Here is a 57,671-nt window from a genome sequence, read left to right on the forward strand (position 1 = left end):
GAACTCAAAAAACACCTGCTGAACTGAATCATGCAAACCAAACAATAAAAAACAAACAGCAAAAATGCAAAAGCCATTTATTCATTCACATCAGCCACAAAATTAAAAATTACTGCTCTTAGCAAAATGCCATCATGCCAAAAAATTTCATTCCTTAGTATGCGGCATAGATAGATCATTTTTTGTATTACTGAACAACAATGCAATTATTATCACAAAAGCATTGTTACCTGCCTGAATATTGTATAGATAAATAAAACTTGGTATTTCACGATAACAACATTCAATACAAATAAACGAGTTAATTCTCTTTGCTTCGAAAATACAGGGGCCTTTATCTTTCCCATTTAGCATCATCAAGTAATACATAAGATAGGCGAGCATGAGAAAGCAAAACCAATTAATGAATGACGCAATGGAATTTTAAACTACATTGGCATATTAACCAATATTTCTTCCCTTTTCTCCGATGCAAGCTGAGCTAATTTAATGGTTTCTTCCGCTAATATTCTGTAAACCACTTGCTCTTCTCGGGTCAATGTTGCCCAATGAATGGCAATTGTCTGAGCATCGCCACGCTGGATAGGTCCCGTCAAAACAGCTTCAGGGGGGTGTTTTTCCAATTGCGCCAGGTTTTGGGTCATCAATTGATTGACCAATTGTCGTGCCAACTGGTTTGGCAATGCTAATGGCGCTAGCATTTGCTGAGCAAAGTAATTCAATGTCACCAGAAAATTCGCACTTACCGACATAGCCGCATGATAGCGAGCCTTGTGCGCTGCACTCATTTCAAAGGCATGCAAGCCCGCATGGTGTGCCAATGCCTGCAGCACTGGCCGTGCGCTGAACGCCCCTTCAAATGCACATAAATGGCCAGACAACTGTTGCTGCGCCGAATTGGCATCGGCAAAAGCAAAAACGGGATGCAGAGAACCCAAAAGAGATGTGTGGTCAGCCAATGCAGACAAGGCCTGGCTGCTTCTGGCACCACTGAAATGCAATACTGTGGTGTTTGATTGAATGGCTACACTATCTGCCAATGCCATCGCCATGATTTCAATAGCATCATCTCGAACGCCGAGAACCACTATATCAGCAGGGGGTAAATCCGCTAACTGTACACACCACTGAACAGATGGCAATTGGGCGCGCAGCGCGGTGGATGCTGGAGAATGCGCATGCCGATTCCAGCTGCCTGAATAACATAAGCGCCACTTTGTTGCCATAACAGCGCTAAAGTTTGTGCCACTTTACCCACACCAACAAGATTAATCGTGCGTTTTTTCATTCCTAAATACCCTCAAGCGTGTCTGGCATCATTGAACCGCAAACGCCAACACGGTACACTCAACAAATTAAATTCTATCTCTTATTTATTGGTGCAGATACTTATGAAAGCTGCTTTTGAAGTCAAGTCTGCGCGGCTGGATGCTTTATCCATCCAACTGCAAACAGACGACTTAACCGCCATTGCGGCGGCACTAGAAGGTAAAGCCACACGTTTTGGCGACCTGCGCAACATGCCGTTTACACTGGATTTGCAAAACCTCAGCAACCCCGCATCTGTAGATTTAGGGCGATTGATTGCGGTGTTTGCACGATTTGGCCTGCGCATCATTGCCATTCGCCACCCAGATGCCCATTGGGCGACGTTAGCGAAGCAGTATCGTTTGGCTTTCAGCCAATTGCCAGAAGAAAAAGCCGACAAAACCATTCAAACTGTAGCAACTGCCATGGCAAGTGCCTCGGCGACTGCACCAACGCCCAATATCGCCCCCCCACAGGCAGTGACGAGCGCGCTGCCTACCGTGGTGATTGACAGACCCATCCGCACCGGCCAACAAGTTTATGCCGAAAATACCGATTTGATTGTCTTAGGCCTGGTCAGTGAAGGTGCAGAAATCATCGCCGATGGCAACATCCACGTCTACGGCCCTTTGCGAGGTAGAGCACTAGCGGGCGCTTCAGGCAACAAGCAAGCTAGAATTTTTGTACAATCTATGCAAGCAGAATTGGTCTCTGTTGCTGGTATTTATCGGGTTTTCGACCAAAAACTACCGCCCCATTTGGATCACCACGCTGTGCAAGTGTATTTACAAGATGACCGGTTGGTGATTGGCACCATTAAAGCAGAATAATTTTTCTACCATTTTTACTCTTCGTATTCCGACTTTCAATAAAGGAAAAACTGTGGCAAAAATCATTGTAGTCACTTCAGGCAAGGGCGGTGTGGGTAAAACCACCACCAGCGCCAGTATTGCAACCGGCTTAGCACTGCAAGGCCACAAAACCGCAGTCATCGATTTCGATGTTGGCTTGCGTAACTTAGACTTGATTATGGGCTGTGAACGCCGTGTGGTTTATGATTTAATCAATGTTATCCAAGATGAAGCCACCCTCAATCAAGCCTTGATTAAGGATAAACATTGCGACAATTTGTTTGTATTGCCTGCATCACAGACGCGAGATAAAGACGCATTAACACGCGAAGGCGTGGAAAAAGTGTTGAGCACGCTCACCAATGAAATGGGCTTTGAGTATGTGATTTGCGATTCCCCCGCAGGCATTGAACAAGGGGCATTGATGGCTCTGTATTTCGCTGATGAAGCCATCATCACCACCAATCCAGAAGTATCCAGCGTACGCGATTCAGATCGCATTCTGGGTATTTTATCAAGCAAATCACGCCGCGCAGAAAATGGGGAAGACCCTGTAAAAGAGCATCTACTGATTACCCGTTACTCACCGGAGCGAGTTGAGAAAGGCGAGATGCTTTCAGTTTCCGATATTTGTGACATTTTACGTATCCCGTTGATTGGGGTGATTCCCGAATCACAAAATGTATTGCAAGCTTCCAACTCTGGTTCTCCAGTGATTCACATGAATGATGCCGTAGCCGCTGAAGCCTATCGTGATGTTGTGGCCCGCCTTTTGGGCGAAGATCGCCCCATCCGCTTTTTGGAAGCAGAGAAAAAAGGCTTCCTGAAACGTTTGTTTGGAGGTTAAGCCATGTCTTTGATTGATTTAATTTTCGGCAAAAAGCAAACTTCCGCCAAAACTGCACGTGATCGTTTGCAGATTATCATTGCCCAAGAGCGAGCGTCTCATGCTCCCGACTACTTGCCAACCTTGCAAAAAGAATTACTGCAAGTATTGTCTAAATATGTACATGTATCTCTGGATGACATCCGCATTTCTCAGGAAAAGCAAAACGGAGTGGATGTATTGGCTTTAAACATCACCTTACCAGAAGACCAGAAAAAGGCAGGCGCATGACCTTAACGGAATTGCGCTATATCGTGGCGGTGGCTCAAGAAAAACATTTCGGCCGAGCCGCCCAACGCTGCTATGTTAGCCAACCCACGCTCTCCATTGCCATTAAAAAATTGGAAGAAGAGCTGGGCGTTTCCTTATTTGACCGCAGCAGCAATGAAGTCATGACAACGGAAGCAGGCGAACGCATCATTGAGCAAGCTCGCCGTGTGCTCGAAGAAGCTGACCTCATCAAGCATCTAGCCAATGAGGAGCAAAGTGAACTGGAAGGTGTATTCAAGTTGGGTTTGATTTTCACAGTGGCTCCTTACCTTCTGCCGAAGTTAATTTTATCGCTGCGGAGTATCGCACCCAATATGCCGCTGCAACTGGATGAGAACTATACCGATACACTCACTGAGTCGCTCAAGCGAGGGGAACTGGATGCGGCCGTAGTAGCAGAACCTTTCCAAGAACCCGGATTGGTCACCACACCTTTGTATGACGAACCTTTTTTTGTCATTGTGCCCAAAGGCCATGCTTTTGAAGATCTTGATGAAGTCAGCCCACACGAACTGTCGCAAGAGCGGGTATTGTTGCTCACAGAAGGCAATTGCATGCGCGACAACGTCCTTGCCAGCTGCAGTGAGTTGGCATCCAAGCAAAAAATTCAAGGCCTGGCCAATACCATCCAAGGCAGCTCCATCAACACCATCCGGCACATGGTTGCTAGTGGCCTGGGCATCAGTGTTTTACCAGCTACCGCGCTCACAGAAAACGACCATATGCTGTTTAGCATTGTGCCATTCACCCCGCCCACACCAGAACGACGCATTGTATTGGCATCACGCCGCAATTTCGTCCGTCCCAAAGCATTGTCCGCCATCCGCAGCGCGATTGTGTCATCCAAACTTGCCGGTGTGCGGTTTGTGAATGAGCCCAGCCACTGATGCAAAAAAGGACATCCGATTCTGGGTGTCCTTTTTCCATTAAAATAGATGTCCAGCATGGTCTATGCGAATCAACTACGGCCTTTCAGGCAACCTCAACAAAGCTGTACAAAATATTTTAGTCTACGTCGCAATTGCGTAAGCGTATTAAAAATTTCATCCATGAAGCTTCAACATAGCGCCAAGCCATGACTTTCATGAATGTAATCGCAACGCGCAATCATGGCGAGTCACTATTGTCGTTGCAACTCTTGTTTTAACGCGCGGATATTATTTTGCCGATCCGCCACACTTTGGCGCAACTTCCAGGCTTTTTGAGTGTTCCCTTGGTTTTGTGCGATTTTCAATTGTGTTTGTGTCGCCGCCAATGCTCTTTGTTCTTTGCTGATGTCGCGTTGAATCAACTGTTTGGGCGTGAGCGGCTTGGGCGGAGCCACCACCCTCGCAGGCCTCACCACTGGCACCGAAGTTTGGCGTAAGGTGGTTTTGGTGACGGGTAGTGGACTGGCTTGTCGTAGATGAGCATCAGGTATTTTCACAGGCTTAGACAAAACTGTCAGATCGCCGGCTCGACCAAACTCAGCCTCATACCACAACCGCTGCAATGCTTCATTGCCTTCTGCCGCCAGCTGTCCCACCGTCACCACAGGCGGGTGTTTGGCTTTTTGGCACAGAACATCCAAAGGCTGTGTGGTATAAGCGGCACGCGCTTCACCAATAGGACAGGCATACCATTCCAAAGCTTTTGTTTGCATGTCCCCAGTTGACGACGCCGCGGCCTCTTCTTTCATCATGGGCAGTTGCTCTTCAGCACTGGCCCATATGGGCGCGCAAACCAAGCCCACGACACAAACCCATTGCCCACCCCAACGATTGCCCATTTTCATTATCAGTATTCACAAAAATTAAAACAGCCCAAGCTCGACTCGGGCCGGTCTCATGCCCAAACACGGCACATTCCTTATTTTAACCAACTCCCTTGTATCCAGTAGGGGAAATAAACAGGCGTGATTATGCCTCTTCTGCCCATAAATGGACGCAAAGCAAGGGGAAAATTTTGCAAAATACCATGAATCAGCCCCACACATGCAGCAAGGTGAATAGCCCCAACAAGCAAAACAGCACGCAAGCACCAATCCGAATGGCCTTAAAGGGCAACCGCTGCATCAACCATGCTCCGAGGAAAATCACGGGCACATTCGCAATCAATAAGCCTACCGTACTGCCTGTAACCACAGAAAAAACATCATGATAGCGCGCTGCCAATAGAATAGTGGCGATTTGTGTTTTGTCGCCGATTTCGGCTAAGAAAAACAACACCAACGTGGCCGTAAAAGCACCATATTGTAGATAACGGCTGCTGACTTCGTCATCCTTATCTGGCTTAAGCAGCCACAGACCAACCACAATAAAGCTGGCGCCCACCACCCAACTCATCACCGATGGTGTCAACCAGCGCGCCAACTCCACGCCTAACCAAGCAGACACCACATGATTGAGCAAGGTGGCAACCACCATACCGGCAATAATGGCATATTTTTTGGCAAATCGAGCTGCCAAGAACAAAGTTAACAATTGGGTTTTGTCACCAATTTCGGCCAAGGCCACGGGCAACACGGAAGAAACAAACGCTTGCATCATACTCAAGATACCTTAGGCGGGCGACACAAAAGACACAGAAAACGCCCGCCTGAGGGGTTTTACCATGTCTTAAGTCTCGTTAATCCAGCCTAGGCTCGGACGCTGTGGCCATGTGCTGCTGCACAAATATGTTGACCACCGCTTCAGGCTCCCTGAAAAAGCCTGAAAAACTACTCCCTTAAGAGTGATGGCATCATAACTGAATCACCACCACACCACAACCCTATCCCCGTCAGTCATCAAACGCGGGCCTATAGCGCAGGCAAGCCCAATGGGCTTAATCCGGGTAGATCAGCAAACCCACGCTCCCGCACAATCTGGCAGAAATTATCTAAATAACTTTTATTGCCATCATCAACACGCATGGCCGCATACAATTCACTTTGCAGTGGTGGCTCTCCAATTTGGCGCGCCACCACATAACCTTTTTCCAAATAAGGCATCACCGTCCAATACGGCAGCGCCGCAATGCCTCGACGGCTCGCCACCAATTGAATAATGGCAATGGTTAACTCACTGTGGCGCCGCGGTGGATTGATGCCAACAGGAACCAAAACTTTACGCAACAAATCCAGCATGTCATCGGGTACGGGATAAGTAATCAGCGTTTCTTCGATAAAATCGGCTGCTTGCCACACGGGTTTGTCGGCTAAAGGATGGTCTTTGGCACAAATGCCCACCATTTCATAAGCAAACAACGGTTGATAGACAATACCAACCTGAGCCACTGCTTCCGAGACAATGGCCAAATCTGCACGGTGCGTCAGCAATAGGCCCACCGGGTCGGCCTGAAAGCCCGAAACAATGTCCAACTCCACATGCGGCCACAGCGGCCGAAACGCATCCATCGCCGGCATTAGCCAGTCAAAGCAAGTATGGCATTCCACAGCCACTCGCAACTCCCCAGCCTCTCCTTCGATAATTTGCGCCATGTCACGCTCCGCAGATGCCACCAAAGGCAATAAATCTCGGCCCAACTGTAACAAACGCTCCCCAGCCGGTGTAAACCTGATCGGATTAGACTTGCGCTCAAACAAAGGCGTGTCAAAATATTGCTCAAGCGCCCGAATTTGATGGGATAAGGCCGATTGCGTAAGGAATACTCGTTTGGCCGCCAACGACACACTGCCCGTCTCTTCCAGCGCCAACAAGGTGCGCAAATGACGCAATTCAACAATCGAATCCATCCCTTATCCTTTTAAATTCCAATTTTTTTCAGGCAGCTCATCTTGAGCTTGGATTATCGCTTCATGACCGCCCACTCTATCGACATCTGTGATGCCTCATCATGACGAATGCACTGGCATCATGAAGTAATACGTCCACAAACACCACCTAGAGTGGTTGATGACTAATGGTTAGTAACAACATCAACCCATCCCATAGAACAAATAATGCTAAGCTAAGTACAAAATTTTCATACACTACCCAAAATTTCAATTTGACAAATCTGAAGGACCAATCGCCGTATTTAAGTTCCGCTATTCAAGTCCCTGCGAGATTTAGCCAGTAGCTTTAGGCTGCCTGACAAACATCCTCATCAATCAGTATATATTAAAATTATTCATGCACCCCTGCAAAATTTATCGCTTGATTGGTCACATTATCTATCGCACACTGCCAGTATCTGATTCTTCATCCATTTTAAGGATTAAACATGAATACTTTCCACCTATCTGGCTATCCCCGTGTGGGCGCCAAACGCGAACTGAAATTTGCTGTTGAAGCCTTTTGGAAAGGCAACAAAACAGAACAAGAACTGCGCGAAGTAGCAGCAGATATCCGCAAAAAAAACTGGGCCACGCAAATCGCGGCTGGCGCGGATTTATTGCCAGTAGGCGATTTCTCTTTTTATGACCATGTTTTGGATACCTTGTGCGCGTTGGGTGCCATTCCGGCTCGCTTTGGTTTTGATGCTGCTCATTTGACCTTGCCCCAATATTTCGAGTTAGCCCGTGGCAATGCCACTCAAGTGGCCATGGAAATGACCAAATGGTTTGATACCAACTACCATTACATCGTACCTGAATGGCATCAAAACACCACATTTAAAGCAAATAGTCAAAACCTGATTGCCCAAATTAAGGAAGCTCAGGCACTGGGCCACGACATCAAGCCCACATTATTGGGGCCAATTACGTTACTGTGGTTAGGTAAAGAAAAAGATGTCGGCCACAACCGCTTGGAATTACTGTCTAAATTACTGCCTGAGTACCAAAAATTATTGCGCGAATTGGCTAATGCAGGCGTCGATTGGATTCAGATTGATGAACCAATTTTGGCTGTAGACGCAGAAAAGGAATGGCTGGACGCATTTGCGCCGACGTATAAAGAATTGGCCATCACGGGCACACGCATCATTTTGGGTACTTATTTTGCCAGCGTAGCCGAGCACGTTAGCTTACTAAAAAACTTGCCTGTGCACGGCATCCACATCGACTGTGTTCGCGCTCCAGAACAATTGGCTGTATTTACTGATACTTGGCCAGAAAACAAAGTCTTGTCTGTGGGCTTGATTGATGGACGCAACGTATGGCGCGCCAATCTGAGCGAAGTTATCGACACCTTGGCCCCCATTAGCGAAAAACTCGGCAATAATTTGTGGATTGCACCAAGCTGCTCTTTATTGCATAGCCCCCAAGACCTGGGTGTGGAAGAAAAACTGAATTCAGAAATCAAAACTTGGTTGGCTTTTGCTGCCCAAAAATTGGTCGAACTGGGTGTCATCAAACAAGCGTTGGCACATGGCAAAGACGCGGTCAAAGACGCTTTGACTGCTTCCGATGCAGCTGCGGCTGATCGCAAAACCAGTAAATTAATCCACAATGATGCCGTCGCACAGCGCCTTGCCGCATTGCGTCCCAATGCAGACCAACGCAAGAGCCCGTTTGCGCAACGCATTGAGGCACAATTGGCTTGGATGAATCTGCCTTTGCTGCCCACCACCACCATTGGCTCTTTCCCGCAAACGCAGGAAATTCGTCAAGCCCGCGCCGCCTTTAAGAAAGGCGAATTGAGCGCAGCGGATTATGAAACGGCAATGAAAAAAGAGATTGCCCATTGTGTAGATATCCAAGAAAAATTGGAAATCGACGTACCCGTGCACGGTGAAGCTGAACGCAATGACATGGTGGAATATTTTGGCGAACAATTGGACGGCTACTGCTTTACCCAATTCGGCTGGGTGCAAAGCTATGGTTCCCGTTGCGTGAAACCCCCAATTATTTTTGGTGACGTGACTCGGCCCAACGCCATGACGGTTGCTTGGTCTTCTTATGCACAGACATTGACCAAACGCCCCATGAAAGGCATGTTAACCGGCCCTGTGACCATGATGAAATGGAGTTTTGTGCGCAATGACGTACCGTTGAGCTTGGTGTGCAAACAAATCGCACTGGCTTTAAATGATGAAGTGCTGGACTTGGAAAAAGCCGGCATTCGGGTAATTCAGATTGATGAACCTGCCATTCGTGAAGCCATGCCACTCAAGCGTGCACAATGGGATGAATACCTGAAATGGGCTTGTGAATCGTTCCGACTCACCTCCAGCGACGCTGAAGACACCACGCAAATCCACACGCATATGTGCTACTCTGAATTCAATGACATTTTGCCAGCGATAGCCTCTATGGATGCTGACGTGATTACCATCGAAACCTCACGCTCTGACATGGAGTTGCTGGATGCATTTGTGAAATTCCAGTATCCGAATGACATTGGCCCAGGTGTGTATGACATTCACAGCCCACGCGTCCCCACGGAAGCTGAAGTAGAACATTTATTGCGCAAAGCGTTGGACGTCATCCCAGCTCGCCGCCTGTGGGTTAACCCAGATTGCGGTTTAAAAACACGTGCTTGGCCGGAAACCATCGCCGCGTTGGAAGTAATGATGACCGTCACCAAAAAGCTGCGCCAAGAATTGGATGCTTAAATTTCAGGCAGCCTAAATCGACCCAACCGCCACGGATTGCTGCGTGGCGGTTTTTTTATGATTCTATTATTGATGTTGGGCAACAACGCACCCCATGTTAAAACCACAATAAACACGAACACCAGCAACGCCTAATCCCCTTGCACGGGATGGGTGAAGCCATTATTTATCACGCTCATGCAAACCACAACATCATGAATTTATTGCCGAGTACATAATCAAAAATCGACTCTTGCACCACCCATCTCAGTGATGACTCAACCTGTGATGCACATTGATGGCGTAAAAGCAGCGTCCTTCCCCTTATATGCATACCCCCGCCAACGGCCAAGAAGCAATAAAAAAGGCAGCCCGAAGGCTGCCAAAACATCACAGAAAGCACAAATCAGTGGAATTGATTCATAGTATTGTCTTTGCCTGAGGCTTTTAGTGCAGCATCTCCGGCAAAGTATTCTTTGTGATTATCACCAATATCAGAGCCAGCCATATTCTGGTGTTTCACTGTGGCAATCCCTTGTCGGATTTCTTCCCGTTGAACACCTTTTACATACGCCAACATACCCAAATCTGCGAAATACCCTTTGGCCAGATTATCAGTTGACAAAGCCGCGGTGTGATAAGTAGGCAAGGTGATTAAATGATGGAAAATCCCTGCTTCGCGAGATGAGTCGCGTTGGAAGGTGCGTATGCGTTCATCGGCTTCTTTAGCCAAATCTGTATCATCGTATTCCACGCTCATCAGCTTGGCACGATCATAAGCCGCCACATCTTTGCCTGCTTCTTGCCAAGCATCGAATACCTGTTGGCGGAAATTCAAAGTCCAATTGAATGAAGGACTATTGTTGTATACCAATTTGGCGTTGGGCACCGATTCACGAATACGATCCATCATGCCTTTAATCTGGCCAATATGCGGTTTTTCGGTTTCAATCCAAATTAGGTCAGCACCATTTTGCAAAGCGGTAACGCTATCCAAAATACAACGCTCTTCACCTGTGCCTTTACGGAACTGAAACAAATTACTGGGCAGGCGTTTCGGCCGCAGTAGTTTACCTTCACGTTTAATCACCACATCACCATTGCCCAAATCAGCGGCACTGATTTCTTCGCAATCCAAGAAACTATTGTATTGGTCACCCAAATCACCTGGCTGCTCGGTCACCGCAATTTGCTTGGTCAAGCCAGCACCCAAAGAGTCTGTACGCGCCACAATCACCCCATCAGTCACACCCAATTCCAGAAAGGCATAACGCACGGCATTGATTTTGGCCAAAAAATCAGCATGGGGTACAGTGACTTTGCCATCTTGGTGGCCACATTGCTTTTCATCAGACACCTGATTTTCAATCTGAATACAGCAGGCACCAGCCTCAATCATTTGCTTGGCCAATAAATAAGTGGCTTCGGCATTACCAAACCCGGCATCAATATCCGCCACAATCGGCACCACATGGGTTTCAAAATGATCAATCTGCGCCAAAATTTCTTTTGCTTTGGCCGCATCACCAGCATTTTGCGCCCGATCCAAAGCTGTAAACAGCAAATCCAACTCACGTTGATCGGCTTGACGCAAAAAGGTATACAGCTCTTCAATCAAATCAGATACTGCTGTTTTTTCATGCATGGATTGATCCGGCAGTGGGCCGAATTTAGAACGCAATGCAGCCACCATCCATCCCGATAAGTATAGATAGCGCTTATTGGTGTGTTTCAGGTGTTTTTTGATGGAAATCAGCTTCTGCTGACCAATGAAGCCATGCCAGCAACCCAAAGACTGGGTATATTGACTGGAATCTGCATCGTATTCAGCCATGTCGCGGCGCATGATGGCAGCGGTGTATTTAGCGATGTCTAACCCTGTTTGAAATTGATTCTGGATGCGCATACGGGCCACGGCTTCAGGACTAATGGCGTGCCAACTTTTCCCAGCTTGCTGGATTTCTGTGGTGGCTTTGTTGATTTCTTCTGAGTATTTCAGCATGGTAATCCTTTGCTTTCTGTCTGCGGTATTTTTCTTAGAAGGCACCCAAACTGGGTACGGTGTCGACAATGTAACCGTTTTTATTCTGCATGTGAAGCCGAAAAATAAAAAAAATTTTATTGTTTTCATAGTATTGCGAATATGAAAACAAAAATGTTCAAATGTAGTTTATTGTAATTGTTTTGAGAAAATACGCTGATTATTTGGCAAAAAAAACCCGAAAACCACCGAATTCATGTTCATTATTGCGCCGCACCATACAAAATAATGGCTAATTACTACATTTGATTACATTTTTCAGGCAACCGTGACGCCACAAAAATCAAATTAATGATTATTAATCATTGGGTTTAAACGGTTTATTGAAAATTACATCGACATGGCTCAATGAGATAGGCCAACCCGACTTGTTGCCAAATGCGCAAAAGCCCATGCGATTCTGTTGATCCGAATGGCATGGGCTTATTGATGTATCAATACAATCAACGATAAAAAGAAGCGGTCCCTTCGGGGCGGGTTTTGAATCGCTTGTGTAACCAATAATATTGAGCTGGACATTCGCGAATGCGCGCCTCAATAAAATCGTTCATGCGCTGGGTATCGGCCACCATATCATCACTGGGGAAATCAGACCAGGCAGGGTAGAAGCGTAACGTCACACGCCCATCCGCTTCCCGAGTGGGGATGGCAGGCACGATTTTGGCATGGGTTAGCGCCGCAATACGACTCAACCCAGCAATGGTGGCCGTGGGAATGCCGAAAAAATGAACGAAGATCGATTCTCTGCGGCCAAAATCCTGGTCAGGTAAGTACAAAAAAGGTGCGGTAGTGGCCTTAATTTTTTTAATAATGGCACGCAACCCTTCTGTGCGCCCCACCAAAAATACGTTGCGGTAACGCTCACGCCCCTTCAAAATTTGCGCATCCAATGCTTTGTTTTTCTGATGCGCGTACACACTGATCAAAGGTATATCTTGATTCAGAGCATATACGGCTGCTTCAAAAGCCGTGAAATGGGGATACAGAATAATGACTTTTTCCCCAGCCGCCAAGACATCATCCAGATGGTGCTTATCTTGATACCGAACCAACTGGCGCAATCGTTCAGCAGAGCCATACCAATATAAGCCATATTCCAACAACAACATGGCCATGTGGTAAAAATGCTGCTTGAGCAAAGTGCGTCGCGCGCGCTCGGTTTTTCCGGAAAGCACAGGCGCAAGTTTATCAACCCGATGCGCCGACGTGGCACCACGCCGTAATACGCAAGCCAGCCCACCACTCGGGCCAGAGCATGAATCGCACGCAAAGGTAACCATTGCACCGCATACAAAACGGCGAAAGCCAATTTCATCATAACCATTTCAGGCAACCTGCTGCCCACCCGTGTTCGACCAAAAGCATTGTAACATCTCCCCCTCTGCATGCTGCCGCCAAGCCGAAAATGGCAACGGATTGCTTTATAATGGAAACATTACAGTCAGGCAACCCACACTAAGGATTAGGATAATGACCACACTGGGCACGGCGCTTACGCCATCCGCTACCAAAGTTATGCTTTTGGGCGCAGGCGAATTGGGCAAAGAAGTGATTATTGAACTACAGCGATTGGGCGTAGAAACCATTGCCGTTGACCGCTACGAGCACGCGCCCGCACAGCAGGTGGCGCATCGAGCCTATACCATCAACATGCTTGATGGCGCCGCCTTACGGGCGCTAATCGAACAAGAAAAACCTGATTATATCGTACCGGAAGTAGAAGCCATCGCGACACCAACCTTGGTGGAACTGGAACAAGAAGGCTTTACCGTCATCCCCACCGCACAGGCCACACGACTCACCATGAACCGAGAAGGTATCCGCCGTCTCGCCGCCGAAGAGTTGGGCTTGCCCACCTCGCCTTATCGCTTTGTCGATAACAGCGCCGATTTTCAGGCGGCCGTGATGGAGATTGGCCTTCCGTGCGTTGTTAAACCCATCATGAGTTCGTCGGGGCACGGCCAAAGCGTCATCAAGTCCACAAGCGACATTCTGGCCGCGTGGAACCATGCCCAACAAAATGGTCGAGCCGGAGCCGGGCGCGTCATTGTCGAGGGGTTTGTGGATTTTGACTACGAAATCACCCAACTCACAGTGCGCCATGCCCGTGGTACCAGCTTTCTCGCTCCCATCGGCCACCAACAAGTAGCGGGTGACTACCGCGAATCATGGCAACCCCAATCGATGACGGCCGCCGCAATGGCAGAGGCGCAACAATTGGCAGGCAAAATCACTTCAGCATTGGGTGGCTACGGCATTTTTGGCGTGGAACTATTTGTTAAAGGAGATCAGGTCATCTTCAATGAAGTGTCGCCGCGACCCCATGACACAGGCTTGGTAACCCTGATTTCACAAGAGCTATCCGAATTCGCTTTGCATGCCCGTGCCATTTTGGGTTTACCCATCCCCGAACACATTGATGTCATCAGCCCATCGGCATCTAAAGCCATCGTGGTGGAAGGCGATTCACACAATGTACGTTTTGGCGGTTTGGAACACGTTTTGGCCGAACCCCACACGGGACTCCGTCTCTTTGGAAAAGGAGAAGTACACGGGCACCGCCGCATGGGCGTGGTATTGGCACGCGATGAAACCACCGATGCAGCGCGAGAAAAAGCCCGCCGAGCTTACGCAGGCTTGGACATTCAGCTGTAATTGCCTCTATTTTATATACGCAAGATGGGTGCAGCATGCCAAAAGAACCCGTCATGAATATTGGAGATAAGGTGCAATATATAAGGCTGCCTGAACATTGATTGATTCAGGCAGCCCGTATCAAGATGCACCCGCTCGCTGCTATTGCGTCGCAATGCGATAAAGCTTGCCGCTGTCAGTGATTGCATAAAGCGCACCATCCACGCCATTGGCGACATCGCGGAACCGTTCACGCTTATCCACGAGCAAGCGCTCTTCACCCACTACCTTGCCATTGTCCAGCACCAGCCGAACAATGTGCTGGCCACTGAGTGCAGCCACAAATAAATTGCCCTGCCATTCTTTCAGGCTGCCTGAATAAAAAACCATGCCACTGGGCGAAATCACCGGATCCCAATAATAAACGGGCTGCTCAGTGCCTTGTTTTCGAGTAATCCCTTGTCCCACTTTGGTACCCAAATATTCGATACCATAGCTGACGTCACCCCAACCATAATTTTGAGCAGCCACAATGCGATTGATTTCATCTCCGCCTCGGGGCCCATGCTCAGACGACCAAAGTTGTCCTTGCTCATCGAATGCCAATCCTTGCGGATTGCGCAGGCCATAGGCATAGATTTCAGGCTTAAAGCCGCGCTTGGCCAAAGGGTTATCAGGTGCGGCATGGCCTTCTTTGGTGAGCCGGAGAATTTTGCCCAAATCATTGTTGCCCTGCTGCGCCAAAGCGCGCATTTTTTTGTCAGACCGCTCACCAGTACTCACATACAGATACCCATCAGGGCCAAATGCCAATCGGCTGCCATAATGTTTGTCGCCATCATAAGCGGGCGCTGCTCGGAAAATCACTCGTGCCTGCGTCACGATGCCTTCATTCAAATTCAATACACCTTTGCCCACCGCCGTCAGATTGCCTTTACCCACAGGTTCGCTGAACGTCCAATAAATCACTTGGTTTTGGTCGAACTGCGGATCCAAGACCACATCCAACAAACCACCTTGCCCACGCGCGTCCACTCGCGGCAAGCCGCGGATGCGCTGCCGTGTCTGCCCATTCGCAGACAAGAGCCATAAAAATCCTGATTTTTCGGTAATCAGCCATTGCCCATCTGGCAAAGCAACCATGCCCCAAGGCCGACCTAAATCATGAGCCAGTAACTTGGTTTGATAGGGCGTACGGGTGTGCACCGAAGCCACCCGAGTTTGCCCAGCAAACGCAGGTTGATAATGGGTATTAGGGGCGCCCGTTTCGACTGAAGACGCAGCAGCAGAATGCACCGATGGCGCATGGCAAGCCGTCATGATCAACAGTGCACCCAAGGTGCATCCCAATGATGATTTCATGGTGTCCCCTCTCTTCTCTAAACCAACATTTACGAAGGCAACAGAGGCGCCCTATTCAAGCAGCCGGTAAAACTACCTGAATTCATTTTTCATGTCGGTCGGCGCAACGCCTTTATAGCGATTGTAGCCAAACAAATATTGCTCTGGGAAACGTGCCACCCAAATCGCCACATTGTCATTGATGATTTGCGCATCGTGTGCCCGTTCGCCATTCAACGTCCCTTCCAGCGGTGCCACATGCAAAGCGAAACCACGACCGCCAGGTAGGCGTTCACCACAGAAAAATAACGTGGTGACATCCGCAGTGCGGGCCAAACGGGAAGCCAAAGTCATGGTGTAAGCTGGGCGGCCAAAAAAGCGCACCCATACCCCTTCGCCTGTTTTGGGCACCTGATCAGGCAAAACAATGGTGGCTTCGGCATTTTTCAGCGCCCGCACGACTTGTTTTACCCCTTGCATGGTGGCAGGCGCCGTATGCCCATTGTCGCGCACACGCCCAGCGTTCATCACCCCTTCTAGCCAGCGCACTTTAGGCGGGCGATACATAGCGGTCAACGGGAAAGGTAAGCGTTCACTGATAAAACGGCCTGCCAAATCATAACTGCCCAAATGCGGGGTGATCAGCAACAATCCTTGCTTTTGCTCAATGGCTGCCTGAATGTATTCCCAACCGTGAACTTCCTTAAACAAAGACACAATATGTCGGCTGGAACGCGTCCACGCTACCGTCAATTCCAAACCACCTTTCATCGATTCTTCACACACCGCACGCACCAACTTGCGTTCGTCTTGGTCGTTGGCAGCAAGTTTGCTAAAATGCACATTTTGTGTAATGAGCGCGCGTGAGCGGGTGGCACAGTGAAAACCCAGCCAACCCAAAAATGAACCTATACCGTGCAATATCGGCAGCGGCAACCATGCCACCAGCGCAAACACACCATAAACCAACTTTTGCATGCATCTGCCTCGTTATATTAAGACACCTTATTGTAGCAAAAGCCCCGAATAACTGCCCATTTGGCTGCCTATGCAGCCGAAAGAACCTAAATCATCATGAGTGAATTTCTGTTTACGTCTGAATCGGTATCCGAAGGCCATCCGGATAAAGTGGCGGACCAAATTTCCGACGCCATTCTGGATGCCATTCTCAGCCAAGATTCCACGGCACGCGTGGCTGCAGAAACCTTGGTCAACACTGGCCTATGCGTTCTTGCTGGGGAAGTGTCCACCACCGCCCATATAAACTACATCCAAGTAGCACGCAATACCATTAAACGCATTGGCTACAATGCCTCAGAAATGGGCTTTGATGCCGATGGTTGCGCCGTCATGGTGTGCTATGACGAGCAATCCCCAGACATTGCCCAAGGCGTGAATGAAGGCGAAGGTGTGGATCTAGACATGGGCGCGGGCGACCAAGGCTTGATGTTTGGCTATGCCTGCGATGAAACACCCACACTGATGCCTTTCGCGATTTACTATGCCCACCGCTTAATGCAGCGCCAAAGCGAGGTGCGCAAAAGCGGCGTACTGCCGTGGCTACGCCCAGATGCCAAAGCCCAATTAACGTGTGTGTATGATGCAGCAACAGGCAAAGTCAAACGCATTGATACCGTGGTGCTTTCCACACAGCATGAGCCGCAAATTGAACGCGAAGCGTTGATTGCGGCGGTTAAAGAACACATTATCAATCCGGTTTTGCCCGCAGACATGCTCACTGCCGAAACCAAATACCTCATCAACCCCACCGGCCGTTTTGTGATTGGCGGCCCACAAGGCGACTGCGGCTTGACCGGTCGTAAAATCATTGTCGATACCTACGGCGGTGCCGCACCGCATGGTGGTGGTGCCTTCTCAGGCAAAGACCCCACCAAGGTAGACCGCTCTGCTGCCTATGCTTGCCGGTATGTGGCCAAAAATATCGTGGCCGCAGGCTTGGCGCGACAATGCCAAATTCAAATTTCTTACGCCATTGGCATTGCTCAACCCACCTCGATCGCCATTGATACCTTTGGGACAGGCGAGGTCAGCGAAGACAAACTAATTGAATTGGTGCGCGCCCATTTTGATTTACGCCCCAAGGGCATCATTAAAATGCTCGATTTGCAACGCCCGATTTACAGCAAAACCGCTGCTTATGGCCACTTTGGCCGTGAAGAGCCGGAATTCACGTGGGAGCAGACGGATAAAGCCGCTATTTTGCGAGCCGCGGCTGGCTTGTAATACCCAATCTTAACCTAATCAAAAAGGCTGCCTGAAACACCATTCAGGCAGCCTTTTCATCTGAGTTGGGCAACCATATTGCCCTCATAAATACCGTATTTTCGATATTCGCGCCTCTGCTGCGCAACCTCCGCCACGACTTACCACGGCAGGAACACAGCACATAGGCTGCACACTTTTCAAAATGGTCATTTCGGGATGGTTATTTGATGGACACTTCAGGTACTGGGATGACTTCGCGGCTAATTTTTTCACGCGGAGGCATCACATTGGCCACGCCCACCACCACCTTTTCACCACGTTGATTGGTGACGATGGTGTTGATTTTTACCCATTTGCGTTTGTCATCCTTCTCCGTGACGGTTAAGGTGGCCGTCACCGTATCACCCACATAAACTGGGCGGCGAAATTGCAGATCTTGGCCTAAATAAATCGACCCCACACCTGGTAAGCGAGTGCCGATGACGGCGGAAATCAACCCCGCCGTCCACATACCATGGATAATCACCTTTTTAAATGGCGTTCCAGCCGCATAATCCGCATCCATGTGCGCAGGGTTGGTATCGTGGCTGGCTGCAGCGAAAAGCGTGATGTCCGCTTCACGCACGGTTCGGGTTAGGCTCGCGCTCTGGCCGATACTCAATTCATCATAGGGGATATTTATCCATATATCACTCATGCTTGACTCCTGGGTGGTTTAATAAAGGCATGGTGCTGTCCAACAAGGCGACATCTGCTTGCATTATGCGGCCTTGCTGCCACAAACGTCCACCCATCCTGATGGATGAAGCAAGCACCCAAAAGCCGTTTACCCATAGCCACATCGAATCCAGCAAAGCCAATCGAATTGCACCATCATCAATGCAACAACAATGGCATGGCCACGGCCCTGCACTTCCTCATCCTAAATACGTCTACAAACCACCTTCCCGATGTGTGCATGATGAAGCATCCTGAAGCCAAGTACGGGTACTTCCATGGCCGATTCAAGCCCATCTCCTGCTATTTCAGGCAGCCTAAATCAACACCAAGATGACATTTGGCGCATATCCCGCTAAGCTTGCCCACTTCCACGTTTAACCCCTCTGCTCACTGAATTTATCTGCCTCATGAATATTACCCACATCATTGCTCAAGAATTAGCCGTCCATGCTACTCGCGTTCAAGCCGCGATTGATTTACTTGATGAAGGCGCGACCGTGCCATTTGTGGCGCGCTACCGCAAAGAAGCCACTGGCGGATTGGATGACATTCAGCTACGCGAATTGGCCGAGCGGTTACAGTATTTACGAGAACTGGCCGAACGCAAACAAACCGTGATTAAAAGCATCACCGACCAAGGCAAGTTGACAGCTGAATTGGCCGCAGAGATTGACGCGGCCGACAACAAAACCACGCTTGAAGACCTATATTTACCTTATAAACCCAAGCGTCGCACCAAAGCGCAAATGGCCCGTGAACATGGTCTGGCGCCACTGGCCGATGCCTTGCTCCATCACCCGGAACGGCTGCCTGAAAGCGAGGCAGCCGCTTATTTAAATGAGCACATCCCCGACGTAAAAGCAGCGCTCGATGGTGCGCGTGCCATCTTGATGGAAACTTTTGCCGAAGACGCAAGCCTGCTTGGCCGCTTACGTGAGCGGCTATGGCATGACGGCGAATTGCGCGCCAAAGTCATATCAGGACAAGAAACCGCAGGCGAAAAATTCAAAGATTATTTCGATCATCGGGAGCCCATTAGCCGCATGCCCAGTCATCGTGCTTTGGCTGTGCTGCGCGGCCGCAATGAAGGCGTATTGACACTCAATTTACACTATCAACCTGACGACATACCGCTCACCACACCCAGTATCTATGAGACGTTGATTGCACAGCAGTTTGGCATAGCCGATTTGGGTCGTAGCGCCGATAAATGGCTGCGCGATACAGTACGTTTGGCTTGGCGCGCCAAGTTATTTTTGACGCTGGAACTGGAAGCGCTCAACCGCCTCAAAGAAACAGCCGATACCGAGGCCATTCATGTATTTGCCCAGAATTTGAAAGATTTGCTGCTGGCAGCACCGGCAGGACGGCTGACGACTCTAGGACTGGACCCAGGCATTCGCACGGGCGTAAAGGCCGCAGTGGTGGATGACACCGGGAAGCTATTGGATACCGCCACCATCTACCCGCACCCGCCCCGCAATGATTGGGCTGGCGCATTAAGTACACTTGCCACCCTCGTCAAAAAATACAACATCAAACTCATTGCCATAGGCAATGGCACTGCCAGCCGCGAAACCGATAAATTGGCTGCAGAATTGATAAAGGGGCTACCTGAAAGAACACTCCACAAAATCGTGGTTTCGGAAGCTGGTGCATCGGTTTATTCAGCATCGGCATTGGCCGCCAAGGAATTTCCGGAATTGGACGTCAGTCTGCGTGGCGCCGTATCAATTGCCCGGCGTCTGCAAGATCCATTGGCCGAATTGGTGAAAATCGATCCCAAATCCATTGGTGTGGGCCAATACCAACACGACGTCAATCAAAGCCAGCTGGCCAAAAGTTTGGATGCCGTAGTGGAAGATTGTGTGAATGCTGTGGGGGTTGACGTGAACACAGCATCGGTGCCGCTGCTGGCTCGAATTTCTGGACTCAATCACACCCTCGCGCAAAACATAGTCAGCTACCGCGATCAAAATGGTGCATTTGCGCACCGCCGCGCTTTATTGAAGGTTGCGCGTTTGGGAGATAAAACCTTCGAGCAAGCCGCTGGATTTTTACGCATACATGGCGGCACTGAGCCTTTGGATGCGAGCGCGGTGCACCCCGAAGCCTATGCAGTAGTGACCAATATGCTCACCCGCATCGGTCTTAAAGCGCCTGAGTTGATTGGTAATCATGGCGCCATTTCACGCTTAAAGCCCACAGATTATATTGATGTGCGCTTTGGTTTGCCCACCATCCGCGATATTTTGGCCGAATTGGAAAAACCCGGTCGCGATCCACGCGGCGAATTTCACACGGCCACTTTTGCCGAAGGCATTGAAGACATGAAAGACCTACGCCCAGGCATGGTATTGGAAGGTGTCGTCAGTAACGTAGCAGCATTTGGCGCCTTTGTGGACATCGGCGTTCACCAAGACGGCTTGGTTCATATTTCGGCTTTGGCCAATCGTTACGTGGCAGATCCACGAGAAGTGGTTAAAGCGGGAGCAGTCGTGAAAGTAAAAGTATTGGAAGTGGACGTTGGCCGTAAACGCATTGCGCTGACCATGCGGCTGGATGATGACGACAACGGCACAACCCGCTCGAATACGCGCACAACTGCTTCTTCAGGCAGCCCCAAAACGCGACCAAACAATACACCCAAGCCCAACAACAACGCCATGGCTGAAGCTTTTGCCAAACTCAAACGCTAATCGCAAGTGGTCGTCATAGTCGGCAAGAATGGGCTGTGCCACAGGCAATCGAATCAGTTGTAGTACATGGCAAAGATAATTGGCAAGCGTAGCAAAGGAATCTACACCAGCCTGCTAGACAAGCGCTGGTGGCCTTGATTCGGCTACTTGAGATGGCTCAAAGCAAAATTTTGGCGAACACGCATCAGCAAAGTCATCAATATCCGTCGATTGCTTTTTCAGGCAACCCTTGGCGGGCACTCAAAGCCGCTCATGGGCAATCTGCAGCCGTAAACGTTGCCATCCGCTCGCTATTGTCAGCAAATCGATATATATATATAAATAAATGCAAAACCACTGGTTAAAATGCCCTTGGTGGCGGCATAGCCACAGTTGGGTTCCTGGGCGGCACGTTTGACTGCAGTTTCATCAAAGTCGTGGCTGATACAATCGCGGCCGATACGCTATAGTAATAAACAATATGGCGCCCCACTCGCTCTGCGCGGATCACGATAACTTGCTCTTGCCTCAGCGGTAAAGCTTTTGTGACCACATCAATTGCTGATCAACAAATATGGTCATCACCGGATCAATCTCCACAGGCATGCGCGCGCTATTAATACTGATGGCAGCTTGATTATCATGAGGATGTTGATCGAGACAGGCTACCACTAGGAAAACCTATCGAAACATTGCCGATCCCTTGAAGACGCCACCACAAAACCTGCTTGGGGGTAAAAAAATAACGCCATTAAGGCGCTATTTTTAACACAGATAAAACCCAAACAAAAAGTTGCTCTATGGGCATTCTTTTGAAATTTCAGGCAGAGCGCGACGCAAAGACGCCCAGCCCATACCCAAGCTGGCGCGCTTAGTGGTAATCAGAATCGCCAAAGCATATGGTTTTTCCGGAACAATGGCCATAAAGTGGAACGTGCCATCGGTGGTCATTTGGATTTCTTGAATCGAGTGTGCTGTTGGTTTGTTGCGCTGCTTGGCCAGCATTTCTTCTACCATGGTCACGGTACGGCCTCGGAACATATCTACTGCCGCGGCAGACACCGCATCCAAATAAGTTTGATCGAAATACGGTACTTGGTGATAAACCTCTAAAAGCATCCCTGTAGACAAATCGACTACCGCCATGGCGATGGCACCCGAAACTTCACCATAAATGTCTTGACAGATTTTATTTAAACTCATGTTAATATCCTAGTGGTTTGTGTTGATTATTTATTATTTTAAATACCGTTGTATTATACCTTTTTAACATATTTATTGTCTGCCTTTAATTCAGTTTAATTAAGGTCTTCTTATATAAAAAACCAGATTCTGCCAAGTTTTAGCAAGCATAAATCACATCAATCATTAGCATGACATTAAGCTGTTTTAAATAGGATTAAAAAGCAACCATTAATAAAGTATCAGTACTGTTTATTGCCAATCAAAACATTTTGATTATTGGATCGTTGCCGTCACCGTTTCATCCCCTGATCACTTTGCTCCAAGCATGTTTGTTTGTGGACCATATGAGCCCACAAATACACGACCCATTCCACACCCCAAACATACTGGATAGCCGCTCATTCATCTTGTGCCCAGAAGCAGCCACACCCCGTTAACCGAAATGAATTTTGGTAGCATAGACACAACCAAAGAGCATCATTATCATGTTGTGAAATAGGATGGTTATACACCATGACACACAAAAGTTTATTGGCCTTGTCTTTGGGTACATTTGCACTGGGCATGGCCGAATTTGGCATGATGGGCATCTTGCCTTATGTGGCCACAGGGTTGTCGATTACACTGGCCCAAGCAGGTCACTTGATTTCAGCATATGCCTTAGGCGTGTGCTTTGGTGCTTGCTTTTTGATCTTCGCACACCGTATTCCCCTAAAGCATATCCTCCTAGGGTTAGCGATAATGATGGCATTGGGCAACACACTGGCCGCATTGGCACCCAATCAATCATTTTTACTGGTTGCACGTTTTCTGTCTGGCTTACCCCATGGTGCTTATTTTGGGGTCGGCTCAATTGTAGCAACGCAATTGGCCCCCGCCGGAAAATCCACGCAAGCCGTGGCTGTGATGGTGGCGGGCATGACCGTCGCCAACTTACTGGGCGTGCCTTTGGGTACCTTTGTAAGCCAATACATTAGCTGGCGTTTGGTATTTGCTTTGGTGGCCGCAGTAGCGGTAGCTCTCTGGTGGGCGTTGCGTCGCTGGATCCCCGATTTAGCCAGTTTGCCGAGCAGCGGCCTGCGCGACCAATTCCGTTTTTTGGGTACGCCAGCACCCTGGCTTCTATTGGGTGCCACCTTGCTGGGCAACGGCGGTATTTTTTGCTGGTACAGCTACGTTCACCCCATGCTCACTCAAATTGCCGGTTTTTCTGAGAACCAAGCGGGTGGATTAATGATGTTAGCCGGCGCAGCATGGTAGCGGGGAATGTATTGGGAGGCCAATTATCTGATCGCTATACACCGGGGAAAGTGGCTTCCATTTTGCAACTGGTGGGCGCAGCAGCATTGTTGCTCATCTTTTTTACGGCGCACATACCGGCTTTGGCGGTGATATGGATGTGCGTCTGCACTTTTTGCCTGTTTGCTGTTTCCAGCCCACAGCAACTATTGTTATTGCGTTATTCACCGGGCGGTACATTATTGGGTGCGGCGGCGGTGCAGATGGCATTCAATTTAGGCAACGCACTGGGGGCGTATAATGGCGGTTTAGCCATCAGCCATCATTGGGGCTTACCCTACACCGCCTTGATCGGCGTACCCATGGCTTTGGCTGGTTTTGTGTGTTTGGCCTATTTTCACCGTCACTGGGAATTAATACCGCGACGGCAAGCAGCACAACCCAAGGACGCTTCATGAGCAATCATTCGCATGTCTTAGATGACCAACAAAAACTTTTGCTGGCCATAAAAAACAACAACAAAGCAAATCAATGTCAATATTGGCAAGCGCTATCAGCGCAAGCAGGGTTTTCCAATGAATGGACAGTGGCCGCAAGGCTAGGGCAGCCCGCCTATACCGATGAACAAGCCCACATGGTGGCTAGCTTATTTGGTCGCTGTTAATCCACCATTACGCACGACAACCAAGATCACCGCTTATTTCAGGCAACCTTTGCACACATGACCCATCCACTCGTTGAAACCCATCCTTTGCCGCCTTTTTTACCGCCACATGCCCGCTTATTGATGCTGGGCAGCTTTCCGCCGCCGCGTGCACGATGGAAAATGGATTTTTATTACCCCAACTTGCAAAACGACATGTGGCGCATCTTTGGTGTGGTGTTTTTTAATGACGCCGATCATTTCCTTTTATCCAACAAAAAAGGCTTTGCCGAGACAAAATTGCGCGATTTCCTGTGGCAAAAAGGCATTGCCATTAGCGACACTGCCCAATCCGTTATTCGCCTACAAAACAACGCCGCCGACAAATATTTGCAGATACAAGAAGAAGTGGATTTAGCCGCCTTGTTGCGTGCGTTACCGCATTGTGAGACGCTGCTCACCACCGGAGAAAAAGCCACCGCCACTTTATTGCGCCTGACTCAGGCCACGCTGCCCATACCTGCGGTAGGGGCGCAATTGTCATGGCGCTTTGAAAACCGCGACTTACATCTCTTTCGCCTGCCCTCATCATCCCGTGCTTATCCTTTGGCGTTGGCCAAAAAAGCCGCTATTTATCGGCAATTTTTCAAAGACATCGGCCTACTGACCCATTAATCAACACCAAGACGACCCAGACAGCCTATTGCCAATCCAAGCCCACTTAGAGAAAAACCACACATGAAAATTCTGATTTTTGGCGCCGGCGGTGGCGTTGGCCATCATTTAGTACAACAAGCCTTGGACTATGGTGACGAAGTTTGGGCAGTGATGCGCACAAACAGTACGCCACCAACCAAGACCCAAGGACTACACATACTTCATGCCGATGTATTGATAGATTCAGAAGTTAAGGCAGTCATACAAGAGGCAGGTTTGGTGGACGCCGTGGCTTCGTGCCTCAACACCCACCAAGGGGTTCAGCCTGGCAATGAATTAGCCCGCATGCTGGCCAATATCACTGCGGCCATGCAACACCACGGGTTAAAGCGCATGGTATATTGTGCATCCGCAGGCATAGAAGGCGAATTGGCGGGGGAGCGAGGGCAAGCTGCCATGCACTTTTTGCGCCACCCATTGGCCGATCACAAAGCGGCCATCGCCCACATCCACCAAGCGCACTTGGATGCCACAATAATCCGGCCAGTGGGTTTGGCAGATGGAGCGGCCAGCGGCCATTACGTTGAAACCGGCTCAGGCTTACCGCCCCAAGGTAGCGGTCGGGTATTGCGTGCTGATGTGGCGTCACTGATGCTCAAAGCATTGCATGATGATGCCTATATTGGCAGTTCAGTGGCCATCAGTAATTAACCACAGGCTGCCTGAACAACTCTTGCCTGCATTTTTTTAATCGTTTTTAAGGACAATGGGTGAACTGGTCGCTTTTATTGGCCAATTATGGCTATTGGGCGGTATTTGTGGGCGCTTTTTTTGAAGGCGAAACCGTGATGCTGCTCGGCGCTTATGCCGTGCACCAGCATTTTCTACAGCTTTGGCCGCTGATTTTAACTGGTGCTGCTGGGGGCTTTGTGGGCGATCAGTTTTATTATTTATTGGGTCGGCATGGCGGCCGGCCGTGGCTCGACAAACGCCCCAAATTGTTGCGTCAATTCAACCGAACCAGCTCATTCATTGATGCCCATCCTCTGATCACCATCATACTCATGCGGTTTGCCTGGGGGCTGCGCACCATCTTGCCGGTAAGCTTTGGCATCAAAGCGTATTCACATTGGCGATATACGCTAGTCAATGCATTAGCATGCATGCTGTGGTCAACCATCATTGTACTGTTAGGGGTCAAAGCCAGCGTGTATGTGCACCAATGGCTAGGCGACATCAAGCCATATAAGCACGTTTTGTTGGGCTTGATGGCGGTGCTGGCTACTGCAATGTTGGTGTATCACTTGTGTCGCAAACGCTAAAGCAGCCAACCGCTTTGCGTTACAATAGCTGCCTGAACCCAAAAATAGTCTTATTGTCATGAAACACGCCAAAAATAACCCTTTTTTAGCGCGTTGGCGCCAACACTGCCAAGTGTGGGTAGACAACCGCAGCAGCACCTCAACCATCCCCAGCCAAGCCGATTTCTGTCGCTGGGTGTGGCAAAGCTGCAAAAATGATTACCGCCAAGCACACGTTTCCGTGTCGCTGTGTGACGAAGCAGAAGCACAAACACTCAACCATGATTTCCGCGATAAAGATTACGCCACCAATGTATTGAGCTTTGCCTTAAACGAAGGCGAAGACATGTGTTTACCCGATTCAGGCAGCCTTCACGGTGATTTGGTGTTTTGCCCCGCAGTGGTGGCGCGCGAAGCCACCGCACAGCACAAGCACCTAATCGCACACTATGCCCACCTCACGGTTCATGGCACCTTACATCTGATGGGCTATGATCACATGAATGATGACGAGGCCGAAATCATGGAAGCACTTGAAATCCGCATCCTGCATCAGCTAGGATACGATAACCCTTACGCACAGGATGAATACTGATGGACGACACCGAGTCGAAGCCGCCGAGTTTTTTTGAACGTTTAATCAGCCGCATTACCGGCGATGCACCGGAAAACGCAGAAGATGTGGCGCAAACCCTGCGTGAAGCGCACGAAAATCAAATTTTTGATGCCGACACGCTGCAATTATTGGAAAATTCGCTGGATTTTGCTGACTTGGAAGTGCGCGACGCCATGATAACGCGCAGCCAGATGGATGTAATTAAAGCCGACGAGCCCCTTGAGCGCATCATGCCTTACATTGTGGACACTGCGCATTCCCGATTTCCCGTGATTGGTGAAGACAAAGACCAGATTCTGGGCATTTTGCACGCCAAAGATTTACTTAAGTATTGGAATCGGCCGGATCAATTTCAGCTGGAACAGGTATTGCGTGCACCAGTATTCGTGCCCGAAGGCAAATCACTCAATAGCCTACTCAAAGAATTTCGCGAACAACGCAACCACATGGCCATTGTGGTCGATGAATTTGGCGGCATTTCAGGCTTAGTAACGTTCGAAGACATCATCGAACAAATCATCGGTGACATCGAAGATGAGTTTGACGAGGACGACAGTGCCGACAATATTTTTGCGGTTTCTGCTGAGCGCTTCCGTGTGAATGCCATCACTGAAATTGCCGACATCAATGCGTTTTTTGGCACTCAATACAGCGATGAAGAAGTGGACACCATTGGCGGACTGGTTATTCAAGAGTTTGGCCATTTGCCCGTGCGGGGTGAAAAAATCACCATCGGCAAGCTAAACTTCACTGTAGCACGCGCCGATGCACGCCGTTTGCATACCTTGATGGTCACCCCCAATAACGACGAAAACCAGGCCGATTAAGCTTGCTTTCTTAATTTCAGGCAGCCTTAATGCTGCCTGAATATGTTTTGACCTCGCTGGCATGGCCGCATTGTTGCTTCAGCTTATTTAAGGATTGACCATGGCATTTGCCTCCCTCCTCACTTTATTGGATGACATCACTGCGGTTTTGGATGATGTTGCCTTGATGACCAAAATGGCGGCCAAAAAAACGGCTGGCGTCGTGGGCGATGATTTGGCGCTCAACGCCAATCAGGTCACCGGCGTCCAAGCTGACCGAGAATTGGCGGTCATTTGGGCCGTGGCCAAAGGTTCTTTAATCAATAAAATCATTTTGATCCCGCTGGCTTTGCTGATTTCTTATTTTATACCCGCGTTAATTACCCCTTTATTGATGGTGGGTGGTGCTTATTTGTGCTTTGAAGGGGTGGAAAAACTATGGCACAAAATACGTTCTGGCGAACACGCCGCTGATCAACACCAAGCCGCTGAGGACATAAGCACTCCGGCAGATGAACAAGCAAAAATCCGCGGTGCGGTGCGTACTGATTTCATTTTATCGGCAGAAATCATCATTATCGCCTTGGGTGTGGTGGCCGATATGGCGATGTGGCCCAAAGCAGTGGTCATGACGTTAATCGGTGTGGGCATGACGGTATTGGTGTATGGCGTGGTGGCGTGCATCGTCAAAATGGATGATGCTGGTTTGTGGTTAGGCCGCCAATCCTCTGCATTGGCACGCGCCTTGGGCAAAGGTTTAATTGTGACCGTCCCCTGGCTCATGCGCTTGCTGGCAGTAGCAGGCATGCTGGCGATGTTTTTGGTGGGCGGTGGCATCATGGTACACGGCTTGGCATTTGTGCATGATTTCTTGCACGCGCAACACTGGGACAGCGGGCTCATGAACATGCTCGCTAATTTGGTGGTGGGCATCATAACCGGCATGGTGGTGTGTGCGGTGGTACTGCCACTGATGGCGTGGCGCCAACGACGCGCCAAAGCACATTAACCCCAGACAAACAAAGACACCCATGACCTCATCTGCTGTTTCCCCAACCACGTCGCCTCGTTGGCAAACCACACTGGCACGCCCGTGGCTATACTGGCCTTTGCTGATTGGTTCGGCAGCCGCCACACCGTGGGCCTTTGCACCTTACCGCCTATTTTGGCTGTTGCCGCTGCTGTTTGCCTTGCTGGTATTGCTTACCCTACTTCGCCCAGACAGGCAGATTCGAAGTGCCTATTTATGGGGCTTGGTGGCCTATTCGGCGCAATTTTATTGGATCAATATTGCGCTGCATGATGTTGCGGGATTGCCTCAATTGTTTGCCATTCCGCTCACTTTGCTGCTGCCTGCTTATCTGGCGGTGTATCCAGCACTCAGTTTTTGGTTATTGGGTTTGTTCAGGCTGCCTGAAAGTCTGCGCATGGGTGTGGTATTGCCACTATTGTGGACATTGACTGAGTTTATACGCGAACACGCGCTGACCGGTTTTGGCTGGGGTGCGCTGGGGTATTCACAAATTGCCGCCTCGCCGCTCGCCGCTTGGGCACCGCTATCCGGTATCGCCTTAGTCACCTTAGCCACCGCATGCACGGGAGCATGGCTGGCATTGCTCCTTAAAGGTACCCAATCCACCCGCATGTATGCCAGTATTGGTTTAGTGGCTTTGTGGCTGGGCAGCATGGGCTTGGCGCGCATTCACTGGACACAACCAGATGGCAGCCACGCCCGAGTGGCTTTGGCACAAGGCAATATTGCGCAAAGTCTAAAATGGGATGAAGCACAATTTGCGCCCACATTAACGCGCTACTATCAGCAAGTACAACACAGCCAAGCCGACATCATTATTTTGCCGGAAACCGCCATCCCAGTAATGCGTCAAGATTTACCGCCGCAAGTACTATCGGCGTTCGCCGCTGCAGCCAAACACAACCACGCAGCACTGGCAGTGGGCATGGTTCAATACACCAGCGATGGGCGCGGCTATCAAAATGCCGTGGTGAATCTGGCCGATTACCACGACAACACACCCGAGGCCACGCTGCCTTATTATGCCAAAAATCATTTAGTGCCTTTTGGCGAGTACATCCCGTTACCGGCGCTCACAGGCTGGCTCTACCAGCTAATGAACATGCCTTTGGCTGGATTTTCAGGTGGTGGCGATGCGCAAGCACCTTTGCGCTTGGGCAACCAACGCGTGGCTTTCAATATCTGCTACGAAGATGGCTTTGGTGATGAGCTGATTGCCTCGGCCAAACAATCTAGTCTATTGGCCAATATCAGCAACATGGCTTGGTATGGCCAATCCCATGCCATGGACCAACACCTACAGCAATCACAAGCTCGCGCTTTAGAAATGGGCCGATATATGGTGCGCGCCACCAATACTGGCATGACGGCCGTCATTAACCCCAAAGGCGAAATCACCGCACTGCTGCCGCCGGATACTGCTCAGGTTTTAACTGCCGAGATTCAAGGACAGCAAGGCAATACCCCGTACATGCAATTGGGCAGCAGTCGGCCTTTGATGGCCTTGTTGGTGCTGTTGTGCGTGGCACTGTGGTGGCGAGGCCGGCGCCATAAACCCGCCACTAAGGCATAATCCGCGCTACATATATATTCAAAAAAGGCTGCCTGAAACATTTCAGGCAGCCTTTTTTGCAACACAACGCCATTATTGCCAATTTTTCTTTTTTGATGTTTTACCGATACCCGGATTGAAGCTATTGGTGGGATCCAGTTTGCGGTAAAACTGTTTGAGTGCAGGTTTGGCTTCATACAAGTGGCCCACATTATGTTCAGCCGGATACTGTGCGCCTCGTTGATCCAGTAGCGCCAGCATTTCTTCCTCAACCGCCATGCAATCAGTGCCTTTTTTGGCAATGTAATCCTGATGAAATACATGGCAAAAGAAATGACCATAATAAAGCTTGTGGATAAAGGCTTGATTGATGTGGTCAGGTAAGGTTTCAAACCAATCTTTATCATTGCGTCGCAAGGCCACATCCAAAGCCACGATGTCCTCTACCGTATCGGGGTGTACATCACGATACCGCACTGCTGCACCAGCCACTGCAAATCGGTGCAACATGGCCGCTTGCGATTCTTTGGCATCACAACGGAAATAGGCGCTGTCTTTGCCTTGGAAAAATTCCTTCAAAAAAGCATCGGCTTCAGCAATGCCTTCATCGCCCATCTTCAAAATCAAATGGTGTTCATAACGGTCGCGGTAATCACGCAGCGATTGTGGCAAATGCGGTGGTAAAAATTTGCACAAAAATTGCGCCACATGATCGGTAAAATATTTGGGTAAAAACGGAATTTTCTGAGCAATGCGGTCCACTTTATTCTTAAAATCAAACAGCATGGGCAGACGATCAGTACCAAATTTCTGAATCAGCAGGAACGTATCTTTGCCGTATATGGCCGCCACATCAAACGCTTCGCGGTGGATGTATTCCCCAGAAATCGGCAAGTTTTTAAAATTTGCCAAAATATGGCGGCGAATGTCATCCAATTCAGCCGTGTTGTTGGTGCCAATGTAATAAACTTGGGTATTTTTTTCCAACGGAAATGTATCCAGACGTACGCCAAACACCATCAGCTTGCCGGCACTACCCGATGCCTCATAGTGACGCGATGGATCGGCATTGAACCGCGCCGGAGTATCTGCATCAATTTCACGAACATGATGGCAATATTCATGATCGTGACCAGCACCCACATCGTGTTGCACATCCTTGGCCTGGTAATGGTGATTTTGTAAGTTGGTGAGTATTTCTTCAGGGGTTTGGCCCAAATCAATGCCCAAATGATTCACCAATTGTAACTGCCCATGTTCGTCCACCTGGGCAAACAGTGCCATTTGTGTGTACGCTGGGCCGCGCTGAATCAAAGCGCCACCCGAGTTGTTGCAAACACCACCAAATACCGAAGCACCAATACAGGAAGACCCAATCACGGAATGGGGACCACGCTGAAACGGTAATAGGGCTTTTTCCAAGCGATTGAGCGTGCTACCAGGCAAACACACTACCTGCTTACCGTCTTCAATCACTTGCACACCTTCCAGACGGCGTGTGCTGACAATCACGATAGGACGGTCATAATCATTACCATCAGGCGTAGAGCCACCGGTAAGACCGGTATTGGCCGCCTGCGTAATGACAATCACATCGGCTGCCACACAGGCCTGCAAAATTTGCCACTGTTCTAATAAGGTTCCCGGGATCACCACCGCCAAAGCATTGCCCACACCAAAACGGAATCCTTGCCGGTACGGCAGTGTATGTGCAGGGTCGGTGAGCGTGTGCTCGGTGCCCACAATTTTTTGTAATTGAGTGATCAAAGTGTGTGCGTCAAATGTAGCCATGGTTAAAGCTCCGAATGAGTGTTGCTGCGTTATTCAGGCAGCTTGATGTGATATATGCAATTATTCTACTATGCTACGCAGCAATCATCATGAATGAAAGTATCTTTTCATTTATGAACATTTTATCCACTACCTCACGCATCCGCAGAATCGGGCAAGAACCCCCCGCTTTGATGCTGCCACAGCTTGGCATACACCCCATTTTGCGCCAGCAGTTCTGCGTGAGACCCCTCCTCTACGATCCGCCCTTTATCCATGACCACCAAGCGATCCATAGCTGCAATGGTGGACAGGCGATGAGCAATGGCCACCACCGTTTTCCCGCGCATGAGTTCAGTCAGATTTTCTTGAATGGCGGCTTCCACTTCAGAATCCAAGGCGCTGGTGGCCTCATCCAAAAGTAGAATCGGAGCATCTTTCAGCATCACGCGGGCAATGGCTATGCGCTGGCGCTGGCCTCCCGATAACTTAATACCGCGTTCGCCCACATGAGCATCATAGCCTTGGCGTCCTTTAGCATCGTGCAACGTGTGAATAAAACCATCGGCTGCCGCCTTTTCTGCCGCCAGTTTAATGTGTTCGGCGCTGGCATCCGGCCGACCATAAACAATATTGTCGCGCACAGATCGGTGCAGCAACGAGGTATCTTGGGTAACCAAACCAATTTGCGCACGCAGACTTTCTTGGGTAACTTGGCGAATGTCTTGCCCATCAATATCGATCTCGCCTTGTTGCACATCATAAAAACGCAACAACAAATTGGTGAGCGTGGTTTTACCGGCACCGCTGCGCCCCACCAATCCCACTTTTTCGCCGGCCTTGATGTGTAGATTAAAATCCTGCAGCAGCGGTTTATCAGTGTCATAAGCAAAATGAACATGCTTAAACTGGATATCGCCCTGGGTCACTTTGAGCGGTAACGCTTTGGGCGCATCCACAACCATGTGGGGTTTAGACAGCGTATTCATCCCATCTTGTACTGTACCGATGTTTTCAAACAGGCGCGCACTTTCCCACATCACCCAATGAGACAAACCATTGATGCGCAATGCCATGGCGGTAGCGGTGGCTAAGGCACCCACTCCCACTTGGCCGCGCATCCACAACCACACACCTAAGGCCGCCGTACTCACAATCAACAACATATTGATGGCCGTACTCAAGCTATCCAAAATCGTACCTAAGCGCATTTGCGCATGCACAGTATTCAGAAATTCTTGCATAGAAGCACGCGCATATGCCGACTCCCGAGCACTGTGTGAAAACAATTTAACAGTGGCGATATTGGTGTAGGCATCGGTAATGCGGCCAGTCATCAAACTACGCGCATCAGCTTGACGCTGAGCGGTTTGCGCCAGACGGGGAATCAACAAACGCAAACTCAGCACAAATAACACCACCCACACCACAAATGGCAACAACAACCAGCGATCCAAACTCACCAAAATCACACCAGATGTCACAAAATACACCAATACATACACCAGCATATCAGCCACCGACATCACGGTATCCCGCACCGCCAGCGCCGTTTGCATCACTTTTGCCGATACCCGTCCAGCAAATTCATCTTGATAAAATCCCATGCTCTGGCCCAGCATCAAGCGGTGAAACTGCCAACGCAAGCGCATGGGGAAAGCGCCCTGCAATGTTTGTAAGCGCACGTTGGATGCCACAAACGACCACACAATGCTCAGTAGCAATACACCCACCATAGCCAGCAACGGCCACCCTTTCTCAGCCCAGAGTGTGGCAGGGGTGTATTGCCCCATCCAATCAATAATGGTGCCCATAAATTGAAAAATCAGCGCTTCTAGAATGCCCGTCCCCACCGTCAATAGCGTGAGCACCAACAACCAGCCGCGCGAACCAGCCAGACAAGACCAAATAAATGCCACCACACTTTTTTGCGAAGGTTGCGTTAAGGTTTCAGGATAGGGATTGATGCGGTTTTCAAACCACGAAAAAAATCGGTTCAACATAATTTAACCAAGGTTTTTAGCCATATAAAGCAAAGAAAATACTCATATGGTCACTTAAAAAGGCTGCCTGAACAATCAGTGGGACGATTTTGTGCGCTTGCTCTCGTCATCTGACTACGGTCTGTGGCATAAAACAATATGGGGTCGCCGCTTGATGCTTCAATCACAAGCGCCCGATAACGGCAACAAAGAAGCCACGTGCGTTCGTCTGACCACCTCACTCGGTGCGGATGATGGCTGTCACGATTGTAGGGTTGGTCATAGAGCCAATGCTGCCACAATGGCGACAAACTCCCTGAAATTTGGGGCTTGTCGTCAATCAAAATATCTCCACGCACCCAAGTTTTGTCTTTGGTCAACACAATGCGGCTTAACCAAGACTCGCCCAGATACTGGCGAACCCAGTCAAATTTTTCGGTCACACAATGTTGGTAATCATGAATGGGGGATGTACATATACGGACATCGTGACCCGCAGCCAGCAACCGCTGAATCGCATCCAGCCCCGCTTCAATAGGCGGCAAGTTAGCAAAAAAACCGACCCCGCTGTAAAGCGCATGCAATTGCTGATGGTAGGCAGGTTCCATGTCATCACGCAGGTAAAAATGATGACGCTCACCCAGCGGTGCAGGTACACCGTAACGGCGAAGCCACGCCTCACGTATGCCTAAATCAAAATCGGCCAATACGCCATCCTGATCAATCAACAGCAGTTTGCATTCCACCGTGCCATCCTCTATCACTTCAGCATATTTTTCAAAGCTAGGCGCACACCTTCACTGACTTCGGTATTTTCAGGCAACCCTTTGCATGCAGCCTGGGCCTCGCGTTCACTGTAACCCAGTGCCAACAAAGTACCCACAATGTCACCATGACTGCCTACAGCCAACGGCGCCAATAAGCTCCATCGTCTGAAGTACCTAATTTACCACGCAATTCCAACACCATGCGTTCGGCGGTTTTCTTACCAATACCTGGTGCCGCCGATAAGCGTTTCACATCCTCGGCCGCCACCGCCTGAGCCAACTCTTGGCTGGATAAGGTCGACAGAATACCCAAGGCCGTTTTGGCACCAATACCAGACACCTTCACCAATTGCCGAAATGTTTCACGTTCTTCGGCGGTGCCGAAGCCAAACAGCAAATGTGCATCTTCGCGCACCACCAATTGGGTATACAGTTGCACCGTTTCGCTCAAAGCCGGTAAAGCATAAAACGTTTGCATGGAAACCTGCACCTCATAACCCACGCCCTGCACATCCACCAACAACAATGGCGGTATTTTTTCCACCAATGTGCCACGCAAACGGCCAATCATAATCACTCCTTGTTCAGGCAGCTTCAATAACAAAAGCCCGTGCATGATAACACGGGCGCAAACTGCAAAAAGGTGATTTCTAGGAGTGATTACAGTGCAGTCAGCACTGCTTTTTTCATGCTGTCGGCACGTTCCTGTTCACGAAACGGCCCCATGCGCACCACGTAGTTGTTTTTGACCTTCACCAGTGAAGCTTTGTTATCGCTATTTACCGCTTTTAAATGCTTGCTGGTGGCATTCAAATAAGCCTGTGCTTCTTTGACATCGCGAAAGTGCTGCAAATCCACATAGATGTTGCCATTTTTATTGGTTGCCACGGCCTCTTTACTGCCTTGGAGCTGCTCAACCCGCACCCGTGCGGTACCGTGGCTGATGAAGCCCAATTGCTGAGCGGCGGCTTGGGAAACATCCATGATGCGGTTGCTGTGGAATGGCCCACGGTCATTAATGCGAACCACAACGGTTTTGCCATTTTTTAAATTGGTGACGCGCGCATAACTAGGAATAGGCAGCGTAGGATGGGCCGCAGTCAGCTGATGCTTGTTGTAGCGTTCGCCTGATGAGGTTTTACGGCCATGAAATTGACCGCCATACCAAGAGGCTTTGCCTTCTTGGGAAAAATCAGCCACTTTTTGCAGTGGATAATAACGTTTGCCGGCTACTTTATAGCTTTTGTTGGCAGTGCGGTGTAGTTGCTCGGTTTTAACCGGGCTGTCTGAACTTAATTTCGGAACCGCGCTCGGCGCGTGATAAACGGGCGCCATCAAGCGGCCATTCGGTTCTGCCGCAGCAGGATTCATCAATAAGGTACACAGGCCAATGGTGGCACTTACCCCAACAAAAAATACATTCTTAGCCGTAGTCAAACCGGTATCCATTCTTGAGTTAAAAATAGCAGTGCCCACAATCCACCTGTTTGAACAATCAATAAAGAAATGAGGTGATATTGTTACTTGGGCGATGGCGCAAAATCCCATTGAGATTTCAAACCAATAATGATCATTGCGAATGATCAAGGCATGTTTGGCACGTATAAAACGGCAACACACAATCAAACATTAATTGAAAACCATTGTTATGGCTCAATGTTAATGAATTCGGAAAAGGCCAGATCCAAACGGCGCGCCAACGCACGTAAACAGCGGCATCCAAGCATGATTCCAAACATCAACAACCGCACACAAAAACAGCAGTAAACAATTAAATCATAGACTTAACGATGGGCTACTATGCCAAAAAAACCATAAGGCCGTCAAAAATTTTTCATAATGGGCGCGCCAAGGCCCACGCCCAAACCGAGCGGGCGCCCGCTTTTTTCAGGGCTTGCGCCAATTCAGCGATTGTTGCGCCAGTGGTCACAACATCATCGATTAACAGCACGTTACGATTCTTAACATCTGCATTAATTTTAAAAATGCCGCGCACATTGCGCAGCCTTTCGGCTTGTTTCAGTGTGGACTGCGCCGCGCGATGAATGCGGCCAATACGCAATGGTGACAACACGGGCCAGCAATAATGCTTTGCCAACGCATCAACCAATAAACCACTTTGATTAAAACCCCGCATTGACAGACGCTTTCTACTCAATGGCATGGGCAGCACCAATATCTCATCAATTACTTCAGCACCCAGCCACGGCGGAGCGTGCTCGACCATCAAAGCCGCAATGACAGGTGTCAATACGGCTTGATGTTGGTGTTTGTAGGCATACAATAAAGTGCTGATGGGTGGTTGATACGCATAAGAAGCAAATAAAGCCACCGTGGGTGGTGGGTGCGTCTGGCAATGGCCACACAACACACCATGCAAGCTTAAGCGGGCGCAGCCCGGACACGTTTGGTTTTCATCCAAGCGCAGTATCTGCATATCGTTCAGACAACCCGCACACAGCCCTAAAGAAGACGAGGTTTCGTGGCATAATACGCAATAGGGTGCGCCAATGATGGCGCGTTCTATGTTAGCCAGCCAAGACAGACGATTGCCCATGTCCTCACCTCATCCCGTTTGGCTGATTCACGGCTGGGCCGCGAATCACCACATATTTGATCCAGTGTATGCAGCGCTGCCACGTGCTTTTCAGGCAGCCTATCATGCACCCGACTTGCCCGGCCACGGTACCACAGCATTGTCGACAAATGCTTTCGACCTATCCGCCATCGCCGCAGCGTATGCGGCTCAAGTGAGTGAACCGGCACACATATTGGGCTGGTCGCTCGGCGGCATGGTGGCCATCAAAATGGCCGCGCACTACCCTGATAAAGTGGCCTCCTTGTGTCTAGTCGATAGTCTGCCCAAAGTGATGGCCGATGCCAATTATCCCCAAGGACTCAAACGCCTAGCTTTTGCTGACATGGTGGCGCAATTTGAAACAAATTACCAGCAGTCTATGGGACAGTTCTTGGGCCTACAAATGATGTATGCGGCGAAGGAAACACGCCGTCAGGTGGAAAATTTATTACCCACCATCGCAGCAGGTGGTACGCCTACTGGTTTGCGCGCAGCATTAGCCGCCTTATTGGCCGCAGATTTGCGCCAGATTTACCACTCATTCGCTGCCCCACTTTATTGATTTACGGACAACGCGATGCCCTCACCCCAGTACGCATGGGGGAATACCTGCATCAATGCATTCCGCAAAGCCAATTGCATATCATCCCGCAAGCGGCCCATGCACCATTCCTCAGCCACACCACCGAGTTCACCCACCTTATTACCTATTTTTGGGAGCGCCTTGCCCCATGAGTCAGACAACCCTACCTAATGCGGATGATTGGTTTATTCATGCGCATTTGGCCACCACCATGGATGAGCGGCTACTGGCCGTGAAAGCCCAACCTCAACACATTATTTTAGCGGGTGCCGATGCCAACCACAGCTATGGTTGTCTGAATGCCCGTTATCCGCAGGCAGCCTTTCACGAATATGACAGCCGCAAAACCCAGCTTCAGGCAGCCTTATCCCTGCGTAAGCAATCGCGGTCATTGTGGCAAAAAATTGGCACTAAGCTACCGCCGCAAACTGCCAGTGACGCCTTGCCCAATCAGGAAACAGCAGACATGGTGTGGGGCAATTTGGCCTTACTGCACCAACCCGAACCCAGCGCCGTATTCGACAATTGGGCACACGCACTCAAACCCGATGGTTTGTTGTTTTTCACCCACGTAGGCCCTGATACACTTAAAGAAATCCAGGCACTCTGGCAAGCCCAGGGCATTGCCGTAACAACGCCGCTGTTCATTGATATGCACGATTTGGGCGACATGCTGTTCCACCATGGCTTTTACGATCCAGTAATGGACATGAGTAGGCTCACACTGCAATACACCCAGCCCCAACGATTCATCTGCGACATGCAAGTTGCGGGCATTTGGCAAAGCCTGCATTTTCATGACGAACAGGCTGCCATTCGAGCTTTAGAAAAAGCATGGGCCGATGGCTCCGTTCACGACGTCACCTTGGAGCTGGTGTATGGACATGGCATCAAAAAAACCGTATTGCCCGTCAACCAAGCCTTGGTACAGTTCTACCCCCATCGGCCCACACCCTTAAAAACCAACACATCTGATTAATACATGAATGGATTGGAAGTTAGAAACCCCATGAAAACTCAACAAAACCTGCCACACCGCCCATGGATGATGATTGCTGCAATGTCTTTGCTATTGGCCAGTTGTGGCAGCATCAATAAGCCCTCCGCATCCAGCACAACAGAAAAACCCCGAGCAATAGTCGGCTTGGCATTGGGCGGCGGTGCTTCCAAGGGATTTGCCCACATTGGGGTCATTAAAGTTTTGCAAGAAAACCACATCCCCATCAGCGTCGTCACTGGCACCAGCGCTGGGGCGATCGTGGGCAGCATGTATGCATCCGGTATGGGCCCAGACCGCATGTCTTTAGAGGCGCAAATTTTGGGAAAAACCGACTTAGTGGATCCGGTCATTTCCACCACAGGCTTTATACGAGGCCAAAAACTTCAAAATTACATCAATCAAAAAGTCGGTAACCGACCGATACAGGCTTTCCCGAAAAAATTCGCCGCAGTAGCCACAGAATTTGGTAGCGGGCGCATGGCCGTGTTTAACCGCGGCGATGCAGGCCAAGCGGTGCGCGCGTCGGCCAGCATTCCCAATGTGTTCCAGCCCACTACCATTAATGGTAAGCGCTATGTTGACGGCGGCTTGGTGGCGCCAGTACCAGTGAGTGCGGCGAGGCGGTTGGGGGCCAATGTGGTCATTGCTGTAGACATTTCGGCCAAGCCAGCCAAACTATCCAGCACCGGTTTCTTTTCTTATCTGGATCAAAGTCTCAACATCATGAGCACAGCGGCACTGCATAATGAATTAAAGCAAGCCAACGTGGTGATTCGGCCACAGGTACAGCGGCTGGGCTCGGTAGGTGGCTTCGATGAAAAAGAACAAGCCATCCAGCTGGGTGAGCAGGCCGCCCGCGCCGCGCTGCCGCAAATTCGCGCAGCGCTATCCCGCTATCGGACCAACTGAGCCCCACCGCCTAACCAATGACATTGTTTTGAAGGAAACAACATGACACAACAACAAGCACAAAAACGCGTGGCGGCACAACACGAAGATTTAGCCGACAAACTTAATTGGTTGCGGGCAGGGGTGTTGGGCGCCAATGATGGCATCGTTTCAACGGCAGGCTTGGTATTGGGGGTTGTGGGTGCCACAGATAATCATACGGCCATTTTGGTAGCAGGAGTGGCAGGCTTGGTGTCGGGCGCATTGTCGATGGCAGCCGGAGAATATGTATCGGTGTCCACGCAGCGCGATACTGAACGTGCTGCCGTCAAACACGAAGCAGCAGAACTACACCAAAAACCCAGTGCTGAATTAACGGAACTCACAGACATTCTGGAAGCCAAAGGCCTCAATCGCGGCATCGCTTTTGAAGCAGCCCGTGAGCTGACCCGACAAAATGCGCTCGCCGCCCATGCTGAAATGGAACTGGGCATTCGCTTAGGCAGCTACACCAATCCTTGGCAGGCAGCCATTGCCTCGGCCATTTCATTTTCACTGGGGGCTTTGGTGCCACTGCTGTCTGTATTGATGGCTACCGCCCAAAACGCCTTATGGGTAACGGTATTGGCTGTGGCCATTGCCTTGAGCATCACCGGCTATACGTCAGCCAAACTGGGTCACGCACCAACTCGGCCAGCAACGTGGCGCAACGTGGCCGGAGGCTTATTGGCCATGCTGGTGACTTATGGCATCGGCCGTTTGATTGGCAGCCAATTCTTGGGTTAGTGCCATGATGCATGCAGGGCTGCCTGAAACATTTTCAGCATCGCCCAGCAGCCGCTTTTCCCGTATAATACACGCCTATTTTCAAGAACATATTGTCTGGAATCATCAGCATGGAAGCCGAACGCATCAATCAATTGAAGAATCAATTAGACGACTTGGAAACCCGCAGCCACGACATTCGGGGGTATCTTTGACTACGACGGCAAAAAAGACCGTCTGGAAGAAGTGGTGGGTTTGTCAGAAGATCCCGATCTGTGGAATGACCCCAAAAAAGCACAAGAAATTGGTAAAGAACGTAAGCTATTGGAAGGCATTGTACTCACGCTGGATCACATCCACAGCGGCATAGACGACAATCGCCTGCTTTTGGACATGGCAGTAGAAGAAGGCGATGAAGATGGCTTTATGGCGGTCGAAACCGACGTGGCCGAATTAGAAAAGCAAATGGCCGATTTGGAATTCAAGCGCATGTTCAACCAGCCGGCTGACGTCAACAACTGCTTTATCGACATTGTGGCCGGGGCTGGCGGCACCGAAGCCGAAGATTGGGCCGGCATGCTGTTGCGTATGTATTTACGCTATGCTGAACGCAAAGGCTTTACCGTAGAAATCTTAGAAGAAGACGAAGGCGAAATCGCCGGTATCAACCGCGCCACCATCAAACTAGATGGTGAATATGCCTATGGTTTACTGCGCACCGAAACCGGCATCCATCGATTGGTTCGCTATTCGCCATTTGATTCCAATAACAAGCGTCATACCTCGTTTGCATCCGTGTTTGTCTACCCAGAAGTGGACGATAGCTTTGAAATCGAAATTAACCCAGCTGATTTGCGCACCGATACCTACCGCGCCTCAGGCGCCGGCGGCCAGCACATTAACAAAACCGATTCAGCGGTGCGCATTACCCATGAGCCCACCGGCATTGTGGTGCAATGCCAAAATGACCGCTCTCAGCACCGCAACCGCGAAGAAGCCATGAACATGCTGAAAGCCAAATTGTTTGAACGCGAAATGCGCATCCGTAATGAAGAAAAACAAAATTTAGAAGCCAGCAAAGACGACGTGGGCTGGGGTCATCAGATTCGTTCCTACGTATTCGACTCATCACGCATCAAGGATTTGCGCACCGGCTATGAAGTGGGCAACATCAAAGCCGTGATGGATGGTGATTTGGACGGCTTCATTGAAGCCAGCTTGAAACAAGGCGTGTAAGCGCCGCACAGGCTGCCTGAAACCGTTCAGGCAGCCTGTTTTTATATGATTCTATTCTTTTAACAGTAGAGAGCGCCATGATTAATCCTTTAACCGCACTGTCCCCTTTAGATGGCCGCTATGCCAAATCTGGCGAAGATTTACGGCCCATTTTTTCCGAATACGGGTTGATGCGTGCACGCGTACAGGTTGAATTGAGCTGGCTCAAAGCCTTGGCCGCCGAACCCAAAATCACCGAAGTTCCGGCATTCAGCACCTACACCATCAGTGAAATAGACAAAGTAATTGCTGGATTTTCGGTAACCGATGCCGAGGCGGTGAAAGCCATTGAAGCCACCACCAATCACGATGTTAAAGCCATTGAATACTGGCTCAAAGAGCGCTTCTCCGGCGTTCCTGAAGTATTGGCTGTGAGCGAATTTATTCACTTTTCCTGCACCAGTGAAGACATCAATAATTTGTCACACGCCTTGATGCTGAAAACAGCACGCGATGAAGTATTGCTGCCCAAATTAAGCGAAGTATCCGCCCTCTTGCGCGACTTGGCGCATGAACATGCTGCTTTGCCGATGATGAGCCGCACCCATGGTCAACCGGCCACACCCACCACACTGGGGAAAGAAATAGCCAATGTGGTGGCACGCTTAAAACGCCAAATCGGATTCATCAAAAACCAAGAATTTCTGGGCAAAATCAATGGTGCCGTAGGCAACTACAACGCCCATTTGGTGGCCTACCCCGATGTTGACTGGGAAGGCCACTGTCGTCGGTTTGTGGAATACGATTTGGGTCTTACCTTCAATCCCTACACCATCCAAATCGAGCCGCACGATTACATGGCCGAGTTTTTCCAAGCCATCAGCCGCATCAACACCATTTTGATTGACTTCAATCGCGACGTATGGGGCTACATCTCCATCGGCTACTTCACACAAAAAGTCAAAGCAGGCGAAGTGGGCTCATCCACCATGCCGCACAAAGTGAACCCCATTGACTTTGAAAACTCAGAAGGCAATTTGGGCATGGCCAATGCAATTTTGGGCTTTTTGGCCGAGAAGCTGCCTATTTCCCGCTGGCAACGCGACCTGACCGACAGCACCGTATTGCGCAACATGGGTGTGGGCGTGGGCTATACCATACTCGGCTTAGCCGCGCATTTGCGTGGCCTGCGTAAATTGGAAATCAACCCAGCCGCCATCCAGGCCGACTTAAACGCCACATGGGAACTATTAGCAGAACCCATTCAAACAGTGATGCGCCGCTATGGCGTGGCCAATCCCTATGAGCAATTAAAAGAATTGACGCGCGGCAAACACGGCATCACCCCCGATACCTTGCGCTTATTTATCCAGCAATTGGCCATCCCAGATGATGCCAAAACCCAGTTGTTGGCTTTGACGCCTTCCCTGTATGTGGGTAAAGCCCAAGAACTGGCTGAACGCATTTAAACAAGATTCATTTAATTGATTGATTGAATCCCAAGGCTGCCTGAAACCCTTTCAGGCAGCCTTTTTTTATCTTTATCATCAAGGCAAAACCATCTTTGACTCATATCCAGTAAAGCGCGGAAATATACACCTCAATAACGGCATATACTGACCACGTCAAAATCAGCAGTGGCAACAAAAATAATCACGCAACGGTTCTGCATGCTTGCAACCAGATTCTCAATTGGCTGCATCCCAGATTAAGAACCGCATGCCCCAAAATCACCGCAGCAGGATTGGTTTGCACAAAAGCGCAAAACCATCGAAATTTACGAATAAGTATGGTAAATACGCATTATCTACACAGGAGAAACAGCATGACACAAACATTAGGACATTTTATCAACGGCAAATTAGTGGCGGATCATACGCGCACGCAAGCAGTATTTAACCCAGCCACCGGAGCGGTCAGCAAGCAAGTGGCCTTGGCTAGCCCGCAAACCGTTGCAGACGCCATCACAGCCGCGCAACACGCTTTTGTTGAATGGCGAGATACGCCGGTGATGAAGCGGGCGCGAGTGATGTTTAAGTTCAAAGAGTTGCTAGAACAACACCGCGATGCCATTTGCACCTTGATTGGCGAAGAACATGGCAAAATCTTGCATGATGCCGCCGGTGAACTACAGCGCGGCATTGAAAATGTGGAATATGCCTGCGCTGCGCCCGAATTTCTCAAAGGCGAGTTTTCTAAAAATGTGGGGCCTAATATTGATTCTTGGAGTGAATTTCAACCTCTGGGCGTAGTGGCCGGCATTACGCCTTTTAATTTTCCGGCTATGGTACCGTTGTGGATGTTTCCCATGGCCATCGTCTGCGGCAATACCTTTGTGTTGAAACCGTCTGAGCGCGACCCCAGTGCCAGCTTGTATTTGGCCCAATTACTGCAAGAAGCAGGGTTACCAGATGGGGTATTTAATGTCATCAATGGCGACAAAGAAGCCGTAGACACATTATTGACCGACAAAAGAATCCAAGCGGTGAGCTTTGTGGGCTCGACGCCAATAGCCCAATATATTTATGCCACCGCAACCGCCAATGGCAAGCGCTGTCAAGCCTTGGGCGGTGCCAAAAACCACGCCATTGTGATGCCGGATGCCGATTTGGATAATGTGGTTAACTCATTATTAGGCGCGGCATTTGGTTCCTCAGGTGAACGCTGTATGGCTTTATCAGTGGCGGTGTGTGTGGGGGATGCAGTGGCCGATCAAGTGGTTGCCAAAATCAGCAGCGCCATGCAATCCCTCAAAGTAGGCGTGTTTAGCGACACCAGCAATGATTTCGGCCCCGTGATTACCGCTGCCCACCAAGCCAAGGTTGAAGGCTATATCGCCAGCGCCGCCGCAGAAGGTGCAACGATTGTGGTGGATGGTCGCGGCGCCAAGCCTTTGGGCTATGAACAAGGTTTTTTTGTGGGCGCCACGCTAATTGATCATGTCACACCCAATATGGTGAGCTACCAAGAAGAAATTTTCGGCCCAGTTTTACAAGTGATGCGCGTCGCCACCATGCAAGAAGCCATGCAACTGATTAATGACCACATCTATGGCAACGGTACTTGCATCTACACTCGCGATGGTGAAGCTGCACGCTATTTCAGCGATCACATTCAAGTGGGCATGGTGGGCATCAACATCCCCTTACCGGTGCCAGTGGCCTACCACAGCTTTGGCGGCTGGAAACAATCGTTGTTTGGCGATTTGTCTGCCTACGGCCCAGATGGCGCACGTTTCTATACACGCCGCAAAACCATTACCCAGCGCTGGCCCACTTCCGAAATTCGAGAAGGGGCCAGCTTCTCGATGCCCACACTTTAATCTCATTTAAATTAAGTAATGTATTCCTAGGCTGCCTGAATGATTCAGGCAGCTATATTTTGAGCTAATATACTATTTATTAATCACATTCTTTATCCCAGCTAACCAGCCCTTTTCAATACCACACATGGATAACCAAATTTATTTTATTTTTATGTAAATTTAAATGGGATATATTGCCAAGGGCATTTTATGCAGTATCATTAATATGCCCATGGTTTACCATGGTTCAATGACCATTTAAATTGATTAAAGGAAAAATTTATGTCGACAAATTACGATAATGCAGTTGCTGAAATGCTGAATATCGATGGCGCCTTGGCCGCAGCAGTTGTGGATTTTGACAGTGGTATGATGCTTGCTGGTGGCGGATCAGGTGCCATTGATTTGGAAATTGCGGCGGCCGGTAATACCGAAGTGATGCGTGCCAAACGCAAAACCATGGGCATGCTGGGTTTGAAAGATGAAATTGACGACATCTTGATTTCATTGGGGAAACAATACCACCTGATCCGTCCATTGAAACGTTTGGATGGCTTATTTTTGTATTGTGTATTGGACAAAAACAAATCCAACTTGGCTTTAGCCCGCCGTGGCTTGATTGATGTGGAACGCAGCTTAGACCGTTGATCGCATATAAATACTATCCATAATAAAAATAATTCGACTTATCCATAATATGAATAATGAAGGACAATCATGCCTCAAACACTCATCAAGGTATCCGGTGTCGGCAACGAGGATAATGCACGCAAATTGGTCGCCGAAGGCGAACAATTTCCTGGCGTCCGCCTGATAAATGTCAACACCAATGATGGCCGCGTGGTCATCACCCATACTGATACTTTCGATTTGGAAAGTTTCAAACACAAATTAGCTGAATGGGGTCTGTCCGCAGAATAAAATCAACCCCATCCAACCAAGGCTGCCTGAAACATTCAGGCAGCCTTTCTATTAACATCTATTCCTAACAACTCGTCCAAGCATCCGGCCTTTTCATCGGCAACCGCTCATTATGTATGGATGTCCATTACAGCGATGCCAATATAGGGATTAAAGTGCGCTACAATAGCAACCACATGGGCATGAGCAGCCGTTTGGCTCCGCCACGACACTTGCACCGCCTACAACGACGAATCAGGATAAGCCATGTTTGGATTTTTCAAGAAAAAAAAGCCGGTTGAAGAAACCCAAGAATCAGCCGTTGAAACCAGCCAAGTCAAACCACAACCCTATAACAATGATGTCTTCCCAAGTGATGATTTACCAGGTGAAGTCAATCCGCCGCTAACCGAAGTCCAAAAAGCCACAGTAGCTGAGCAGGAAAAACAAAATCCCATCAGCGGCATGGTGAGCGATTTATTGGATACCGAGCCGAATCTGCCGCCGCCTTTACCCAACGATCAATTTCCAGCCGATGACGGCGAAAAAAAAAATAGTACCGAAACAGTAACCACAGATTCACCATCAGCATTACCCCATGCTGCATCCGAAACCGTGCAGCAAGATTGGGTATTGCCTGCAGCAATGACGCCAACACTACATTCCGGTGCCTCCGCAGTTGCGGTGCCCGAGGCAGCTACTGGCGAAGAAACGCCCATAACACAAGTCGAATCAGAAAAAACATTCACCGCGCCGACAGACTTGGCAAAAACAGAACCCGAACAGCCTGCAAAGCTCGGATGGGCCGCCAGACTCAAACAGGGCCTGAGCAAATCGCGGAACCACATGGCCAAATCATTGGCCGGGGTATTTGGCGGCGGGAAAATTGATGAAGACTTATATGAAGAGCTGGAAACCGTATTACTCACCAGTGACATGGGCATTGAAGCCACAGAAAAGCTCTTAAAAGAAGTACGTGATCGCGTAAGCTTAAAGGGTTTAAAGAATGCCCATGAATTGCGGGGTGCCTTAAAAGACGCGCTTTATGAATTGCTCAAACCTTTACAACAACCTTTGGTCATAACCCCATCGGCACAACCGTTTGTGGTTATGATGGCCGGCGTGAATGGGGCAGGGAAAACCACCAGCATTGGCAAATTGGCAAAATTGTTTCAATCGCAAGGCAAAAGCGTGCTTCTGGCCGCTGGTGATACTTTCCGTGCGGCGGCTCGCGAACAATTACAACAATGGGGTGAGCGCAATCAAGTTACGGTGATTTCTCAATCTTCGGGCGATTCCGCAGCCGTGTGTTTTGACGCTGTGGAGGCAGCAAAGGCTCGCGGAATTGATGTGGTGTTGGCGGATACGGCCGGCCGATTACCCACGCAATTGCATCTGATGGAAGAAATCAAGAAGGTGAAACGGGTGTTGCAAAAATCAATGCCAGATGCGCCCCACGAAATTATGCTGGTATTGGATGCCAACGTGGGCCAAAACGCCATTAACCAAGTGGTTGCCTTTGATGATGCATTGGGCCTCACTGGATTGATTGTGTCTAAATTAGACGGCACGGCCAAGGGCGGTATATTGGCTGCATTGGCTGCCAAACGCCCCATCCCTGTGCGCTTTATCGGTGTGGGCGAAAGCATTGATGATTTACGCCCGTTTGATGCACGCGCCTTTGTCGATGCGTTAATCGACGATGAACATTAATTTTTTTCGTTAACCTTCAGGCAACTGCTATTCACTGGCAGCAGTTTGAAATCACGGAACGCAACATGATTCGCTTTGAACAAGTTTCCAAAACCTATCCGGGTGGTTTTCATGCGTTGAAAAACCTCAGCTTCAACATCGACAAAGGCGAGATGATTTTCATTGCTGGCCATTCTGGTGCTGGCAAGTCCACCGTATTGAAACTCATCAGCGGCATCATCAAGCCCAGCCAAGGACACGTGTGGCTCAATAACCAAGATTTAGGACACTTAGGCGACAATCAGCTCGGCTTTTTACGACAGCACATTGGGATTGTCTTCCAAGACCATAAAATTTTGTTTGACCGCACAGTACTGCAAAATGTATTGCTGCCCTTGCGCATCATTGGTTATGACGCCAAGCAGGCCGACAAACGCGCGCGCATCGCTATTGAAAAAGTGGGCTTGGGCGGGCGCGAGCTGGCCGATCCGATTACGCTTTCTGGTGGTGAACAACAGCGCTTGTGCATCGCCCGAGCGTGGTGCACCAACCTAGCCTATTGATCGCCGATGAGCCATCAGCCAACTTAGACCGCGCATACGCATTGGACATCATGGAACTCTTCAAAACCTTTCATGAAGCAGGCACCACCGTCATGGTGGCTGCACACGACGAAAGCCTGATGGCCGACTATGGTCACCGCATCATCCGTTTGCAAGACGGGAGGTTATACGCATGATGCCTTATCTATCACTGCACCGTGAAGCTGCCGCCAAAGCCTTGCGCCAGTTATTCAGGCAGCCCATGGGTACTTTGTTGATTTTGCTCATGCTGGCCATTGCCATGACTTTGCCGTTGGCTTATATTTGGGCGTGCAAAGCAGCCAACAGGTTTTGGGTAAACTCAATGAAGCGCCCACCATTACCCTGTATATGGAATTGAATGCCGATAGTGCCAACAACCAAGTGGTGCAACAAGCATTGAAAAAAAATGCCCACATTGCCCAGGTGGATTTTGTCGATAAACAACAAGGCTTGGCTCAGTTGCAACACAGTATGGGCGAGCAGGATTTGGTCTCCATGCTCGACAGCAATCCGCTGCCAGATGTATTTGTGGTGACACCGAAAAACGACACGCCCGATGCCCTCAAAGCCTTGGCAGCGGAGTTGGGCCGCTTACCCATGGTGGAAAGCGTGAAAATGGACGCGGAGTGGATGCAGACCTTGTACCAAATCGACCAATTTGTGCACCAAATTTTGTGGTTCCTCGCCATCACCTTAGGCGTAGCCTTTGTATTGGTGGCCCACAATACCATCCGTTTGCAAATTCTCAGCCATCGTGAAGAAATTGAAATCACCAAATTACTGGGGGCGCCTGCCTCTTTTATCCGTCGCCCCTTTCTCTATTTGGCGGCATGGCAAAGTCTGTTGTCCGCGGTCATCAGTTTGGGCTTGTGCTGGTGGTTAGTACGGAGTACCCAGCCTTTGGTAACCGCCATTTTTAAACCATACGGCATTGATTTGGCTTGGCGCTACTTTACCGGCACAGAAATGGCCGCTGTCTTGGTGTTGGTTTGCGGCTTAGGCGTCGCCGGTGCTTGGCTGGCCACCCAGCAGCATTTATTGAGTTTCCGCGCCAAACGCTGATTTGCACCCCTTGCGAATGGCGTTGGAACAGATGGCGAGAATCATCAAAAGCGTGATCTAACCTATTGATGAAAGAAAAAATCAGGCTGCCTGAAACTTCAGGCAGCCTGATTTGACCATTATTCGCACGCCGTTTATGCCTGCGGTCATATTAAGGTTGGGGTAAGTGATTCAACAGTGCCTTCGCTTCGTTATTGCCTTGCTGTGCCGCCAATTGTGCATAATAACGGGCTTTCGCTTCATCTTTCGGCACACCATCTCCCAAATAATACAGTACCGCCAAGCTCTGCTGCGCACCCGCATGTCCTTTGGCCGCAGCTTGTTGCCACAATGCGCTGGCTTTTTGTGCATTTTTACGAACCCCTAGCCCTTTAACATACATAAAACCCAAATTATTCAAGGCTTCTTTATGGCCGGATAAGGCAATGGCCTGTTCATAATAGCGTTTGGCCAAGGCATAGTTCATTGGGATGCCGTCGCCCCATTCATTCATTAGGCCCAAATTGTAAAATCCATCAGCTGAATTTTGCCGTGCTGCCAACTGAAAATAATGCTGTGCCTTGAGCGGGTCGCGTACCACCTCTTGCGTACCATGGATATAAACCATACCCAGCCATACTTGTGCTGGCGCATCACCTTTTTGGGCCAACTCAATATAGCGAGCTAGAGTAGGGGCGGCCGTTAAAGATGCAACGAATGCCACACTCAGCACAATACTCAAAACCAGGCTGTATGATTTTGTTTTCATTCTCGCCCTTCTTTTACATAAAACAACAGCATAAACACTAATCAATGCCCATGCAAAAAGCTGCCTGAAACTTCAGGCAGCTTTGCTCATAAGCACGCAACAGAAGGCCGGATATGAACCATCATCCATCCAGCCGCCACTGGGTTTATTCAAACAAGTCGCGCAGTTTATCCATAAAGGATTTTTGGCGGGGTGTTTGTGCTCGGTCCATGCCCGTGGAGATTTTTTCAAATTCTTCCAGCAATTCTTTCTGTCGATCGGTCAAATTCACCGGTGTTTCCACCACAATATGGCAGTACAGATCGCCCACAGCGGCAGATCGCACGGATTTAATGCCTTTCCCACGCACACGCATGCGCCGCCCTGTTTGCGTTTCCTTGGGAATATTCAGTTTGACTTTGCCATCGATTGTGGGTACCTCTACTTCACCACCCAGCGCTGCAATAGTGAAGCTAATGGGCAGTTCACAATGCAAATCCATGCCATCGCGTTCAAATACCTGATGGGCACGCACACTCACCAATACATACAAATCACCTGCAGGCGCACCATGTGAGCCTGGCTCTCCTTCACCACTCAAGCGAATACGCTGACCATCATCAATACCGGCGGGAATCGATACTTCCACGGTTTTGCGCGTTTTCACGCGCCCTTCACCGTGGCATTTCAAACACGGATTTTTGATTTCGCGGCCAGTACCATGACATTGCGGACAAGTTTGCTGAATTTGAAAAATGGCCTGACGCACATGCACCGTGCCACTGCCACCACACATCGAACAGGTTGTGGCCGATGTCCCTTCTTTAGCACCGCTACCATGACACACATCGCATTCTTCATAAGTGGGAATGGTGATGGTTTTTTTGACGCCATGAGCAGCCTCTTCCAAGCTGATTTCAATGTTGTACTGTAAATCAGCCCCTTGATAATTGGGCTGTCGACCACCACCTGCGGCACCACCAAACATCTGGCTAAAAATATCGCCAAAATCGAAGCCACCAGAAAAACCGCCGGCACCACCCATGTTGGGGTCTATCCCGGCATGGCCATATTGATCATAAGCCGAACGTTTTTCTCGGTCAGACAAAATGGCATAGGCCTTTTGTACATCTTTGAATTTTTCTTCCGCATTCGCATCATCCGGATTGCGGTCGGGGTGGTATTTCATTGCCATTTTACGATAGGCTTTTTTGATTTCCTCATCGCTGGCCGTGCGGGTCACGCCCAGCACTTCGTAAAAATCAATTTCGGTCATGGTATTGTGTTTCCAGAATCACTGCGGCAGAGGCTAGGCTGCCTGAAAAGAATGAATGCAATAACAAATGCTGCCCATATGCGGTCATTCAGGTGAAATACAAGTCAGCTGCACCGAAGAAACCCACACCTTGGCTTGAGGCAATGAGGAATAAATAAAAAAAGCGGCGCCTTGCAGACGCCTTCCATCATTCAGTCGCAGTGTGACAAATCAACCAAGCCAGCTTCGGCCCTGTGCGCGCCACATCTTTGGCCAAAATCACCTCGCCCACCCGTGGCTCTTGGCGGCCAGCCACCATAAAATAGTCTGAATCAAAATGCTGCGGCAACCACAACACATGCATGGGCAGCAAAGCGTCAACAGCCATTGTGGCTTGGTGATAGGTCAGTTCAATCACAAGCCTATCTATATTGTTCCGTATCCAATTTTACGCCGTTGCTGGTGCAGCCGCTGCTGGCAACAACGCATTCAAATAGTTGAGGCCGATGCTGACTTGATTTAAATCCACGCCAGTGACTGCTAATTTGATGCGGCTTTTGGGTTGCGCATCAATGGGAATGCCACTCGCCCTGCCTACCAACGGCAAGCCCTCAATACGCACCAAATCGTCTTTAAGCAACAAGGCATTCAATTCGCTCATTTGGTTTTGCTGTATGTACACCAAGCTCCAATAGGCTTCCATGTGCCGCTGAAAGTCAGCATAGGCTCCATAAGTGGCTTCAAAATCGCGCAATGCAGCAAAAAGCATGCTGTCTTTGGGCAAGAAGCGGGGTGATACATCGGGAAGAATAAGGCTGATGAGCTGTTTTTGATTGATATAGTCAGCGGCACGACGCAGTGGGGAAGTAAACCACGCATAGTGCTGTAGGCCCAAGCCGATGTGTGGCTCTGATTGCGTACTCATGCGCACCTTGCCTGCTGGTTGCACGCGAAACAACCCAGGTACTTCGGCATCATTGAGCATTTGAGCCCATGTGCTGTTGGCCAAAATCATGGTTTCACTCACCAAGGTATCGATTGGCGCGCCGCGCTCGCGCACACTAATGTGCACTTCGTCATTGGCACCCAAATCAATGCCGTAATCAAATTGCTTGGGGCGAGTAGGGTCGTATTTACCCCTCGCTTTTTGTTGGGCAATGGCAAAATCATATAACCAATTCATGGCTTCTTGATGCGCAAATTCATCATTTCGGCGCGTATCCGCTACAGGCTGGAAAGCCGTTTCAATGTTTTGAATGCGCAAATTGGCATCCACATACACGGCTTCGAGCTTGCTCTCAGTAGCCACCACGTGAAAATCAGCGTCCACTTCTGCGTATAGGCTCATCGCCGGCCGATAGCCACCCTCATCTAGGCTGAATGCGCCAATCCATTCTTCCGGCAACATGGTGATTTTTCCGCCAGGATAGTAGACCGTGCTTTGCCGGGCAAACACCAGCGCTTCCATGGGTGATTCTGGCTCAATGGATAGCGAAGGCGCGGCAATATGAATGCCGATAACGTGATGTCCATTGGGCAATACCCGCACACTCAACGCATCATCAATTTCAGTGGTGTCCGCATCGTCAATGGAAAAGGCGCGTATGGTTGGATCCGCATGCGGCAAATCCGGAATGTTCGGCTGCGGATGTGCACCCCAACCAGCACCTTTGGGGAATTGCTTGAGTAAAAAACCATCCAGAAAATACTGTGGCAGCGGCGGCACCGCGCCCACCATTTGCATCAGCCCAAACACAGAGGTTTTTTGTGATTCAGCGGCCTTGACCACAGCTTTGTAACTGAGACTTTGCTTGTCTGGTGCGTGCAGTATGCTCTTGGCTTCTGCCGCCACGACTTCCGGCAACCTGCCTGCCATCAACTCAGCCGCCCAAACCTCAATCTGCGCTTCTTGTTGTTTTTTGCGCTCGATCGCCGCCAACGCCTGCTTCAACGTATCTTCAGGCGCTGCCTTAAAAACCCCTTTGTTTTTCTTATAAAAATACATGGGTGCGGCATACAGCGCCATCAAAGTGGCGGCCAATTCGCTTTGGCTGGGCTGCGCACCAAAATATTCCTGTGCTGCATCGTCCGCGCTGAACTCAGCCTCCCCACACACCGACCACAATAAATCCACATCCATGTCTGCAGCCAACGCTTGCGCGTGTTCTAAGAAAGCCGCTGCGTCACCGTCAAAACTCAAAAACACATGGTTGGCTTTAATCTTCGCCCGTTTGCCGTGTTGGGTGTTGACCAGATAAGTGGCTTCGTTTTGTTGCACAATCTCCGCCACTTTAAATTGGCCAGATTCCTCATAAAATAGGTTTTTGCTCATTCAAGATCACTATAAAAGGCTGCCTGAATAGTTTCAGGCAGCCTGAATGGAAAGATAAACCTATTTTAAGGGTTGGCCGCGCCAAGATAAAGCCAAATCAGCACAAACGCCTTTTTGCTTATCCATCACTACGCCACAAATGGAAATTCGTCTTCGGGCAAAGGATCGCCTGTTTTCAATGTGGCCGCCAAATGCGGATAAGGAGGGGAAGTCACACCACCGCGATTGACATACACAGCATCATCGCCCAACCAACGCATAGACACTACCCGACGAGCATGATCGGTGGCATGATTGCCAGGAGCACCGTGAATGGTGTGGTAGTCGAATGCCACCACATCCCCGGGCTCCACTGCCCAACCCAAAATGGTGTATTGGTCGCGATTGGCATCAATATCGGGCAGCGGCTCTTCTTTGCTTTCTGTGTGCTCGTAATAATCCCCAGTAAAGCTTTGCGCCTGGAATTGTTTGCCCCATCGATGTGAACCTGCAACAAATTCAATGGTGGAATCGCGGCTGACCGGATCCAAGGGAATCCACAGGCTCACAGTTTGTTTGGCAGCAACCGGATAATAAGGGCCGTCGTGGTGCCACGGTGTAATCTTGCCAGAACCGGCATTTTTCACCAACACATGCTCATGAAAAATACGCGAACGCTGAGATTGCATCAAATCCCGGGCAATGCCCGCGGCGGGGCCGTTTTCAATAAAGTCACGAAAGGATGCATTGTTGGGCCAATTGCAATAATCGGCCCAGAAGCGGCCTTTGCTGGCTTCGGGGGTATAGTCACGAAAATAAGTACCGGGGTGGCTTTCGTTGTAGGCCACACCAGCGCGCAGCGTTTCTACCCAATCCTTAAATACCCCGCGCAGCACCACTGCGCCATCGCGGGCAAAAGCTTGTTGTTCTTGAGTCAGCATGTGTCCATTTCCATTGAAGTGTGAGCGTTTAGCATAAAACCCATCAGAAACAATACGCTATTCGCTTTTTTCTAAGCTCAGGTTTGGTTTCCACAAAGTCCATCGGCATTTTCCCTGTTATCCCGTTCGCTGACATTTGCCGCACCACCATCTAGTCAGCTGCATCTCATTTTTTTGTGTCATAGTTGTGCTATCTGTCGAAATCAAAGCTGCCTGAAAGGAAATCGATGCCATGAGAACCACAACTTTTGCCACTGTCTTTGCTTGTCTGATCGTCAGCACCACAGCATTCGCTCAAACCTTTTTGGTTCAGCAGGGCTCTCCCCTTTATGATGCCAAAATTGACATCGCATGCGAGAAACATCACTGCCAAGGGCCGGCAGAAATCACCCTTTACCGTAAAAATACCCAGACTCCAGTGCAAACTTTTACGGTGCCAGACATGACTATTTTTCTCAATGAGCAAGCCCAACCCAGCGTCAATGTGGTGCAGCTATACGATGAACAAAGTGCTTTGATTTTTAATGATTTCAACTTTGATGGCCAGCCTGATTTGGCTATTTATGCAAGCAATGACGGGCCTTATGGCGGGCCTGTTTACCAGGTCTATGTGTTCAACAAAACCCGCCAACGATTTGTGTTGAGCCGCGAATTATCCGAGCTCACGCAAATGAATCTGGGTATGTTTCAAACCGATGCCACACGCAAACGCCTGCATACCATGAGTAAATCAGGCTGTTGCTGGCATCAAAGCAGCACCTATTCGGTGGTGCCTGGCAAGGGTTTAAGGTTGGTTTCAGAACACACGGAAGACGCCACTGGCGGGGGTGAGAAAGTCACCGTGACACAACGAGAATGGGTCAATGGACGTTGGCACAAAAGCGTGCGCCAATACCCATTGAAAAGCTATTATCCAGATTAATGGGCTCAGTGAGGCACTCAAGCTGCCTGAATCACGTCAAGCAGCTTGATCGGTCAGGCAATAGTCCATCAGCGCATGGTGACAAACTCTTCTGAACCGGTGGGGTGAATGGCCACGGTGTGGTCGAAATCACGCTTAGTGGCACCCATTTTCAAGGCCACAGCAAAGCCCTGAATCATCTCATCGACCCCATAGCCGATGCCATGCAAGCCCACAATCTTCTCGGTGTCCCCCACGCACACCAGCTTCATATGGCAAGCCTGTCGATGCTGGGTAACCGCGGTATACATGGCGGTAAACGAAGACGTGTATATTTTCACAGCCTCATCGCCGAATTGCTGGCGAGCCTGCGCTTCAGTTAATCCCACCGTGCCGATGGGCGGGTGGCTAAAGACCACAGTGGGCACCAAGTGGGCATCCAATTTGGCTTGTGGCTGATGATTAAATAAGCGCTCGGCTAACAACCGCCCCGCAGCAACCGCCACGGGCGTAAGTGGTATTTTGCCGGCCACATCACCCAAAGCATAAATACCGGCCACATTGGTATTCTGATACTCATCCACATGCACCGCACCACGCTCATCCACGGCCACACCGGCTGCCTGAAGATTTAAATCAGCGGTATTGGGGGTGCGACCAATGGCCCAAATCACACCATCGGTCATGTGCGTTTCGCCATTGGTCAAGGTGAGCGTGAGGCTGTCATCGGGATTCAAGCGCAAAGACTGTGGCGTGGCATGCGGGTGCAATACGGGGCCATCTTCTGCCATCGCAGCCACCAAGCCATCACTGAGCAGCGCATCAAATTCACGCAAAGGTTTGTCTTTGCGCACAAACAAATGCGTATCCACACCCAAGCTGTGCAACACCCCAGCCAGCTCAACGGCAATGTATCCAGCCCCCACTACCGCCATACGCCGCGGCAGCGATGTCAACGCAAAAAAACCGCTGGAATCCATGCCCAGCTGCGCACCCACCACATCGGGCCAATTGGCTTGGTTACCGGTGGCAATCAAAATGTGTTTGGCACGCACCCTGTCGCCATTGACGTCCAGTGTGTGTTCATCGATAAATTGAGCACGACCATGCAAAACCTGTACGCCGTTTTTGGCAAACTGCTGCTGGTAATGCCCATGAATGCGTTCAATGTACGCCTGGCGGTTGGCCAATAAACGTGTGAAATCGAAATCAGAATGAAGACTGGAAAAACCGTAATCCGGAGCATAAAGGCGCAAGGCATCGGCAATTTGCGCACCATACCACATGATTTTTTTGGGCACACAGCCCACATTCACACACGTTCCACCCAGTTCTGCCGCTTCGATAACAGCACATTTTTGCCCATAACGGGCAGCTCGATTGGCAGCAGCAATGCCGCCACTGCCACCACCGATGGCGACAAAATCAAATTGGTATTCAGCCATGTGTTATCCTTTTTGTGTTGCCCATTAAGTGTGTTATGCGATTTCAGTGTAGCTCAAGGCTGGGTTCGATTTGGCCTTCTTCACCGACTTTAACCCTGTTCATCAGCAACTGCGGCTGAAAAAATGCAGCAAGCAGCATGGGCGACCAGATGGCGCTCATCCATGAGCATTCTGATAAACTTGGCTTTAGTGTGTATTTCCAATCCATTGTGCCAATAAAAGCCGTGTAATCGCGCATCGGGTTAACGCGCACCAAGCCCATCATTGACTCAAAGCATGCTTTCTTTTGCTGACCATGAAGATAACTGGATCCCATCAATATAGGCGCATGACCATGAACCAAACCAAACCGAGTCAACATTGGCTGGCCCAAGAATATCAGTACCATGCTGCATTTGTATCGGCATATGGCGCGTCTTTATTGGACTGGCTGCAACCCAAAGCGGGCGAGCACATTTTGGATTTGGGCTGTGGTAATGGTGAATTGATGGCGCAGGTGGCCGAATCCGGCGCGTTGGTATTGGGTGTCGAGGCAGCGCTGACATGGTGACCGCCACCCAAGCCCGCGGTTTTGAA

Annotated in this window: 55 protein-coding genes and 4 pseudogenes (1 of these 59 running past the window's edge); 34 read left to right on the forward strand and 25 right to left on the reverse strand. The window is 49.7% G+C overall.

From position 1 onward, the window contains the following. Nucleotides 1-428: 428 nt before the first annotated feature. On the reverse strand, nt 429-1,052 hold the full coding sequence (locus A2F46_RS01680) for a DUF2520 domain-containing protein (protein WP_066565921.1): 624 nt from the start codon (nt 1,050-1,052) through the stop codon (nt 429-431). Between the two features lie 59 nt (nt 1,053-1,111). Next, complete coding sequence (locus A2F46_RS12430; RefSeq protein WP_197457520.1) at nt 1,112-1,288, reverse strand: hypothetical protein; 177 nt, start codon at nt 1,286-1,288, stop codon at nt 1,112-1,114. 103 nt (nt 1,289-1,391) lie between these two features. On the opposite strand from A2F46_RS12430, the gene minC reads away from it, so the two are divergent. The 4 genes from minC to A2F46_RS01700 are packed head-to-tail and all read left to right on the forward strand — an operon-like array spanning nt 1,392 to nt 4,202. Beyond that, the gene (gene minC, locus A2F46_RS01685; protein ID WP_066565923.1) at nt 1,392-2,138 is read left to right on the forward strand and encodes a septum site-determining protein MinC; all 747 of its coding nucleotides are present in this window, start codon (nt 1,392-1,394) and stop codon (nt 2,136-2,138) included. 52 nt (nt 2,139-2,190) lie between these two features. Then, complete coding sequence (gene minD, locus A2F46_RS01690) at nt 2,191-3,006, forward strand: septum site-determining protein MinD (protein ID WP_066565924.1); 816 nt, start codon at nt 2,191-2,193, stop codon at nt 3,004-3,006. 3 nt (nt 3,007-3,009) lie between these two features. Then, on the forward strand, nt 3,010-3,276 hold the full coding sequence (gene minE, locus A2F46_RS01695) for a cell division topological specificity factor MinE (RefSeq protein ID WP_066565925.1): 267 nt from the start codon (nt 3,010-3,012) through the stop codon (nt 3,274-3,276). Continuing rightward, entirely contained in the window at nt 3,273-4,202 is a 930-nt protein-coding gene (locus A2F46_RS01700) for a hydrogen peroxide-inducible genes activator (protein ID WP_066565926.1), read from the forward strand. Before minE ends, A2F46_RS01700 begins: the two co-directional genes overlap by 4 nt. Nucleotides 4,203-4,435: 233 nt before the next feature. Here the strand turns inward: A2F46_RS01700 and A2F46_RS01705 are convergent, their stop codons facing one another. From A2F46_RS01705 to A2F46_RS01715, 3 genes are all read right to left on the reverse strand, one after another. Then, on the reverse strand, nt 4,436-5,089 hold the full coding sequence (locus A2F46_RS01705) for a hypothetical protein (protein WP_156471533.1): 654 nt from the start codon (nt 5,087-5,089) through the stop codon (nt 4,436-4,438). 187 nt (nt 5,090-5,276) lie between these two features. Next, nucleotides 5,277-5,840, reverse strand: coding sequence for a TMEM165/GDT1 family protein (locus tag A2F46_RS01710; protein WP_066566405.1), 564 nt, complete (start codon nt 5,838-5,840; stop codon nt 5,277-5,279). 254 nt (nt 5,841-6,094) lie between these two features. Next, the gene (locus tag A2F46_RS01715; RefSeq protein ID WP_066565931.1) at nt 6,095-7,030 is read right to left on the reverse strand and encodes a LysR family transcriptional regulator; all 936 of its coding nucleotides are present in this window, start codon (nt 7,028-7,030) and stop codon (nt 6,095-6,097) included. A gap of 470 nt (nt 7,031-7,500) precedes the next feature. Here A2F46_RS01715 and metE point away from each other — a divergent pair, with 470 nt between their 5' ends. Next, nucleotides 7,501-9,774, forward strand: coding sequence for a 5-methyltetrahydropteroyltriglutamate--homocysteine S-methyltransferase (gene metE / locus A2F46_RS01720; protein ID WP_066565933.1), 2,274 nt, complete (start codon nt 7,501-7,503; stop codon nt 9,772-9,774). 385 nt (nt 9,775-10,159) lie between these two features. On the opposite strand, the gene A2F46_RS01725 is transcribed toward metE, so the two are convergent. Together A2F46_RS01725 and A2F46_RS01730 are read right to left on the reverse strand one after the other, a co-directional pair. Then, nucleotides 10,160-11,755 (reverse strand): isocitrate lyase, encoded by a 1,596-nt coding sequence (locus tag A2F46_RS01725; protein WP_066565936.1) that lies wholly within the window; start codon nt 11,753-11,755, stop codon nt 10,160-10,162. 482 nt (nt 11,756-12,237) lie between these two features. Beyond that, nucleotides 12,238-13,109 (reverse strand): annotated as a pseudogene (locus A2F46_RS01730) (lipid A biosynthesis lauroyl acyltransferase). A 155-nt stretch (nt 13,110-13,264) separates the two neighbouring features. Between A2F46_RS01730 and purT the strand changes: the two are divergent. Continuing rightward, nucleotides 13,265-14,449 (forward strand): formate-dependent phosphoribosylglycinamide formyltransferase, encoded by a 1,185-nt coding sequence (gene purT, locus A2F46_RS01735; protein ID WP_066565937.1) that lies wholly within the window; start codon nt 13,265-13,267, stop codon nt 14,447-14,449. A gap of 141 nt (nt 14,450-14,590) precedes the next feature. Here the strand turns inward: purT and A2F46_RS01740 are convergent, their stop codons facing one another. Continuing rightward, entirely contained in the window at nt 14,591-15,790 is a 1,200-nt protein-coding gene (locus tag A2F46_RS01740) for a PQQ-dependent sugar dehydrogenase (RefSeq protein ID WP_066565938.1), read from the reverse strand. 72 nt (nt 15,791-15,862) lie between these two features. After that, complete coding sequence (locus tag A2F46_RS01745; RefSeq protein ID WP_066565940.1) at nt 15,863-16,747, reverse strand: lysophospholipid acyltransferase family protein; 885 nt, start codon at nt 16,745-16,747, stop codon at nt 15,863-15,865. Nucleotides 16,748-16,843: 96 nt separating this feature from the next. On the opposite strand from A2F46_RS01745, the gene metK reads away from it, so the two are divergent. Further along, nucleotides 16,844-18,013, forward strand: coding sequence for a methionine adenosyltransferase (metK, locus tag A2F46_RS01750; RefSeq protein ID WP_066565941.1), 1,170 nt, complete (start codon nt 16,844-16,846; stop codon nt 18,011-18,013). A 202-nt stretch (nt 18,014-18,215) separates the two neighbouring features. On the opposite strand, the gene A2F46_RS01755 is transcribed toward metK, so the two are convergent. Both A2F46_RS01755 and A2F46_RS12250 read right to left on the reverse strand, forming a co-directional pair. Continuing rightward, complete coding sequence (locus A2F46_RS01755; protein ID WP_066565945.1) at nt 18,216-18,692, reverse strand: MaoC/PaaZ C-terminal domain-containing protein; 477 nt, start codon at nt 18,690-18,692, stop codon at nt 18,216-18,218. Beyond that, nucleotides 18,685-18,855 (reverse strand): hypothetical protein, encoded by a 171-nt coding sequence (locus A2F46_RS12250; RefSeq protein WP_156471534.1) that lies wholly within the window; start codon nt 18,853-18,855, stop codon nt 18,685-18,687. Before A2F46_RS12250 ends, A2F46_RS01755 begins: the two co-directional genes overlap by 8 nt. Before the next feature lie 267 nt (nt 18,856-19,122). On the opposite strand from A2F46_RS12250, the gene A2F46_RS01760 reads away from it, so the two are divergent. Further along, complete coding sequence (locus tag A2F46_RS01760) at nt 19,123-21,414, forward strand: Tex family protein (RefSeq protein ID WP_066565947.1); 2,292 nt, start codon at nt 19,123-19,125, stop codon at nt 21,412-21,414. Nucleotides 21,415-22,191: 777 nt separating this feature from the next. On the opposite strand, the gene A2F46_RS01770 is transcribed toward A2F46_RS01760, so the two are convergent. Next, a complete protein-coding gene (locus A2F46_RS01770; RefSeq protein ID WP_066565951.1) occupies nt 22,192-22,596 on the reverse strand; it encodes a hypothetical protein in 405 nt (134 codons plus the stop codon). Between the two features lie 495 nt (nt 22,597-23,091). On the opposite strand from A2F46_RS01770, the gene A2F46_RS12435 reads away from it, so the two are divergent. The 10 genes from A2F46_RS12435 to lnt all read left to right on the forward strand — a co-directional run bounded on the left by A2F46_RS12435 (nt 23,092) and on the right by lnt (nt 30,446). Further along, nucleotides 23,092-23,838 carry an MFS transporter gene (locus tag A2F46_RS12435; RefSeq protein ID WP_197457521.1) on the forward strand — a complete coding sequence of 249 codons (747 nt, stop codon included), beginning with the start codon at nt 23,092-23,094 and terminating at the stop codon, nt 23,836-23,838. Next, a complete protein-coding gene (locus A2F46_RS12440; protein ID WP_197457522.1) occupies nt 23,832-24,275 on the forward strand; it encodes an MFS transporter in 444 nt (147 codons plus the stop codon). The genes A2F46_RS12435 and A2F46_RS12440 overlap by 7 nt, the downstream gene beginning before the upstream one ends. Next, nucleotides 24,272-24,481, forward strand: coding sequence for a hypothetical protein (locus tag A2F46_RS01780; RefSeq protein WP_066565952.1), 210 nt, complete (start codon nt 24,272-24,274; stop codon nt 24,479-24,481). Before A2F46_RS12440 ends, A2F46_RS01780 begins: the two co-directional genes overlap by 4 nt. Before the next feature lie 57 nt (nt 24,482-24,538). Continuing rightward, a complete protein-coding gene (locus tag A2F46_RS01785) occupies nt 24,539-25,135 on the forward strand; it encodes a uracil-DNA glycosylase family protein (protein WP_066565956.1) in 597 nt (198 codons plus the stop codon). Nucleotides 25,136-25,198: 63 nt separating this feature from the next. Further along, entirely contained in the window at nt 25,199-25,828 is a 630-nt protein-coding gene (locus A2F46_RS01790) for an NAD(P)-dependent oxidoreductase (RefSeq protein WP_066565959.1), read from the forward strand. A 59-nt stretch (nt 25,829-25,887) separates the two neighbouring features. Next, nucleotides 25,888-26,439, forward strand: coding sequence for a DedA family protein (locus A2F46_RS01795; protein WP_066565960.1), 552 nt, complete (start codon nt 25,888-25,890; stop codon nt 26,437-26,439). A 58-nt stretch (nt 26,440-26,497) separates the two neighbouring features. After that, nucleotides 26,498-27,013, forward strand: a complete 516-nt coding sequence (ybeY, locus tag A2F46_RS01800; RefSeq protein ID WP_066565963.1) for an rRNA maturation RNase YbeY — start codon at nt 26,498-26,500, stop codon at nt 27,011-27,013. Then, a complete protein-coding gene (locus A2F46_RS01805; RefSeq protein WP_066565964.1) occupies nt 27,013-27,861 on the forward strand; it encodes an HlyC/CorC family transporter in 849 nt (282 codons plus the stop codon). The genes ybeY and A2F46_RS01805 overlap by 1 nt, the downstream gene beginning before the upstream one ends. 100 nt (nt 27,862-27,961) lie before the next feature. Next, entirely contained in the window at nt 27,962-28,849 is an 888-nt protein-coding gene (locus A2F46_RS01810) for a DUF808 domain-containing protein (RefSeq protein WP_066565965.1), read from the forward strand. A 22-nt stretch (nt 28,850-28,871) separates the two neighbouring features. Further along, nucleotides 28,872-30,446 carry an apolipoprotein N-acyltransferase gene (gene lnt, locus A2F46_RS01815; RefSeq protein ID WP_066565966.1) on the forward strand — a complete coding sequence of 525 codons (1,575 nt, stop codon included), beginning with the start codon at nt 28,872-28,874 and terminating at the stop codon, nt 30,444-30,446. 72 nt (nt 30,447-30,518) lie between these two features. On the opposite strand, the gene dld is transcribed toward lnt, so the two are convergent. The 6 genes and pseudogenes from dld to A2F46_RS01850 form a co-directional block, all read right to left on the reverse strand. Next, the gene (dld, locus tag A2F46_RS01820; RefSeq protein WP_066565967.1) at nt 30,519-32,216 is read right to left on the reverse strand and encodes a D-lactate dehydrogenase; all 1,698 of its coding nucleotides are present in this window, start codon (nt 32,214-32,216) and stop codon (nt 30,519-30,521) included. A 134-nt stretch (nt 32,217-32,350) separates the two neighbouring features. Beyond that, entirely contained in the window at nt 32,351-34,198 is a 1,848-nt protein-coding gene (locus A2F46_RS01825) for an ABC transporter ATP-binding protein (RefSeq protein ID WP_066565969.1), read from the reverse strand. A gap of 50 nt (nt 34,199-34,248) precedes the next feature. Further along, complete coding sequence (locus A2F46_RS01830; RefSeq protein WP_231867679.1) at nt 34,249-34,923, reverse strand: 5'-3'-deoxyribonucleotidase; 675 nt, start codon at nt 34,921-34,923, stop codon at nt 34,249-34,251. 14 nt (nt 34,924-34,937) lie between these two features. Beyond that, nucleotides 34,938-35,515 (reverse strand): annotated as a pseudogene (gene ruvA, locus A2F46_RS01835) (Holliday junction branch migration protein RuvA). Nucleotides 35,516-35,604: 89 nt separating this feature from the next. Further along, complete coding sequence (locus A2F46_RS01840; protein ID WP_066566407.1) at nt 35,605-36,279, reverse strand: septal ring lytic transglycosylase RlpA family protein; 675 nt, start codon at nt 36,277-36,279, stop codon at nt 35,605-35,607. A 499-nt stretch (nt 36,280-36,778) separates the two neighbouring features. Next, a complete protein-coding gene (locus A2F46_RS01850) occupies nt 36,779-37,501 on the reverse strand; it encodes a ComF family protein (RefSeq protein ID WP_082783538.1) in 723 nt (240 codons plus the stop codon). Between A2F46_RS01850 and A2F46_RS01855 the strand changes: the two genes are divergently transcribed. The 13 genes and pseudogenes from A2F46_RS01855 to ftsX all read left to right on the forward strand — a co-directional run bounded on the left by A2F46_RS01855 (nt 37,500) and on the right by ftsX (nt 49,515). Beyond that, the gene (locus A2F46_RS01855; protein ID WP_231867680.1) at nt 37,500-38,084 is read left to right on the forward strand and encodes an alpha/beta fold hydrolase; all 585 of its coding nucleotides are present in this window, start codon (nt 37,500-37,502) and stop codon (nt 38,082-38,084) included. The genes A2F46_RS01850 and A2F46_RS01855 overlap by 2 nt on opposite strands. Next, nucleotides 38,030-38,257 carry an alpha/beta fold hydrolase gene (locus A2F46_RS13380; RefSeq protein ID WP_369796304.1) on the forward strand — a complete coding sequence of 76 codons (228 nt, stop codon included), beginning with the start codon at nt 38,030-38,032 and terminating at the stop codon, nt 38,255-38,257. The genes A2F46_RS01855 and A2F46_RS13380 overlap by 55 nt, the downstream gene beginning before the upstream one ends. Then, nucleotides 38,254-39,084 (forward strand): class I SAM-dependent methyltransferase, encoded by an 831-nt coding sequence (locus A2F46_RS01860; protein WP_066565974.1) that lies wholly within the window; start codon nt 38,254-38,256, stop codon nt 39,082-39,084. The genes A2F46_RS13380 and A2F46_RS01860 overlap by 4 nt, the downstream gene beginning before the upstream one ends. Nucleotides 39,085-39,114: 30 nt before the next feature. Next, on the forward strand, nt 39,115-40,014 hold the full coding sequence (locus tag A2F46_RS01865; RefSeq protein ID WP_066565975.1) for a patatin-like phospholipase family protein: 900 nt from the start codon (nt 39,115-39,117) through the stop codon (nt 40,012-40,014). 42 nt (nt 40,015-40,056) lie between these two features. After that, nucleotides 40,057-40,779 carry a VIT family protein gene (locus A2F46_RS01870; protein WP_066565977.1) on the forward strand — a complete coding sequence of 241 codons (723 nt, stop codon included), beginning with the start codon at nt 40,057-40,059 and terminating at the stop codon, nt 40,777-40,779. Between the two features lie 110 nt (nt 40,780-40,889). Beyond that, nucleotides 40,890-41,994, forward strand: a protein-coding gene (prfB, locus tag A2F46_RS01875; RefSeq protein ID WP_156471535.1) for a peptide chain release factor 2 whose coding sequence is annotated in 2 segments (ribosomal slippage) — nt 40,890-40,970 and nt 40,972-41,994 — 1,104 coding nt in all. Because the reading frame shifts where the segments join, the coding sequence is not laid out codon by codon here. Between the two features lie 77 nt (nt 41,995-42,071). Further along, the gene (purB, locus tag A2F46_RS01880; RefSeq protein ID WP_066565979.1) at nt 42,072-43,442 is read left to right on the forward strand and encodes an adenylosuccinate lyase; all 1,371 of its coding nucleotides are present in this window, start codon (nt 42,072-42,074) and stop codon (nt 43,440-43,442) included. Nucleotides 43,443-43,798: 356 nt separating this feature from the next. Then, nucleotides 43,799-45,295, forward strand: a complete 1,497-nt coding sequence (locus tag A2F46_RS01885; protein ID WP_066565981.1) for a CoA-acylating methylmalonate-semialdehyde dehydrogenase — start codon at nt 43,799-43,801, stop codon at nt 45,293-45,295. 264 nt (nt 45,296-45,559) lie between these two features. After that, complete coding sequence (locus A2F46_RS01890; protein WP_066565983.1) at nt 45,560-45,925, forward strand: hypothetical protein; 366 nt, start codon at nt 45,560-45,562, stop codon at nt 45,923-45,925. A 69-nt stretch (nt 45,926-45,994) separates the two neighbouring features. Then, nucleotides 45,995-46,198 carry a hypothetical protein gene (locus A2F46_RS01895; protein ID WP_066565984.1) on the forward strand — a complete coding sequence of 68 codons (204 nt, stop codon included), beginning with the start codon at nt 45,995-45,997 and terminating at the stop codon, nt 46,196-46,198. Nucleotides 46,199-46,444: 246 nt separating this feature from the next. Further along, nucleotides 46,445-47,890, forward strand: coding sequence for a signal recognition particle-docking protein FtsY (gene ftsY, locus A2F46_RS01900; RefSeq protein WP_066565985.1), 1,446 nt, complete (start codon nt 46,445-46,447; stop codon nt 47,888-47,890). Between the two features lie 65 nt (nt 47,891-47,955). Continuing rightward, a pseudogene (locus A2F46_RS01905) lies at nt 47,956-48,608 on the forward strand (cell division ATP-binding protein FtsE). Continuing rightward, nucleotides 48,599-49,515, forward strand: a pseudogene (ftsX, locus tag A2F46_RS01910) (permease-like cell division protein FtsX). Before A2F46_RS01905 ends, ftsX begins: the two co-directional pseudogenes overlap by 10 nt. A gap of 151 nt (nt 49,516-49,666) precedes the next feature. On the opposite strand, the gene A2F46_RS01915 reads toward ftsX, so the two are convergent. The 5 genes from A2F46_RS01915 to A2F46_RS01935 form a co-directional block, all read right to left on the reverse strand. Beyond that, nucleotides 49,667-50,263 (reverse strand): tetratricopeptide repeat protein, encoded by a 597-nt coding sequence (locus A2F46_RS01915; RefSeq protein ID WP_066565987.1) that lies wholly within the window; start codon nt 50,261-50,263, stop codon nt 49,667-49,669. Between the two features lie 145 nt (nt 50,264-50,408). Next, complete coding sequence (gene dnaJ / locus A2F46_RS01920) at nt 50,409-51,518, reverse strand: molecular chaperone DnaJ (protein WP_066565989.1); 1,110 nt, start codon at nt 51,516-51,518, stop codon at nt 50,409-50,411. Between the two features lie 187 nt (nt 51,519-51,705). Next, on the reverse strand, nt 51,706-51,915 hold the full coding sequence (locus tag A2F46_RS01925) for a hypothetical protein (RefSeq protein ID WP_066565994.1): 210 nt from the start codon (nt 51,913-51,915) through the stop codon (nt 51,706-51,708). A 30-nt stretch (nt 51,916-51,945) separates the two neighbouring features. Then, nucleotides 51,946-53,829 carry a ribonuclease catalytic domain-containing protein gene (locus tag A2F46_RS01930; protein ID WP_066565995.1) on the reverse strand — a complete coding sequence of 628 codons (1,884 nt, stop codon included), beginning with the start codon at nt 53,827-53,829 and terminating at the stop codon, nt 51,946-51,948. A gap of 128 nt (nt 53,830-53,957) precedes the next feature. Then, entirely contained in the window at nt 53,958-54,749 is a 792-nt protein-coding gene (locus tag A2F46_RS01935) for a phytanoyl-CoA dioxygenase family protein (RefSeq protein WP_066565996.1), read from the reverse strand. Between the two features lie 232 nt (nt 54,750-54,981). Here A2F46_RS01935 and A2F46_RS01940 point away from each other — a divergent pair, with 232 nt between their 5' ends. After that, nucleotides 54,982-55,671: an FG-GAP repeat protein gene (locus tag A2F46_RS01940; RefSeq protein ID WP_066565998.1), complete on the forward strand. Its 690-nt coding sequence runs from the start codon at nt 54,982-54,984 to the stop codon at nt 55,669-55,671. Between the two features lie 68 nt (nt 55,672-55,739). Here A2F46_RS01940 and gorA read toward each other — a convergent pair whose 3' ends face one another. Beyond that, the gene (gorA, locus tag A2F46_RS01945; protein WP_066566000.1) at nt 55,740-57,095 is read right to left on the reverse strand and encodes a glutathione-disulfide reductase; all 1,356 of its coding nucleotides are present in this window, start codon (nt 57,093-57,095) and stop codon (nt 55,740-55,742) included. A gap of 43 nt (nt 57,096-57,138) precedes the next feature. Next, nucleotides 57,139-57,360, reverse strand: a complete 222-nt coding sequence (locus A2F46_RS01950; protein ID WP_066566002.1) for a hypothetical protein — start codon at nt 57,358-57,360, stop codon at nt 57,139-57,141. Between the two features lie 69 nt (nt 57,361-57,429). Here A2F46_RS01950 and A2F46_RS12445 point away from each other — a divergent pair, with 69 nt between their 5' ends. Together A2F46_RS12445 and A2F46_RS01955 are read left to right on the forward strand one after the other, a co-directional pair. Further along, nucleotides 57,430-57,645 (forward strand): class I SAM-dependent methyltransferase, encoded by a 216-nt coding sequence (locus tag A2F46_RS12445; RefSeq protein ID WP_197457523.1) that lies wholly within the window; start codon nt 57,430-57,432, stop codon nt 57,643-57,645. Beyond that, nucleotides 57,639-57,671 carry the 5' end (the start) of a methyltransferase domain-containing protein gene (locus A2F46_RS01955; protein ID WP_197457524.1) on the forward strand. 513 nt of this gene lie beyond the right edge of the window, so 33 of the gene's 546 nt are visible here — the first part of the coding sequence; the start codon lies at nt 57,639-57,641; the stop codon falls past the right edge of the window. The genes A2F46_RS12445 and A2F46_RS01955 overlap by 7 nt, the downstream gene beginning before the upstream one ends.

Origin of the sequence: Snodgrassella sp. CFCC 13594 (genome assembly GCF_001590725.1) — a bacterium.
In the GTDB taxonomy this organism is placed as follows: domain Bacteria; phylum Pseudomonadota; class Gammaproteobacteria; order Burkholderiales; family Neisseriaceae; genus Snodgrassella.

Bases quoted from the DNA above. Each gene is read 5' to 3' on its own strand.
- A2F46_RS01760 (WP_066565947.1), top strand. From the start codon at position 19,123: ATGAATATTACCCACATCATTGCTCAAGAATTAGCCGTCCATGCTACT.
- A2F46_RS01740 (WP_066565938.1), bottom strand. From the start codon at position 15,790: ATGAAATCATCATTGGGATGCACCTTGGGTGCACTGTTGATCATGACG.
- gorA (WP_066566000.1), bottom strand. From the start codon at position 57,095: ATGGCTGAATACCAATTTGATTTTGTCGCCATCGGTGGTGGCAGTGGC.
- A2F46_RS12445 (WP_197457523.1), top strand. From the start codon at position 57,430: ATGAACCAAACCAAACCGAGTCAACATTGGCTGGCCCAAGAATATCAG.
- A2F46_RS12440 (WP_197457522.1), top strand. From the start codon at position 23,832: ATGGTAGCGGGGAATGTATTGGGAGGCCAATTATCTGATCGCTATACA.
- A2F46_RS01790 (WP_066565959.1), top strand. From the start codon at position 25,199: ATGAAAATTCTGATTTTTGGCGCCGGCGGTGGCGTTGGCCATCATTTA.
- A2F46_RS01895 (WP_066565984.1), top strand. From the start codon at position 45,995: ATGCCTCAAACACTCATCAAGGTATCCGGTGTCGGCAACGAGGATAAT.
- A2F46_RS01785 (WP_066565956.1), top strand. From the start codon at position 24,539: ATGACCCATCCACTCGTTGAAACCCATCCTTTGCCGCCTTTTTTACCG.
- dnaJ (WP_066565989.1), bottom strand. From the start codon at position 51,518: ATGACCGAAATTGATTTTTACGAAGTGCTGGGCGTGACCCGCACGGCC.
- A2F46_RS01825 (WP_066565969.1), bottom strand. From the start codon at position 34,198: ATGTTGAACCGATTTTTTTCGTGGTTTGAAAACCGCATCAATCCCTAT.
- purT (WP_066565937.1), top strand. From the start codon at position 13,265: ATGACCACACTGGGCACGGCGCTTACGCCATCCGCTACCAAAGTTATG.
- A2F46_RS01850 (WP_082783538.1), bottom strand. From the start codon at position 37,501: ATGGGCAATCGTCTGTCTTGGCTGGCTAACATAGAACGCGCCATCATT.
- A2F46_RS12430 (WP_197457520.1), bottom strand. From the start codon at position 1,288: ATGAAAAAACGCACGATTAATCTTGTTGGTGTGGGTAAAGTGGCACAA.
- A2F46_RS01935 (WP_066565996.1), bottom strand. From the start codon at position 54,749: ATGCTGACTCAAGAACAACAAGCTTTTGCCCGCGATGGCGCAGTGGTG.
- A2F46_RS01885 (WP_066565981.1), top strand. From the start codon at position 43,799: ATGACACAAACATTAGGACATTTTATCAACGGCAAATTAGTGGCGGAT.
- A2F46_RS01700 (WP_066565926.1), top strand. From the start codon at position 3,273: ATGACCTTAACGGAATTGCGCTATATCGTGGCGGTGGCTCAAGAAAAA.
- A2F46_RS01710 (WP_066566405.1), bottom strand. From the start codon at position 5,840: ATGCAAGCGTTTGTTTCTTCCGTGTTGCCCGTGGCCTTGGCCGAAATT.
- A2F46_RS01855 (WP_231867680.1), top strand. From the start codon at position 37,500: ATGTCCTCACCTCATCCCGTTTGGCTGATTCACGGCTGGGCCGCGAAT.
- A2F46_RS01705 (WP_156471533.1), bottom strand. From the start codon at position 5,089: ATGAAAATGGGCAATCGTTGGGGTGGGCAATGGGTTTGTGTCGTGGGC.
- A2F46_RS01890 (WP_066565983.1), top strand. From the start codon at position 45,560: ATGTCGACAAATTACGATAATGCAGTTGCTGAAATGCTGAATATCGAT.
- A2F46_RS01940 (WP_066565998.1), top strand. From the start codon at position 54,982: ATGAGAACCACAACTTTTGCCACTGTCTTTGCTTGTCTGATCGTCAGC.
- A2F46_RS01950 (WP_066566002.1), bottom strand. From the start codon at position 57,360: ATGATGGGCTTGGTGCGCGTTAACCCGATGCGCGATTACACGGCTTTT.
- minC (WP_066565923.1), top strand. From the start codon at position 1,392: ATGAAAGCTGCTTTTGAAGTCAAGTCTGCGCGGCTGGATGCTTTATCC.
- metE (WP_066565933.1), top strand. From the start codon at position 7,501: ATGAATACTTTCCACCTATCTGGCTATCCCCGTGTGGGCGCCAAACGC.
- A2F46_RS01805 (WP_066565964.1), top strand. From the start codon at position 27,013: ATGGACGACACCGAGTCGAAGCCGCCGAGTTTTTTTGAACGTTTAATC.
- A2F46_RS01780 (WP_066565952.1), top strand. From the start codon at position 24,272: ATGAGCAATCATTCGCATGTCTTAGATGACCAACAAAAACTTTTGCTG.
- metK (WP_066565941.1), top strand. From the start codon at position 16,844: ATGAGTGAATTTCTGTTTACGTCTGAATCGGTATCCGAAGGCCATCCG.
- A2F46_RS01755 (WP_066565945.1), bottom strand. From the start codon at position 18,692: ATGAGTGATATATGGATAAATATCCCCTATGATGAATTGAGTATCGGC.
- dld (WP_066565967.1), bottom strand. From the start codon at position 32,216: ATGGCTACATTTGACGCACACACTTTGATCACTCAATTACAAAAAATT.
- A2F46_RS01745 (WP_066565940.1), bottom strand. From the start codon at position 16,747: ATGCAAAAGTTGGTTTATGGTGTGTTTGCGCTGGTGGCATGGTTGCCG.
- A2F46_RS01810 (WP_066565965.1), top strand. From the start codon at position 27,962: ATGGCATTTGCCTCCCTCCTCACTTTATTGGATGACATCACTGCGGTT.
- minE (WP_066565925.1), top strand. From the start codon at position 3,010: ATGTCTTTGATTGATTTAATTTTCGGCAAAAAGCAAACTTCCGCCAAA.
- A2F46_RS01865 (WP_066565975.1), top strand. From the start codon at position 39,115: ATGAAAACTCAACAAAACCTGCCACACCGCCCATGGATGATGATTGCT.
- A2F46_RS01770 (WP_066565951.1), bottom strand. From the start codon at position 22,596: ATGAGTTTAAATAAAATCTGTCAAGACATTTATGGTGAAGTTTCGGGT.
- A2F46_RS12435 (WP_197457521.1), top strand. From the start codon at position 23,092: ATGACACACAAAAGTTTATTGGCCTTGTCTTTGGGTACATTTGCACTG.
- A2F46_RS01860 (WP_066565974.1), top strand. From the start codon at position 38,254: ATGAGTCAGACAACCCTACCTAATGCGGATGATTGGTTTATTCATGCG.
- ftsY (WP_066565985.1), top strand. From the start codon at position 46,445: ATGTTTGGATTTTTCAAGAAAAAAAAGCCGGTTGAAGAAACCCAAGAA.
- A2F46_RS01870 (WP_066565977.1), top strand. From the start codon at position 40,057: ATGACACAACAACAAGCACAAAAACGCGTGGCGGCACAACACGAAGAT.
- A2F46_RS01725 (WP_066565936.1), bottom strand. From the start codon at position 11,755: ATGCTGAAATACTCAGAAGAAATCAACAAAGCCACCACAGAAATCCAG.
- A2F46_RS01930 (WP_066565995.1), bottom strand. From the start codon at position 53,829: ATGAGCAAAAACCTATTTTATGAGGAATCTGGCCAATTTAAAGTGGCG.
- purB (WP_066565979.1), top strand. From the start codon at position 42,072: ATGATTAATCCTTTAACCGCACTGTCCCCTTTAGATGGCCGCTATGCC.
- A2F46_RS01840 (WP_066566407.1), bottom strand. From the start codon at position 36,279: ATGGCGCCCGTTTATCACGCGCCGAGCGCGGTTCCGAAATTAAGTTCA.
- lnt (WP_066565966.1), top strand. From the start codon at position 28,872: ATGACCTCATCTGCTGTTTCCCCAACCACGTCGCCTCGTTGGCAAACC.
- A2F46_RS01715 (WP_066565931.1), bottom strand. From the start codon at position 7,030: ATGGATTCGATTGTTGAATTGCGTCATTTGCGCACCTTGTTGGCGCTG.
- A2F46_RS01915 (WP_066565987.1), bottom strand. From the start codon at position 50,263: ATGAAAACAAAATCATACAGCCTGGTTTTGAGTATTGTGCTGAGTGTG.
- ybeY (WP_066565963.1), top strand. From the start codon at position 26,498: ATGAAACACGCCAAAAATAACCCTTTTTTAGCGCGTTGGCGCCAACAC.
- A2F46_RS01680 (WP_066565921.1), bottom strand. From the start codon at position 1,052: ATGGCGATGGCATTGGCAGATAGTGTAGCCATTCAATCAAACACCACA.